This window comes from Streptomyces sp. NPDC037401 (genome assembly GCF_055602345.1).
In genome coordinates, this window is the sequence record NZ_JBVJWO010000047.1 from 1 (window position 1) to 54,522 (window position 54,522).

Below are 54,522 nucleotides of genomic sequence, written 5' to 3' on the forward strand. Positions count from 1 at the left end.
TTTTTGGCCGCCTCCCGCCCCCCCTGAACAATACGGCGGTCCCCGGGTGTGGTCCCCCTTCGCCCCGCTGCGTACGAACGCGGATCAGGCGTCGACCTTCTCCATGACCTCGTCGCTGACGTCGAAGTTCGCGAAGACGTTCTGCACGTCGTCGCTGTCCTCGAGCGCGTCGATCAGCTTGAACATCTTGCGCGCGCCCTCCTCGTCCAGTTCGACCTGCATGGTCGGGACGAAGCTGGACTCGGCGGAGTCGTAGTCGATGCCGGCTTCCTGCAGCGCGGAACGGACCGCGACCAGGTCGGTGGCCTCGCTGATGATCTCGAACTGCTCACCGAGGTCGTTGACCTCCTCGGCGCCCGCCTCGAGCACCGTTTCGAGGACGTCGTCCTCGGACAGCTCGCCCTTGGCCAGCACGACGACGCCCTTGCGGTTGAACAGGTACGAGACCGAACCCGGGTCGGCCATCGAACCGCCGTTGCGGGTCATGGCGACGCGCACGTCGGACGCGGCACGGTTGCGGTTGTCGGTGAGGCACTCGATGAGCACCGCAACGCCGTTCGGGCCGTAGCCCTCGTACATGATCGTGGCGTAGTCGACGCCGCCGGCCTCGAGGCCGCCGCCGCGCTTGACCGCGCTGTCGATGTTCTTGTTGGGTACCGAGCTCTTCTTGGCCTTCTGGATGGCGTCGAAGAGGGTGGGGTTGCCGTCCGGGTCGGCACCGCCCGTACGGGCCGCGACCTCGATGTTCTTGATCAGCTTCGCGAAGAGCTTGCCGCGCTTGGCATCGATCACGGCCTTCTTGTGCTTCGTCGTAGCCCATTTAGAGTGGCCGGACATCCGCCTGTCTCCTTCGCGTAACCAACAGTGTTCACCCCAGATCCTACCGGGGTCCGTTCAGGACCCTGCGCGCACCATGTCCACAAAGTAGGCGTGGACCCGGTCGTCGCCGGTGAGTTCGGGGTGGAACGACGTTGCCAGCACGTTGCCCTGGCGCACCGCGACGGTGTGGCCGTCGTACGTCGCCAGCACGTCGGCGCTCGCACCGACCGACTCCACCCACGGCGCGCGGATGAAGACGCCTTCGACCGGACCGCCTTCTATGCCGGCGAAGTCGATCTTCGCCTCGAAGGACTCGTTCTGCCGCCCGAACGCATTGCGGCGCACGATCATGTCGATGCCGCCCAGGGTCTCCTGGTCCTCGCGGCCGTCCAGGATCTTGTCCGCGAGCATGATCATGCCGGCGCAGGTGCCGTACACCGGCATCCCGGCCCGCACGCGCTCGCGCAGCGGGTCCAGCATGCCGAACAGCACCGCGAGCTTGGACATGGTCGTGGACTCGCCGCCCGGGATGACCAGGGCGTCGACCTCGGCGAGCTCCTCGGGGCGCCGGACCGGCCTGGCCACGGCGTCAGCCGCGGCCAGGGCGATCAGGTGCTCCCGCACGTCGCCCTGGAGAGCCAGGACACCGATCACGGGAGTGGTCATTACCAGCCCCGGTTGGCGTAGCGCTCGGACTCGGGGAGGGTGTCGCAGTTGATGCCGACCATGGCCTCGCCCAGGTTGCGGGAGGCGTCCGCGATGATCTTCGGGTCGTCGTAGAAGGTGGTGGCCTTCACGATGGCGGCCGCGCGCTTGGCCGGGTCGCCCGACTTGAAGATGCCGGAGCCGACGAAGACACCCTCGGCGCCGAGCTGGCGCATCAGGGCGGCGTCCGCCGGGGTGGCGACGCCACCGGCCGAGAAGAGGACCACGGGGAGCTTGCCGAGCTCGGCGACTTCCTTCACGAGCTCGTACGGGGCGCGCAGCTCCTTGGCCGCGGCGAAGAGCTCGTTGTTGTCGAAGCCGCGCAGCTTCGCGATCTCGTTCTTGATCTGGCGCAGGTGGCGGACGGCCTCGACGACGTTGCCGGTGCCGGCCTCGCCCTTGGAGCGGATCATGGCCGCGCCCTCGGCGATGCGGCGCAGGGCCTCGCCCAGGTTGGTGGCACCACAGACGAAGGGGGTGGTGAACGCCCACTTGTCGGAGTGGTTGACCTCGTCGGCCGGGGTCAGGACCTCGGACTCGTCGATGTAGTCGACGCCGAGCGACTGGAGGACCTGGGCCTCGACGAAGTGGCCGATGCGGGACTTGGCCATGACCGGGATGGAGACCGCCCCGATGATCTCCTCGATCATGTTCGGGTCGGACATGCGGGCCACGCCGCCGTCCTTGCGGATGTCGGCCGGAACCCGCTCCAGGGCCATGACGGCCACGGCGCCGGCGTCCTCGGCGATCTTCGCCTGCTCGGCGTTGACGACGTCCATGATCACGCCGCCCTTGAGCTGCTCGGCCATGCCGCGCTTGACGCGGGAGGTGCCGATCGCCGACTCGGCGGACTGCGGGGTGGTGGGAAGCGTGCTCACGGGCTGACCTCACTGAAAGAGAGACGGGTGCTGCTTGAGCCAGCAAACCCCGGGGACCAGTCCACTGCAAGGGCCAATAGCAAGCCAGTGGATCCTTCAGCTGCCCGGCCGGTCGGCCAATGCGGTCGGCGGCTCGTCGTCCATTTCGAACGCCAGCGGGAACGGCGCGTGCCCGGCCAGCCGGAACCAGCGCACCTTCCGGTGCCGGCGCAGGGCCCGGGCCGCCCGCACGGCGTCGTTGTGGAACCTCCGCGCCATCGGCACCCGCCGCACCGCGGCCCCCAGCTCGGCGGCCGCCTCCTCGCCGCCCGGCGCCGCCTTGACGGCCTCGACCTGCTCGGGATCCTCGAACACCGCCCGCAGAGCCTGGCTCAGCTCGCTTTCGGCCACCTCGCGCTGCTCCTCGTCGGACTGCCGCGCCGCGTGCGCGGCCTCGTACAGCACGATCGACGAGGCCGGATCGAGCACCCCGGACGTGGCCAGCTCCAGCACCACCGAAGCCCGCCTGACCAGCTGCGCGTCCAGCGCGGCCCGCGCGGCGTCCATCCGCGAATGCAGCCGGTCGAGCCGCCCGGCGGTCCAGCTCAGGTAGAGCCCGACGGCACACAGCCCCAGGGCGATCCAGACAAGGGTTTCGATCACGCGACGCGACTTTACCGGTCCGCTGCCCTTGGCTGACCCGGGCCGTGGTCGCAGCTCCGGCCGCGGGCCGGCGGGGGCTGCGCCCGCGCTCCGCGCGGGCTGGGGACACCCACCCGCACCACCCGTGCGGCTGGGAGGGCACAGCTGAGGCCGTCCAGCCCTCTTTCATGCGGCCTGACGGCCACCCCAACGAGCTCTACTGCCGACAGGCGCCCGGCGCCGTACGGCCGCGGCTGCCCGGCCACCGCTGGCGGCCTTTGCCCGGCCACAGACAGCCCGGCCGCCGCCAATCGGCCTCGGCCGTGTAGCGATCGTGGGCGGCCTATGCCCGGCCACGGCCGGTCCGGAGGCCGCCAAATCGGCCTCGGCCGTGTAGCGATCTGCCGCGTGCCCTTTCCGCCCGAAGGGCGGGCCCGCGCCCCCGCCCCCGCTCCGCGGGCCGACCCCACCAGGTGGTGGCCCGTCCCCCCTGCCATCCCTCCCCCTCCGGGGGATGCTCGCAAGTCTGTGGACTTCCGGGACGACGCCTGGAGTCAAGGGTGGAGCGAAGCGCAATCGCGCAGCGACGCGACCGAAGGGAGCGCCCTTGACGCCAGACGCCGGCACGGACGGACACTCAGACATGCGGGCAGACCACGGAGAACCCCGCCACCCCGACCCACCGTCAGAGCGTCTTCCCTCCGCCCCCATCACCGACCAGCCGTCACGCCGCCCGCAGCACACCTCGGCTCCGCCGAGGGGCAGGTGGGCTCAGTCCCGCCCCGGCCCCAGGCCCAGCCGGGTGCGCAGCGAGACGCGTTCGTCGGTCGCCACCGAGGCCGCGCCCGCCGTGACCGTTTCGTACACGGCCAGGATGTCCGCGCCGACCGTCGACCAGTCGAAGCGCCGGACGTGCGCCGAGCCGCGTGCGCCGAGTCCCGCCCGGCGGGCCGGGTCGGACAGCAGTCGTACCGCGGCCGTCGCCAGCGCGTCCGCGTCCTCGTTGGCGAAGAGGTCACCCGCCGCGCCCTGGTCCAGCACCTGCGCGAACGCGTCCAGGTCGGACGCCAGTACCGCGGCACCCGCCGACAGCGCCTCCACGAGGATGATGCCGAAGCTCTCCCCGCCCGTGTTGGGCGCGACGTACACGTCGACGCTGCGCAGCAGCCGGGCCTTTTCCTCGTCGCTCACCATCCCGAGGAACTCGACCCGCGAGCGCATCTCGGCCGGCAGCGACGCGACGGCTTCCTCTTCGTCACCGCGGCCCGCCACGATCAGCCGCGCCTCCGGCCGCTCGGCCAGGATCTTCGGGAGGGCCGCCATCAGCACCGGCAGCCCCTTGCGCGGCTCGTCGATGCGCCCGATGAACCCGAGGGTCCCGCCCCGGCCACTGCCGTCGCCCTGCCACTCCGCTTTCGGTTCGGCGGACGCGAAGAAGTCGACGTCGACGCCGTTCGGGATCACGACCGCGTCGCCGCCCAGGTGCTCGACCAGCGTGCGGCGCGCGTACTCGCTCACCGCGATCCGCGCGCTGATCTTCTCCAGCGCCGGCTGGAGGATCGGGTACGCCGCGATCATCGCCCGCGACCGCGGGTTCGACGTGTGGAACGTCGCCACGATCGGCCCCTGCGCCGCCCAGCAGGTCAGCAGGCCCAGCGAGGGCGAAGTCGGCTCGTGGATGTGGATCACGTCGAACGTGCCGTCGTGCAGCCAGCGCCGCACCCGGGCCGCCGACAGGAAACCGAAGTTCAGCCGGGCCACCGAGCCGTTGTAGCGCACCGGCACGGCGCGCCCCGCCGACACGACGTACGGCGGCAGCGGAGTCTCGTCGTCCGCCGGGGCCAGCACGGACACCTCGTGTCCGAGCCGGATCAGGTGCTCCGCGAGGTCCCTGATGTGGAACTGCACCCCGCCGGGCACGTCCCAGGAGTACGGGCACACGATCCCGATCTTCATCAGCCGGTCCCCCCTCGCCCCTCGGCCCCACCGTCGGCACCGGCGCCCGAACCGGCACCTGCCCCGGAACCGGCACCGTCACCAGTCCCGCCCCCGTCACCGCCCCCGGAACCGTCCTCCGGCCCCGACTCCAGATCCTCCACCCACAGCCGCTGGAGCATGTGCCAGTCCTGCGGATGCCCGGCGATCCCCGCCGCGAAGGCGTCGGCCATCGCCTGCGTCACCACGGCCGTCTTCTCCCGCCGCGTGCCGGTCTCCGGCACGTCCACGGGCGGATGGATCCGCCCGCGCATCACCGGTCCGTCGTACCAGAGGTTGACCGGGAGCAGCAGTGCCCCCGTCTGCTGGGCGAGCAGCGCCGGCCCGGCCGGCATCCGCGCCGTGGAACCGAAGAAGTCGACCTCGACGCCCGACGACGACAGGTCGCGGTCGGCGACCAGGCAGATCAGCCCGCCCGCCCGCAGCCGCCGCGCCAGCGTCCCGAAGGCCGCGCCGCCGCTGTGCGGCAGCACCTCCATGCCGAGGCTCTGGCGGTACGCGACGAACCGGTCGTACAGGCTCTCCGGCTTCAGCCGCTCCGCCACCGTCGTGAACGGCACGCCCACGCACGAGGTGGCCCACGCGCCCGCCAGGTCCCAGTTCGCCAGGTGTGGCAGCGCGACGATCACGCCGCGGCCGGACGCCAGCCCGTCCCGCAGGTGGTGCTCGCCCTCGATCTCCACGCCTTCGCGGATCCGCTCGGGCGTCCAGGCCGGAAGCCGGAAGGACTCCATCCAGTAGCGCATGTACGAGCGCATGCCCGCGTGGGACAGCTCCCGCAGCCGCTCGGGACCGGCGTCCGGCACCACACGGGCCAGATTGGACTCCAGCCGCAGCACGCTCTTGCCGCGCCGCTTCCAGACCACGTCGGCGACCGTCCGGCCGAGGGCCTCCGCCACGGGCTCGGGGAGCTTCTTCACCCCGCCCCAGCCGGCCCCGTACAGCCCGTCGGTGAGCTTGTCCCGAAGGCTCACGCGGCACCGCCGTCGGCGCCCGCCGTGGCGTTCCCGTCGGAGGACGGGGACTCGGCCGCAGAACCGGACGCAGAGCCAGAGCCCTCCGCCGCAGCCGCGTCCGCCTCGGCCGACTCACGCCGTACCGTGACCACCCGCTGCACCAGCGTCACCAGGGACCCGACGGCCACCACCCACAGGGCCACGGGCAGCAGTACGCCGATCCACGACGGCACCCCGAAGGTCTGCAGCCCCGACAGCCCGGCCGCCACCAGCGAGATCACGAGGCGCTCGGCGCGCTCGATAAGCCCGTTCACGGCGACCGGCAGTCCGATCGACTCGCCGCGCGCCTTCGTGTAGGACACGACCTGGCCGCTCGCCAGGCAGAAGATCGCCACCGCGCAGAGCACGTTGTCGCTGCCCGAACCCGCGTACCAGAGCGCGAGCCCGCCGAAGATCGCCGCGTCCGCGACGCGGTCCAGCGTGGAATCGAGGAACGCGCCCCACCTGCTCGACACGCCCGCCTGGCGCGCCATGTTCCCGTCCACCAGGTCCGAGAACACGAACAGAGTGATGACGATCGTCCCCCAGAAGAACTCTCCCCGGGGGAAGAAGACCAGCGCACCCGCCACCACACCGGCGGTGCCGATGAGGGTGACCGCATCGGGACTCACCCCCCGGCGGAGCAGAAACGCGGCGAACGGTGTGAGGACGCGAGTGAAGAATGCACGCGCGTACTTGTTCAGCATGGCCTTCCCGGAGGGTCGCTGGGCCGCGCGGCCACAGCAGCCACCGGCTGGCCCATCGTAGCCAGGGCCCCGGACTTAACCCCCGCGCACCCACCGGTTCGCGTCAGGTACGACGTATGGACGCAATGTGACACCGGTGCAAAGCTCGAAAGGCCACTCCGGATCCGCCTCCGGATCCACCTCCACAACCCTCCGCATCCATCCCGCATCCACCCCGCATCCACCTCTGTAACCGGAACCCACGCTGTGACCGGGAGGCACGAGAGACATGGGCGAAAAGGCGCACGCACAATCGGGACCCGCCGGGGCCGCCGGCAGGGCACTGTCGGCCGACCGGCCATCCGCCATCAGGAACGTGGTACTGGTCGGCCACAGCGGCTCCGGCAAGACCACCCTGGTCGAAGCCCTCGCGCTGACCGCCGGCGCGGTCAACCGGGCCGGCCGGGTCGAGGACGGCGGCACCGTCTCCGACTACGACGAGATCGAGCACCGCCAGCAGCGCTCGGTCCAGCTCTCCCTCGTGCCCGTCGAATGGGGCGGGATCAAGATCAACATCCTCGACACCCCCGGATACGCCGACTTCGTCGGGGAACTCAGGGCCGGTCTGCGCGCCGCGGACGCGGCCCTCTTCGTCGTCTCGGCCGCCGACGGGGTCGACGGCGCCACCCGCATGGTCTGGGACGAGTGCCAGGCCGTCGGCATGCCCCGCGCGATCGTCGTCACCCATTTGGAGGCATCCCGCGCCGACTACGCACAGATGACCTCCGCCTGCGGCGAGATCTTCGGGGCCGACGACCCCGACGCCGTCATCCCGCTCTACCTCCCCCTCCACGGCCCCGCCGGACCCGACGGCCACGCCCCCGTCGCCGGCCTCCTCGGCCTGCTCTCGCAGCGCGTCTACGACTACTCCTCCGGAGAGCGCACCGAGCGCGACCCCGACCCCGCCGAACTGGCCCTGATCTCCGACGCCCGCAACCGGCTGATCGAAGGGATCATCGCCGAGAGCGAGGACGAGGGGCTCATGGACCGCTACCTCGGCGGCGAGGACATCGACATCAAGACCCTCGTCGACGACCTCGAGCGGGCCGTCGCCCGCGGCACCTTCCACCCCGTCCTGATGGCCGCGCCCGCCGCCGACGGCGCCCGCCAGGGCCTCGGCACGGTCGAACTCCTCGAACTGATCACCGGCGGCTTCCCCACCCCTCTGGAACGCGCCCCCGTCTCCGTGACCACCCCGGCCGGCACCGCCCGCCCCGACATCGCCTGCGACCCCGGCGGCCCGCTCCTCGCCGAGGTCGTCAAGACCTCGTCCGACCCGTACGTCGGCCGCGTCTCCCTCGTCCGCGTCTTCTCCGGCACCCTCCGCCCCGACGAGACCGTCCACGTCAGCGGGCACGGGCTCGCCGACCGCGGCCACGAGGACCACGACCTCGACGAACGCATCGGCGCCCTCACCGCCCCCTTCGGCAAACAGCAGCGCATGCTCTCCCGCTGCATCGCCGGCGACCTCGCATGCGTCGCCAAACTCACCCGCGCCGAGACCGGCGACACCCTCTCCGCCAAGGACTCCCCGCTCCTCATGGCGCCGTGGGACATGCCCGACCCGCTGCTGCCCGTCGCCATCGAGGCCCACAGCAAAGCCGACGAGGACAAGCTCTCCCAGGGCCTCGCCCGCCTGGTCGCCGAGGACCCGACCATGCGCCTGGAGCAGAACCAGCACACCCACCAGGTCGTCCTGTGGTGCCTCGGCGAAGCCCACCGCGACGTCGCGCTCGAACGCCTGCGCAACCGGTACGGCGTGCAGGTCGACACCGTCCCCCACCGCGTCAGCCTCCGCGAGACCTTCGGCGACAAGGCCGCCGGGCGCGGCCGCCACGTCAAGCAGTCCGGCGGGCACGGCCAGTTCGCCATCTGCGAGATCGAGGTCGAGCCCCTGCCGCCGGGCAGCGGCATCGAGTTCGTCGACAAGGTCGTCGGAGGCGCCGTCCCCCGGCAGTTCATCCCGTCCGTGGAGAAGGGCATCCGCACCCAGGCCGCCCGCGGCGTCGCGGCGGGCCACCCGCTGGTCGACGTACGCATCACCCTCCTCGACGGCAAGGCCCACTCGGTGGATTCCTCCGACGCCGCCTTCCAGACCGCCGGCGCGCTCGCCCTCCGCGAAGCCGCGGGCGATGCGAAGATCCACCTCCTGGAACCCGTCGCCGAACTGTCCGTGCTCGTGCCCGACGACTACGTGGGCGCCGTCATGAGCGACCTCTCGGGCCGCCGCGGCCGCGTCGTCGGCACCGAACAGGCGGGATCGGGGCGGACCCTGGTGCGCGCCGAGGTCCCGGAGATCGAGATCGACCGCTACGCGATCGACCTCCGCTCCGTCTCCCACGGCACCGGCCGCTTCAACCGCACGTACGCCCGGCACGAGCCCATGCCGCCCCAGTTGGCGGATAAGATGCGCGAACAGTCGTAAAAGGGCGCCTAGTTGAACCCGCCGCCCACCCAACCCGGTTGCGGTGGGCGGCATTTCCCTGTCCCATGTCGGAGGCAACGCCACGGGCACCAGCACAATACGGATAGGCTTGGTCACGAAGTGTGCCGGGTGGGGCGACGGGGAACAGGCCGCAGGGAGCGGTGACGCGCCGCAGCGCAGTTGATGGGGGCAGCAATGACGGACGTCGGTTTCGATTTCAGTCCCGGGGCACAGGTTCCCCTCTCAGGAGCCGGCGGCCAGACCGCCGCGACGAACGCCCTCGCCTCCGCCGCGTACCGCGACAGCCCCGCGGAGGACATACTCAAAGCCGACAACGACTGGCACACCTCCGAGGTCAAGAAGGGCAAGCTCTCCCTCTTCGCCCCCAACCTCGGCGAGGCCTTCTGCGCCGCCGTCGAAGCCCGCATGCTCGGCGGCGCCCGCAAGCCCCTCATCCAGTCCTTCGGCGCAGAACCGCAGACGATCGTCGAGCACTGCCTCGCAGCCTCCCGCCTCCGCAAGGAACGCGACCGGAAGCTCCGGCTGATCACCCTGATCTGCGGCGTGGTCTTCCTGCCCGGCCTGCTGCTGTGGCTCGGCCTCTTCCAGCTCCGCAAGACCCTCGCCGGATCCGACAGCAAGCACGCCGGCTGGCTGGGCACGGCCGTCCTGGTCACGATCGCCATAGCGGCAGCCGTGGTCATGTTCCGGCTGCCCTTCACCGGCTTCTGGGGCTACTACCTCCGCGGCATGATCATCGCGCCCGTGGTCGGCTGGTACCTCGCCCGCCGCATCTGCGAGAGCACCGCCGTCGACATGCGCGCCGCCTGGGACGGACTGCTCTCCGGCGGCGGCGTCGGCGCGAAGATCCCCGAAGCCGTCCCGTCCAACCCCGACGAGACCGCCGCCGAGCAGCTCCGCCAGCAGCTCGCCAAGCTGACCGCCGAGGACCGCAGCAACTCCGTCTTCTACGCCGGGCCCAAGGGCATACTCGGCATGGGTACCCGCTGGGGAAGCTGGCAGCTCGCCGAGGACCTCGTCCCCGCCACCCCCGGCGCCGAGATCCACCCGTTCCGCAGCTGGGACGTCATACGGACCATCGAGAAGCAGCTGACCCAGCTCGACCGCGGCCCCCTGCACACCGGCGGCTTCCCGGCGCCCTCCGTCAAGCACTGGATCGTCTCCCCCGTCGGCGAGGGGGCCAAGGAAGTCGCCCGCCCCTCCGGCGACGGCGCCGACACCTTCCAGATCACCGGCCAGGAAGTGAGCCGGATCTGCAACGAGCAGCAGTTCAGCAGCGGCAACCGTCACTACCTCGGCGTGCAGTTCACCCTCTGGGACGGCCAGCTCGTCATCACCATGCTGGTCACCGTCACCGTGCTCTACCAGACCCTGCGCATCGAGGTCACCGGGCACGCACTCGGCCCCGTCCACGGCCTCTTCACCACCAAGTCCGCGCCCAAGACCAAAGAGGTCGCCAAGACCGTCAGGTTCTGGGAGAGCGTCGAGCACACCCTGCCGGTCTGCGACACCAGCGAAGTCGTGCGGCTCATGGTCCGCGCCCCGCTCACCTGGTACCCGCCGCTGCTCGGCTTCCTCGGCGGCAAGCTGGTCCTGCCCGAGCCCTTCGGCCTCCGCCACGTCTGGGCCGGCCAGCCCTGGCGCCACCGCTTCATGGCCGACGACGCGCTGCGCGCCGCCACCCCCGTACTGCGCGTGGTGCACTCCGCCGCGATGCGGGTCCTGGAGGAGAACGGCGTGGACACCGAGCGCTTCAACAACCGCTCGATGATCGTCAGCGGCATGGTCCAGGACTCCAGCCCGCGCAAGGCGGACCTGTACGACGCGTGACCGGGCGACCGGGCGACGCCCGGCCGGCTGCGTCAGCCCGTGGGCCAGGCCTCGGCGAGCATCTGCCGGGTGTCGGCCAGCAGCTGCGGCAGCACCTTGGTGTGTCCCACGACCGGCATGAAGTTCGTGTCCCCGCCCCAGCGGGGCACGACGTGCTGGTGCAGGTGCGCGGCGATGCCGGCCCCGGCCGCGCCGCCCTGGTTCATGCCGATGTTGAAGCCGTGCGCCCCCGAGGCCTTGCGCAGCGCGACCATGGCCCGCTTGGTGAGGTCCGCGAGCTCCATGGTTTCGGCCGTGTCCAGCTCGGTGTAGTCGGCAACGTGCCGGTACGGGACGACCATGAGGTGGCCGCCGTTGTACGGGTAGAGGTTGAGCACGGCGAAGACGTGCTTGCCCCGCGCCACGATCAGACCGTCCTCGTCCGACATCTCCGGAATCAGACAGAACGGACACCCGTCCCCGGCATCCGGGCCGCTGGGCTTGTTCTCGCCCTGGATGTACGCCATCCGGTGGGGCGTCCACAGACGCTGGAACGCGTCCCGCGTCCCCACCCCGTTCTGCTGCTCCGGTTCAGTGGTCATGGGAAGCAGCATATGACCTCCCCCGCGGGCACGAGGAAGGCCCCCGGGAAGCGGATGCTCCCGGGGGCCTTTCACGTTCTGCGGCCGTCTCAGACCTGGACGCGGTCCGCCACGACCTTGGCCAGCTTGGCCAGTGCGTCGGCCTTCGGGACGCCGTTCTCCTGCGAACCGTCGCGGTAGCGGAAGGAGACGGTGCCCGCGGCCATGTCGTCGTCACCGACGATGATCATGAACGGAACCTTGAGCTTCTGATGGTTGCGGATCTTCTTCTGCATCCGGTCGGAGGACGCGTCCACGTCCACCCGCAGGCCCTGCTTCTTCGCCTCGGCGGCGAACTCCTGCAGGTACTCGACGTGGCCGTCGCCGATCGGGATGCCGATGGCCTGCACCGGGGCCAGCCACGGCGGCATGGCGCCCGCGTAGTGCTCCAGCAGGACCGCGAAGAACCGCTCGATCGAGCCGAACAGCGCGCGGTGGATCATGACCGGGCGCTGGCGGGAGCCGTCCGGGCCGGTGTACTCGAGGTCGAAGCGCTCGGGCAGGTTGAAGTCGAGCTGCACGGTCGACATCTGCCAGGTGCGGCCGATGGCGTCCCGGCACTGGACCGAGATCTTCGGGCCGTAGAAGGCGGCGCCGCCCGGGTCCGGGACCAGCGGGAGGCCCTGCTTCTCGGCGACCTGCTGGAGGACCGCGGTGGCCTCCTCCCACACCTCGTCCGAGCCGACGAACTTCTCCGGGTCCTTGGTGGACAGTTCCAGGTAGAAGTCGGTCAGGCCGTAGTCGCGCAGCAGGTTCAGCACGAAGGTGAGGGTGCGGTCGAGCTCCTCGGCCATCTGCTCGCGGGTGCAGTAGATGTGCGCGTCGTCCTGGGTGAAGCCCCGGGCGCGGGTCAGGCCGTGGACCACGCCCGACTTCTCGTACCGGTACACGGTGCCGAACTCGAACAGGCGCAGCGGGAGCTCGCGGTACGAGCGGCCGCGCGCGTCGAAGATCAGGTTGTGCATCGGGCAGTTCATGGGCTTGAGGTAGTAGTCGGTACCACCGTCGAGCTGCATGGGGGGGTACATGCCCTCCGCGTACCAGTCCAGGTGGCCGCTCTTCTCGAAGAGGGCGCCCTTGGTGGCGTGCGGGGAGTAGACGAACTCGTAGCCCTCTTCCTCGTGCCGCTTGCGCGAGTAGTCCTCCATCACCCGGCGGATGATGCCGCCTCGCGGGTGGAAGACGGCCAGGCCGGAGCCGATCTCGTCCGGGATGGAGAAGAGGTCGAGCTCGTTGCCGAGGCGGCGGTGGTCGCGCTTCTCGGCCTCGGCGAGGAAGTCGAGGTGTGCCTTGAGCTCGTCCTTCGACGGCCACGCGGTGCCGTAGATGCGCTGGAGCATCGGATTCTTCTCGCTGCCCCGCCAGTAGGCGGCGGCGTTGCGCATCAGCTTGAACGCCGGGATGTTCCGGGTGGTGGGCAGGTGGGGACCGCGGCAGAGGTCCTTCCAGCACAGCTCGCCGGTCTTCGCGTCCAGGTTGTCGTAGATGGTCAGCTCGCCGCCGCCCACCTCGACGTTCGCACCGTCGGCGCCATCCTCTACGGCCGCGGAGCCCTTGATGCCGATGAGCTCCAGCTTGTACGGCTCGTCGGCGAGCTCCTCGCGGGCCGCCTCGTCGGTGACCACGCGGCGGGCGAACTTCTGGCCCCGCTTCTGGATCTCCTGCATCTTCTTCTCGACGGCCTTGAGGTCGTCGGGGGTGAAGGGCCTGGCGACGTCGAAGTCGTAGTAGAAGCCGTCCCGGACCGGCGGGCCGATGCCGAGCTTGGCCTCGGGGAAGAGCTCCTGCACGGCCTGGGCCATGACGTGCGCGGTCGAGTGGCGCAGGATGTTCAGGCCGTCCTCGGAGGAGATCTCCACCGGCTCGACGGCCTCGCCGTCCTGCACCTCGTACGAGAGGTCCTTCAGCTCGCCCGCCACGCGCGCGGCGATCACGGTGCGCTCGCCGGCGAAGAGGTCCGCCGCCGTGGTGCCCGTGGTCACCACGCGCTCTTCCCGCTCGGAATCGCGTTGGATGATCACACGGACGTCTGACACCGGTCTCTCCTGACTCAGGGGGTGCGCAGCGGTCACTGCGCGCGCCTGAATCGTACCGAGCCCGACCCGTCGGCCGCGAAACGGTTACCGCTCAGTCGTCCGCGGGGTCGCGGTCCGTGTCTCCCCCGCAGGCTTCCTCGAAGAAGTCGAGGTTCTCCTGGAGGGATTTCAGCAGCCGGTCGCGTTCCACTTCGTCCAGCCGTACGGGCGCCACCTCTCCCACGTCGGTCATCCGCCGGAAGCCGCCGCGCCGCTGGAGCCGGCCGGTCAGCCGGATGGGGAGACCGACCAGGTGGGCGTGGCCGGCGATGGCGTACGCCTCCTCGTCGAGGACGGTGCGGACGTACGGGACCTCCGCCCCGGCCAGGACGCGCAGCCGTACGGTGCCGCCGCCGCGCGGGGCGGAGCGGCGCATCCGGATGACGGTGCCGGCGATGCGGACGGTGACGGCGGGCTCCTCGCGGGTGTAGCGGGCGGCGGCCTCGCGCAGGGCGGGGAGGTCGCCGGGGGAGAACTCGACGGGCTCGGGGCGGGCGGCGCAGCCCGCGGGCACGCCCGCGGCGGGTGACCAGGCGAGGGCGATGCCGGCGCCTTCGGTGCCGCGGACCAGGGCGATCAGCGCGTCGGCCAGTTCGCGGCTGACGCCGGCCTGCACGGCGGTGTCGAAGGCTTCCATGCCGCCGGTGGCGCGCCGGTAGTCGATGGCCTCGCGGGCGGCGTGGAGGGCGTGGTGGAGGCGGGTGACGGTGCCGCGGCCGCCGTCGACGGGGACGAACGCGGTGAGGCGGCGGCCGCCGGGGGCGGGCCCGACGAGGACGTCGTCGACGGTGCGTTCGGCCTGGGTGCGGTGGCGGGCGCCGTGGTAGCCGGCGCGGGCCCGGTCGGCGAGGGCGCCCGCCAGCAGGAGCCGGCGGGCGGCGGCGCGCAGTTGTTCCTGGACGGGCCAGGAGGCTTCGCCGGCGAGGCCGTCGGGCAGCTCGCGCCACCAGCGGATTTCGTCGCTGGGGACGGTGAGTCCGTAGAGGACTTCGCGGGCGGACGGCAGGCCGCTGCGGGAGAGGGCGGTGAGGGCCTCTTCGAGGAGGTCCCCGCTGTCGGGGAAGGTGTTGCTCTCCGGGACGAGGAGGCTGGTGGCTCCGTATCCGGCCGCGGCGGTGCCGGGCGGGGTCCAGCGGGCGTAGCGGCCGGCGGCCCCGCCGCGGCGCTGCCAGCCGTGGCGGTGCAGGAGGGCGCCGAGGACGGCGGGGTCGACGAAGCCCGGGACGGGTCCGCCCGGTTCCGCGAAGTGCCTCGGCAGGGGCCGCAGGTGGGGCCGCGGCGGCCCGTAGGGCCCGTACGGCTCCTGCATCGGGGTGTTCCTTCCGGCCGTCATCACGGCCTCCCTCCCGACCCGACGCGGGTCATGATCGCGCACAGGGCCCGGTCGTCGAAGATCCGTGTGGTCGGGATCCTCACCGTGGTGCGGCGCCGGCCCGTCACCGGGTGTCCGGCCAGGTTGGTCCAGTAGCAGCAGTGCCGCAGGTCGAGCCGGTCGTGTCCGGCCCGCAGCCAGGCGTCGCGGTCGCGGGGTACGAGCATCACGACGAGGATCTTGTGGACGGCGACGGGGGTGCGGGCCAGCTTTGCCAGGTGGTCGTTGTCGAGGGTGAAGGCGAAGGTGGGTCCGGGGGGTTCGGGGGCGATCTGGTAGGTGGCCTTGAGCTGCACCTTGATGGTGACCTCGTCGTCGACGGCGTGCTCGGGGGCGCCGTGGCTGACGTGCCAGTCGATGCCGTTGTCGGGGAAGGGCTGGGACAGGGAGCAGCCGGCGGCCGCGGCGACGGCGTGCAGGTATCCCACCTGGAGGGTCTCCATGCAGGCGGTGGTGGCAAGTGTGCCGCGCAGCGGTTCGGTCCGCTCGGGCACGCCCTCTTCGGGCTGTGCGAGCGCCATGGCTCCCCGTGGTCCTTCGGTGTCGGCCCGTCGATGACGTCCGGTCAGTTGTGCGGTCCCCCACTGGTGTTGTCTCCGCAGAGGCCGGGCCGCAAACGGCGTACGGCGCGAACAGGCCGGGTATCACGGTCTCGGGCGAGGTCGGCCGGATCGTTGGGCTGTGCGGCCTTCTGCCCTTCGGGGACGAGGAGTTCGGACATGACGCGCTGGTACGAGGGGCCGTTGGCCGCTTTCGACACTGAGACCACCGGAGTGGACGTCGAGCAGGACCGCATCGTGTCCGCCGCGATCGTCGTGCAGGAGTGCGCGGGCGGCCGGGTGCGGGCGACACGGTGGCTGGTCAATCCCGGGATCCCGGTGCCTGCCGGGGCCACGGAAGTGCACGGCCTGACCGACGACCACCTGCAGCGGCACGGCCGCTGGCCGGCGCCGGTGGTCGAGGAGATAGCCCGGATGCTCGGGGAGCAGGCGGCGGCGGGGCGGCCGGTGGTGGTGATGAACGCCCCGTTCGACCTGACGCTCCTGGACCGGGAGTTGCGGCGGCACCGTGCGTCGTCGCTGGCACGGTATCTGGACAACAGGCCGCTGACGGTGCTGGATCCGCGGGTGCTGGACAAGCATCTGGACCGGTACCGCAAGGGCCGCCGTACGCTCACGGACCTGTGCGAGCACTACGGCATCGAGCTGGACGGGGCGCACGACGCGGCGGCGGACGCGGTGGCGTCGCTGGAGGTGGTGCGTGCCGTGGGGCGGCGCTTCTCGGGGCGCCTGGAGCGGCTGACTCCGGCGGAGCTGCACACGCTGCAGGCGGTGTGGCACGCGGCACAGGCGCGGGGTCTGCAGGCGTGGTTCGCGCGCAACGGCTCGGAGGAGGCGGTGGATCCGCACTGGCCGGTGCGTCCGGAGCTGACGACGGCGGCCTGAGGCCCTGCCGGGCCGGCGGGCTCCGCTCCGGCGCGCCCGGGTACGAACCGGGCATGACCGGGCACGAAAAAGCCGGTCCGTCTGCTGACGGACCGGCTTTTCCCGGTGGGCGATACTGGGATCGAACCAGTGACCCCTTCGGTGTGAACGAAGTGCTCTCCCGCTGAGCTAATCGCCCGGGAACGGACTGAACCATACAGGGACGGACGGGGTTCGTTCAAACCGCGTGGGGTCCGGCGGCCAGGAAGGCCTCCAGGCCCCGGTGTCCGGCGCGCATCATGAGCGCGTGGTTGAGCCGGAAGAAGGGCCGCCCGGGGACCGCGAGGCGCCGCATCAGCGGCTTGCGCACGCGGACTTCCTGCTCGTAGACGGCCCGGGTGCCGCCGCCGGGGGCGGCGCGCACGGTCCAGCGGGCCCAGCCGTCGAGGTCACCGTCGAGCCGTATCTCGAGGACTCCGGCGGCGGGGTCGTGCCGCGCCTCGGTGGCGGTGACGTGCAGGTCGTACGGGAGGAAGGAGCGGAAGTGCGCGGCGCCGGACCCGTCGCCGAGCGGGGTGACGCGGCGGATCTGGGGCCACCAGCCGGGGTAGCGGGCGGGGTCGGCGAGTGCGGCGAACACCCGGGCGGGCGGGGCGGCCAGGTCCCAGACGCTGCGGAAGCGGTAGCGGCTCCAGTCCATGGGCCCAGTGTGCCCGTGCGGGTGGGCGCCCGGGAGGGCTTGCGGGAGAGCTTGCGGGAGGAAGTGCGGGGGGTGCACGGGATGCGTACTCAGGGGATCTGAGTACGCGCGCCCATGTCCCGGCGGCGTGACCGGGGCCACACTCCGGGCATGGAAAACGTTCCGCCGCCGGCCGAGGAGCTGGTGCTGCTCGATCGCGAGCTCGTACAACTCGACGCCCGCCGTGCCCAGTTGCTGGCGCGCCGGGCCTGGCTTCTCGGTGTGCTGCAAGCACCGGCGGCCGTGTCCGCGCCGTTCCCGCAGTGGTCGCCGCCGCCCGCGGCGGACGGCCGGACGGGGCACGGGCCCGGTGCGCAGAACGTCCTGCTGACGCTGGGCGCGGCGCTGCTGGCGATCGCGGCGCTCGCCTTCACGGTGGTGAGCTGGGGGTCGATGGGCATCGGCGGCCGGTCCGCGGTGCTGGGCGCGGTGACCGCGGCGGCGCTGGTCGTCCCTGCGGTACTGCTGCGCCGCGGGCTGGGCTCGACGGCGGAGTCGGTGGCGGGGCTGGGCCTGGCGCTGACGGTGCTGGACGCGTACGCCCTGTACCGGGTGGCGCTGCCGGACGCCGACGGGGTGGCGTACGCGGCCTGGGCGGCCGGGGTGCTCGCCGCGGTGTGGGCGGGGTACGGGCTGGGGTGCCGCGGGCTGCGGCTGCCGGTGCCCGCCGCGGTGCTGGCGGCGCAGCTGCCGCTGCCGCTGTGGGCGGTGTCCGCGGGTGCGGGTGTGCAGGGGTCGGCGTGGGCGCTGCTGGGGACGGCGGTGCTGGACGCGGCGATCGCGCTGTCGGCGCGGGGTGCGGTGCCGGTGCGGGTGCTGGCCGGAGTGTGCGGGGCGGGGCTGGGCGGCTGGGCGCTGCTGGCGGGCGTGGGCCTGTCGGCGGCGGCCGGGTCGGCGGGTGCGGCTCTGGCGCCGGGCGCGCTGCTGGTGGCGGTCGCCGCGCTGGGGCTGGTGGTGGCGTGGCGGTCGGCCGGGGAGGCGCTGTCGCAGGTCGCGCTGGCGGTGGCGGTCGTGTCGGGCCTGGCGGCGGTGGCCGGTGTGGGCGGGGTCGTGCGCCCGGCGGTGCCGTCGGGGTGGCTGCCGTTCGCGTACCTCGGGTGTGCGGTGCCGCTGCTGGCGGTGCTGCGGTCGTCGCTGCCGGTCCGGCTGCGGTGGGGCCTGGGCGGCGCCGGGGCGGTCGTCGCAGGGGTGTGCGGGCTGCTGGCACTGCCGGTGGTGGCACTGGTCCTGGTGGCGCCCGTACGGGTGCTGGACGGGGTGTGGGCGGGCGTGCCGGCGGAGCCGGGTGGTGCGTGGCCCGGGTTCGGTTCGGCGCCGTTCGTGCTGGCTGCCGTGGCCGTGCTCGCGGGGTGGCTGTACCGGGTGGTCCGCCGGCCGGAGGTGGCCGTGGGGGCGGGGCTGCTGGCCTGGGGTGCGCTGTTCGTGCTGCCGGTGGCGCTGCCGCTGGCCCACGGCGCGGTGCTGGTGGCGCAGGTGCTGGTGACGGCCGGGGCGGTGGCGGTGGCGGTGCGCCCGGGGCTGGTGCCGGGCGGCCCGGAGGGTTCCGGGCCGGCGGTGGCGGCGGCCGGGTGTGCGCTGGCGGGCGGGGCGAGCGTGGCGGTGCTGGCGCTGGCAGGCCGTCCGGGGACGTTCGCGGTGCTGGGTGCGCTCGCGGCGGTGTGCGTGGCGGCGGCGTGGGACCCGGAGGGGCTGCGCTGGGCCCGCGGCGCGGCCGGGGCGGCTGCCGTGGCCTGCGTGACGGGTGTGCTGGTGGCTCTGGGCGGGGTGCTGGAGCTGCCGGAGCACCGGCTGGCGCTGCTGGTGCTGGTCGTGCCGGCGGTGGCGGCTCTGTCGGCCCCGCTGCTGCCTTCGGAGGCGGTGCGCGTGCCGGTGGAGTGCGCGGGTGCCGCGGCGGGCGTCCTGGCGGTGGGGCTGGCGGCCGGGGATGCGCCCTCGCTGGCCCTGGTGCTGGCCCTGGCGGGCGTGGTGTGCGCGGGTACGGCGGTACGGGCGGACCGGCGGCCGGCGGGCTACGCCGCGGCGGCGCTGTTCGTGCTGGCGACGTGGGTGCGGCTGGGGGCGTCGGAGGTGACCGTGCCGGAGGCGTACACGCTGCCGGTGACGGTGCCCGCGCTGGTGGTGGGCGTGCTGCGGCGGCGCCGCGACGCGCAGGCCTCGTCCTGGACGGCGTACGGCCCGGGGCTGGCCGCGACGCTGCTGCCGAGCCTGGCGGCGGCGTGGGGGGACGCCCACTGGCTGCGGCCGCTGCTGCTGGGCCTGGCGGCGCTGGCGGTGACCCTGGGGGGCGCGCGGTGGCGGCTGCAGGCCCCGCTGCTGCTGGGCGGCGCGGTGCTGGTGCTGGTGGCGCTGCACGAGCTGGCGCCGTACGTGGTCCAGGTGGCGGACGCGCTGCCGAGGTGGCTGCCGCCGGCGCTGGCCGGACTGCTGCTGCTGGCGGTGGGTGCGACGTACGAGAGGCGGCTGCGGGACGCCCGCCGGGTGCGCGGGGCGCTGGGGCGGATGCGGTAGACCGCCTGCGGACCGGAGCGGGCGCGAAGGCTCCGGCGCCGGGGAACGCCGAAGGCCCGGAGACCGTGACGGTCTCCGGGCCTTCGGTCCGGGTGGGCGATACTGGGTTCGAACCAGTGACCTCTTCGGTGTGAACGAAGCGCTCTCCCACTGAGCTAATCGCCCGGGCGCACCGCAAACATTACCCCATGTCAGCGGGTCCCCAGGACCAGGTCCCGGCCGCTCGGATCACTGGTTGATGGCCCACGGCATGGCGAAGCCGAACTTCCAGAGGTAGATCCCCAGCAGCACGCCGGTGATCACCAGGCCGATGGTGATCAGGATGAGGTTGCGGCGCCGGACCTTGGGGTCGAGCGCCCTCTGTGCCGCCTCGGTGACCTTGCGCTTGGTCCAGCGCAGGACGAGCTGGGCCCAGACGAACTCCGTGGCCCAGATCGCCATGCCCGCGAAGATCACGAGCCAGCCGGGTCCCGGCAGCGGCAGCATGACCACGCCGGCGCCGACGACGGCGAGCCCGACGATGAAGACGCCGACTTGCCAGCTCATGTGGAGCGTGCGGCGCGCTTTGACGAACTCGGGCGCCCGGGAGCCGAGCGGCTGCTCCGTTCCGGGCGTTTCTGCGGTCTTGTCTTCGTCACTCCCCGTATTCATGGGTGCCAACCTACCGGAGCCCCCAGCACACGTGAACGACCTCCGGGATCCGCCGTACGAGGTACCTGAAGACCCGCAAAACGGTCAGAGGGGTTTACAACGGCACCGTAGGTGGCATGTCGATTTCGCCGACGTGCGAATCCCCGAGCGCACACTGAGCGAAAGGCCCTGGCGCTTATGAACACCACGGTCAGCTGCGAGCTGCACCTGCGCCTCGTTGTGTCGAGCGAGTCCTCACTGCCTGTACCCGCGGGCCTGCGGTATGACACGGCCGATCCCTACGCCGTGCACGCCACCTTCCACACCGGCGCCGAGGAGACGGTCGAGTGGGTTTTCGCCCGAGACCTCCTCGCCGAGGGCCTGCACCGGCCCACCGGTACCGGGGACGTCCGAGTCTGGCCGTCCCGCAGCCACGGTCAGGGCGTCGTCTGCATCGCCCTGAGCTCACCGGAGGGAGAAGCCCTGCTCGAAGCACCCGCCAGAGCGCTGGAGTCGTTCCTCAAGCGGACCGACGCCGCGGTTCCACCAGGCACTGAGCATCGTCACTTCGACCTCGACCAGGAGCTCTCCCACATCCTGGCGGAAAGCTGAGCCACTCCGGGAGCCGCCCGGCACCGTCCGACTCGGGGCGACGGTGCGGGCCGGACAACCACATACGTCAGTGCCGGCGCTGTTCCCGCGGAAGCCGTCCGCGGGAACAGCGCCGGTGCGATTTTCGGCGGAGCCGCTAGAGTCGGCCAGCAATTGGCGGGCACCGGCCCCGCAGCAGGCCCAGGGAGCGAGAACCGTGCAGATCCCCCACGACACCCGTCGCGCGCTCGACGTCGTCGTCGATCTGGTGAACACCGCACCCGAGGAGGACCAGTCCGACGGACTGGCCGACGTTGCCGCGCTGCGCGATTTCGTGCGCGAGCACGAGATCAGCGACGTGGGTGAGCTGGGCGCCCGGGACCTGGCGGGGATCCGGGCGGTGCGGAACCGTTTCGCCCAGGTTTTCGGCGCCAAGAACTCCCGGGTCGCGGCCGGGGTGATCAACGAGCTCGTGGCGGCGGCCGGGACCACGCCGCGGCTGACCGACCACGACGGCTACGACTGGCACGTGCACTACTTCGCGCCGGGCGCGTCGGTGGGCGACCACATCGCGGCGGACTGCGGGATGGCGCTGGCCTTCATCGTGGTGTCGGGCGAGCGGGAGCGGCTGCGGCGCTGCGAGGCTCCGGACTGCCGGCGCGCCTTCGTGGACCTCTCGCGCAACCGCTCGCGGCGCTACTGCGACAGCCGCACCTGCGGCAACCGGCTCCACGTGGCCGCGTACCGGGCGCGGCGCAAGGAAGCCGGCGAGTAGCCGCCCGGGGGCGGCGGCTCACAGCAGGAACAGATCGTGCATCGCCGCCATCAGCAGCAGCGCGGCGATCACGGCCAGGAAGATCATCAACGGCGGCTGGGAGAGCGCGAACAGGCAGCCGCGCGGCTCGGGTGCGGGCGGCTCGGGCTCGACGACGTCGACCGTGGGCGCGGCCGGGGACGCGAGGGCGGGGGCGTCTCCCCGCGATGTGTCGTGCATCTCGGAGCGATGATGGCGCAGGCAGCCCTCCGCCCGCCCTCAACACGCGAGTATTACCCGGGAGTTCGCCTGAATCCGCGCCCCGCGTCGCACACCTGTGCGGTCAGATGCCGTGCTTCTTCAGGATCGCCTCGATGTCGGAGAAGTCGTCCGCGGGGGCGGCGGCCGGCTTGGACTGCTGGGGACGGGCCGGCCCCAGGGACGGGGCGGAGGCGGCGGGGGCCACCGGGTCCGCGGTTGCCGGGGCTCCCGAGGCTGCCGCTCGGCGCTCCTTGCGGCTCTTCCCCTCCTTGCGGGAGCCCTGGCCTCGGCGCTCCACCGCCCGTGTGGTGGCGAACAGCAGCCAGGACAGTCCGAGCACGCCGAAGCCGATCCACACCGACGGCTTGAAGACGATCCCGGCGAGCCAGTCCACCACGCCCGTCATCACGAGCCCGAGCGGCACCAGGGAGTACGCGGCGATGCGGGTCGCGGCCAGGAAGCGCTTGCGGTAGGCGGTCAGCGCGGCAATGCCCAGGCCGGCCGCGGCCGCCGCGGAACATATGGTCTCGGCAAGCATGCGGGCCTCCAGCTCCGGCGGGCCCCCGGGCGGGCCCGGGGTCTTGTCCCTCCATCGTGCACCGGCCGCCGCCCCGCGGGCCACGCCCACAGCGGTCCCCGACCCGATCTCCGGGAGATCTCCGGGGTGCTCTCCTCCGCAGGTGCCGGTCCGGGCCGGGTTGGGGCGCCGGACGGGCGGCTGGGAGACTGGTGCCATGAGCGATTCCCAGCCCGCCCCCTCCGCCGGTCCCGTCGTCCTGGACGTCTGGTGCGAACTCCAGTGCACCGACTGCCGAAGCGCCCTGGAGGACCTGCGCGCCCTGCGGGCCCGTTACGGCGACCGGATGGACATCCGCCTGCGCCACTTCCCCCTCGAGAAGCACAAGCACGCCTACGCCGCCGCACAGGCTGCCGAGGAGGCCGTGGACCAGGGCAAGGGCTGGCCGTACGCGGAGGCGGTGCTCGCCCGCGCCGAGGAGCTGGGCGAGAGCGGCGAGGCCGTCCTGCTGGATGCGGCCCGGGAACTGGACCTGGACGTCGAGGAGTTCGACCTCGCCCTGATCGACGGCCGGCACATGCTGATCGTCGACGCCGACCAGGCCGAGGGCAAGGCGATCGGCGTCACCGGTACGCCGACGTACGTCATCGACGGCGAGCGGCTGGACGGCGGCAAGAGCCAGGACGGGCTGCGCGCGCGGATCGAGGAGATCGCGGACCGCCTGCTCGCCCTCTGACCCCGCAGCCGCCCGCGGCCGGGTCCTAGATCAGCTCCTTGCCGTAGTTCACGTGGGTCGCGGCGTAACCGAGCGATTCGTAGAGCCGCAGCGCCGGGGTGTTGTCGCTGAAGACGTGCAGGCCCAGCAGTCCCGATCCGGCGGCGAGGGAGAGCTCCTCGGCGAGCAGCATCAGGGAGCGGCCGTGGCCCCGGCCGCGCTGCCCGGCCCGTACGGCGACGTCGAAGACGTACGCGCCGGGGCGTCCGGGCAGGACCTCGCGCTCGGCGACCCAGACGTGCCCCGCGGGCTCCCCGCCCGACTCCAGTACGCAGATCCGGACGCCCGGGGTCTCCAGACCGGCGGGCAGCAGCCTGGCGTGGTCCGCACGGGACTTGGCGAGCGCGGCATCGGCGGGCAGGCCGCGCTCGCGCCAGTCGTTCGCGTACTGCTCGACGGCGTGCGCGTGCCAGCCCTCGTACTCCCCCGCGGTCATCGGGCGGCCCGTGACGCCCGCCGGGAGCGCCCGCGGGCCGGGGGTGAGCTCCTTGAGCATGTTGCGGCCCTGCTCGCGGTAGCCGAGGGCGGTGGCGAGCCTGTTTCCGGCCGCCGCGTCCGCGGGGACGGAGATCCGCACCCGGGTACAGCGCCAGGAGCGCAGGACCTCCTCGGCGGCCAGGGCGGCGACGGTGCCGCGGCCCCGCCCGCGGTCGGGCTCCTCGATCCGCAGCCCGCGGATCTCGCCCACGGCAGGGCCGAAGGGGGTGTCGGTGCCGATTTCCAGGCTGCCGACGTGCCGGCTGTTGACGCAGACCTCGTAGGCGCGCACGCGCGCCCCGTCACTGCTCTGCTGGAGCGGCCCGGTCGGCCGCAGGGTGGTGGTCATCAGTGGTGTTGTACCTGCCTTGCGGCCGCGCGTCACGGGCGTTTCGCGCAGGTTCTACGGATCGAGGTCCGCTCCGGAGCGCTCTTCGAAGACCCGCATGGCCTTGAGGGTGACCGGTCCGGGCGTACCGTGCAGGTCACGGCCGTCGACGCGGTGGACGGCCTGGACGTCGCGCAGGGTGGAGGTCAGGAAGATCTCCTCGGCGCCGTCCAGGACGTCGAACGGCAGGTCGGTCTCCTTGGCCCCGGTCCACTCGACGGCGAGGGCCCGGGTGATGCCGGCCAGGCAGCCGGAGGCGACCGGCGGGGTGTGGATCTCGCCGTCGAGGACGACGAAGACGTTGGAGCCGGTGCCCTCGCAGAGCCGTCCGACGGTGTTGGCGAAGAGCGCCTCGGAGGCGCCGGCGCCGTTCGCGCGGGCGAGCGCGACGACGTTCTCGGCGTACGAGGTGGTCTTCAGGCCGGTGAGCGGGCTGCGCTCGTTGCGGACCCACGGCACGGTGACGACGGCCGTGGAGTCGGGGCGGCGGGTCGTCGCGCCGAGGGCGACGACCAGGGTGGGCCCGGTCTCGCCGCGGTCCGAGCCCAGCGGCGACAGCCCGCCGGTGTACGTGATGCGCAGCCGGCCGAGCGGCACGGGATTGGCGTCCAGTACGGCGGCGCAGGCGCGGCGCACCTCGTCCAGGTCGGGGTCGGGCAGGCCGAGACCGCGCGCGGAGCGGGTCAGCCGGTCCAGGTGGCGGGTGAGCGCGAAGGCCCGCCCGTCCTCCGCCTTGAGCGTCTCGAACACGCCGTCGCCCACGGTCAGCCCGTGGTCGAAGACGGACACCTTGGCGTCTTCTGCGTCGCGCAGCTCTCCGTCGAGCCAGATCCTCACCGTACGGTCCCTCCACTCGCCTGGTACGTACCCGACGCTACCGCGAGCAGCCGGGCGGCCTTCAGCTCGGTCTCGGCCCATTCCCGGTCCGGGTCGGAGCCCCAGGTGATCCCGGCGCCGGTGCCGAAGTGCAGGCGCGGTCCGGCGGGGGCCTCGCGGTCGATCCAGAAGGTGCGGATGCCGACGGCCAGCTCGCCGGTTCCGCGGTCGGCGTCCACCCAGCCTATGCCGCCGCAGTAGGGGCCGCGGGGAGCCGTCTCGAGGGACTCGATGATCCGCAGGGCGGAGGACTTGGGGGCTCCGGTGACGGAGCCGGGCGGGAAGGTCGCGGCGAGCAGCTCGGGCCAGCCTGCGCCGTCGGCCAGTTCGCCGCGGACGGTGGAGACGAGGTGGACCAGTCCGGGGTGCTCCTCGACGGCGCACAGCGCCGGGACGGTCACCGAGCCGGTGGCGCAGACGCGGCCGAGGTCGTTGCGGACCAGGTCCACGATCATGACGTTCTCGGCGTGGTCCTTGGGCAGCAGGTCGGAGGCGGTGCGGCCGGTGCCCTTGATGGGGCCGGACTCGACGGTGCGGCCGGTGCGGCGCAGGAAGAGCTCGGGGGACGCGGTGGCGATCTCCACGCCGTGCGCCGGGAGGCGAATCGTTCCTGCGAACGGAGCGGGGTTGCCGCGCGCGAGCAGGGCGGTGAGGGCGTCCACGTCGGCCGTGGCGGCGTCGGGCAGGGGCGCGGAGAGCACCCGGCACAGGTTGGCCTGGTACACCTCCCCCGCCTCGATGTACTCGCGGATGCGGCGGACGCCGGAGACGTAGGCGGCCCGGTCCAGGGAGGAGCTCCACTGCCCCGCGCCGGGGCCGGTCCAGGCTCCGGGGACGGGGGCGGGAACCGGGTCGGGGCGTACGTCCCCGAACCGCGCGCAGACCAGACGGCCCTCGAAGTCGGCCGACACGGCCCAGAAGCCGGTGGACTCCAGGGCGCTCGGATCGCTGGTCACGTCGCGGAGGTCGGTCGCGAGGAGGCCGCCGAAGCGGGCCATGGGTGGCAGGTCGTGCACGGCTGTGAGTCTATGGCGGGTGACGGCCGGGCGCCGGTGAGGCGGCCGTGAGGTGACCGGCGGTGAGCGGACCGCAGCACGCTGCGGAAACGCGTTTTTGAGCTGGCCCGGGAATCCGCTAGAGTTCAACACGTCGCCGGGGAGCGCGGGAAAAACCCCAAAGCAACACGGCGACATGCGGACGTGGCTCAGTTGGTAGAGCATCACCTTGCCAAGGTGAGGGTCGCGAGTTCGAATCTCGTCGTCCGCTCGAAGTGGGGGATCTTCCCGAGAACCCCTGCAGCTCCATGGTGGAGTGGCCGAGAGGCGAGGCAACGGCCTGCAAAGCCGTCTACACGGGTTCAAATCCCGTCTCCACCTCCAAGGACGATTAGCTCAGCGGGAGAGCGCTTCCCTGACACGGAAGAGGTCACTGGTTCAATCCCAGTATCGTCCACTGGATCTTCGGATCCCGGATCTCCGGATCCCCCGCGCGATTAGCTCAGCGGGAGAGCGCTTCCCTGACACGGAAGAGGTCACTGGTTCAATCCCAGTATCGCGCACGCACTACACTGACCTGCGGTTTTCGGACCGTGGTTCCCGCGCGATTAGCTCAGCGGGAGAGCGCTTCCCTGACACGGAAGAGGTCACTGGTTCAATCCCAGTATCGCGCACCACCGGAAAGCCCCGGCCGTCTCGACGGCCGGGGCTTTCTTGCGCGAGCACGCACATACCGAAGTACGGGGCGCGCCGGGACCGGGGTGACGGCGCCCGGGAGGGCGCCGTCCGCACCGTGGGGCGCCTCAGGAGGAGAAGAGCATCCGGCCGAAGCCGCCGCGGTGGTGGTGGCCGTGTCCGTGGCCGTGGTGCTGCGGGGCGCCCCAGGCGGGCGCCTGCCCGGCCGGGTAGGCCGGCGGGGCCGGCGGCGGCGGGACCTGACCGTACTGGGACTCCAGGCGGGTCAGCGCCTCCAGCTCGCCGTAGTCCAGGAATATGCCGCGGCAGCCGCTGCACTGCTCGATCTGAACACCGCTGCGGTTGTACGTGTGCATCATCGCGTGGCACTTCGGACACTGCATGATCGGCTCAACTCCTCGCCGTCGGGCTTCATTCACCGGGATGCATGCCCGGTGGCGTGCAGTTCACCCTACGACGGAGAGTGTTGCTCCAAGTCCGGCGGGAGTGTGCCGATTCGGGCACAACTCTCCACCATGAGCCGTTCCACGTCGTCGAGATCGCGCCCCTCGTCGAGGGACTTGGCCAGGGCGAGCGCAGTCGTCTGGACGGTCAGCGCCCGGGCGGCCACGTCGAGTTCCGGCCACGGGTCGGTGCCGGCGGGCCCGGCCGCCGGGCCTCCGGCGTCCCGGTAGGCGCCCAGGAACCGCTGCCAGACGTCCGTTCCGAGCAGGCCCGCCGCGTACCAGGCGGCCGGCCGCGCCAGGTCCCAGGCGGGGTCGCCGAGGCCGAGGTCGTCCACGTCGATCAGCAGCCACGGGCCGTCGGGGGCGGGGTGCCGGACGAGCTGGCCCAGGTGCAGGTCGCCGTGGCACAGGGCGGCGCGGGCCGGGGCGGGTGCGCAGGCCTCGCCGCGGGCCCAGGCGGGCAGCCGGTCCGCGGCGGCCCGTACCACCGGGGCGTGGGGGTGCGGGCCGGCGGCGGTCATCCGGGACAGCGCGCGGGCCACCTTGGCCGGCCCCCGCATCGGGGGCACCGGGCCGGGCAGGACGCCGGCGGGCACCCGGTGCAGCCGGGCCAGCAGCCGGGCCGCGTCCTCCCAGGGTGCGGCCTCGGGGCGTTCGGGGTCCACGGGCTGCCCGTGCGGCCAGGCCGACACGGGCCGTCCGCGCAGCCGGGTGATCAGGGCGCCCTCGTGGGGGGCGAGGGTCAGCGGGGCCAGCAGGATGCCGCCGAGCGGCGGGGCGGCGGCGATCTCGATCCGGACGGCGAGGGCCGCGTGGTCGGTGTCGGGGGCGTGCGCCTTCACGACGACCGCGCCGGTGCGCACGACGGTGCCGTCGGGGCGGTCGGCGAGCAGGATGTGCTGCCGCGGCACCCCGGCCCGCTGCGCCTGGCGGTGCCCGGCGAGGGCGGCCAGTTCCGCGGCGAAGCGGTTCATGTGTTCCCCCAGGTCGTCGGGCCTGCAGGGATCGTACGCGGCCGCCCGCCGGTCCGGCGTGCAGGGCCTGGCGGCGTCCCGCGGTGTCAGTCACCCGGCGGCTCCCGGCGGCTCCCGGCGGCTTGCGGACCTCCTCGGGACGGGCGGTCCGGCAGCCGGCGCGCACACATACGAAAGGGCGCTGCCCGTACGACTCCCCAGTCGTACGGGCAGCACCCTTTCACTGCCGTCCGCCCCACCCCCGTCCCCACGGGGCTGTCGGCCGATGTCCCGGCCCGGGCCGCTCTCCCGGACCCGGGGCGCCGCTCAGCGCCCCAGCATCACGCCCACGGACGACGCCTGTGTGACCACCGCTTCCCAGCCGCCGAAGACGACGACGAGCAGGGTGGCGAGGGGGAGGACCATGGCGGCCGCCACCAGGGGGTGGCGCGTACCGGCCTTGCCGCCCCGAGTGCGGACGACCGTCCGGCCTGCGATGTGCGCCATGTCCCTCTCCCTCTCGTTCTGTGGTGCCCGGGCCCAACGGCGCCCCCGGCCTTGCCGGTAGCGCCCCGCGGACACGTGCTCTGGCAAGCGGCGGGTGCCTGACCTCGGGGGACGAGTACGCCACCCGCCGCTTGTCTTCAACACTAGGGGCGCCGGAGGCTCCGGTCCTCATGCCCTCGTACCCATTGCCGGGCCTCCGGGAGGATGACGGGGGGCGACGCGGTGTACTCCCCTGGGTGGAGACGGGTCCTTCTCAGTGGGGGACTTCCCGGAGGGGTGGGTCACGCGGGGTGACTTCCCTCACTTCCGGCGCTCCCCCGCTCACCCTCCGTCCCTGCGCGCGGTGGCGCCCGGACACCCGCGTTTCGTACGGCTGTGCAGCGCGCCCGGGGCCGGTCGCGCGCCCCTTCGGACGGCGGGAGAGGCCAACACCCTTGACACTGTGGATCTTTGGGGCCACCTGCGCCCCACCCACAACAGGCCGACCCGGCTTCTGAACAACCCTCAAGTGTCGCGCACCGCACTGACAATCGAATCTGCCGCCGAGGGCGCGGCCTCTGAGCACACATGGCGGATCGTCCGTAAGCTGTGCCACGTCAACAGGACGACCGGGCACACGGGGTGGACATGGCGATGATGCGGCTCCGGCGCGAGGACCCGCGTGTCGTCGGCTCGTTCAGGCTGCACCGGCGGCTCGGTGCGGGTGGAATGGGCGTCGTCTACCTCGGCTCGGACCGCCGCGGACAGCGGGTGGCCCTGAAGGTGATCCGGCCGGATCTCGCCGAGGACCAGGAGTTCCGTTCGCGCTTCGCGCGCGAGGTCTCCGCGGCCCGGCGCATCCGGGGCGGGTGCACGGCCCGGCTGGTGGCCGCCGACCTGGAGGCCGAGCGCCCCTGGTTCGCGACCCAGTACGTCCCCGGGCCCTCCCTGCACGACAAGGTGGCCGAGGAAGGCCCGCTGTCGGCCGCACAGATCGCCGCGATCGGGGCCGCGCTCTCCGAGGGCCTGGTGGCGGTGCACGAGGCCGGGGTCGTCCACCGCGACCTCAAGCCCTCCAACATCCTGCTGTCTCCCAAGGGGCCGCGGATCATCGACTTCGGGATCGCCTGGGCCACCGGCGCCAGCACCCTCACCCACGTGGGCACCGCGGTCGGCTCCCCCGGCTTCCTGGCCCCGGAGCAGGTGCGCGGCGCGGCCGTCACCCCGGCCACCGACGTGTTCGCGCTCGGCGCCACCCTCGCGTACGCGGCCACCGCCGACTCGCCCTTCGGGCACGGCAGTTCCGAGGTCATGCTCTACCGGGTGGTGCACGAGGAGGCGCAGCTGTACGGCGTCCCGGACGCGCTGGCGCCGCTGGTGCAGGCCTGCCTGGCCAAGGACCCGGAGGAACGCCCGAGCACGCTGCAGCTGTCGATGCGGCTCAAGGAGATCGCGGCCCGGGAGGCCCAGGGGCTGTCCGAGGCGCGGCCGCCGGCCCCGCGGCACGAAGCCGACCGGCCCGGCGGACGGATGGCCGAGCAGTACGCGCAGCAGCGCACGGAGCGGCGGCCCACGGGCACGCCCGTGGCGCGGCCCCCGCAGTCCCGGCCGGGCTCGTCGCCGTCATCGTCGCCGTCCCGGGCGTCGGCGCCCTCGGGTGCGGGACAGGCCCGGCGCGATCCGGCCTCGCGGCCGTCGTCGGCGCGCAACACCGCACGGCCGGGCACGGTGCCGGGTGCGGCGGGGTCGCGGACCAACGGGCGTCCCGCGCCGCGCACCACGGGGGCCGGGCGGCGTCCGGCCGGGCCGGACCGGCGGCTGCTGCGTCAGCGCCTGATCGTGTTCGTGGTGGTCACGCTGATCGTGGCCCTGGGCATCGCGGCGGCCCAGAAGCTCTGATCCGGGAGCTGCGGCGCGGCAGCCGCAGCGCCGCACCCGTGACCCGGAAGCGGCGGCCCGGAGCCGGTGGAGCGGGCTCCGCCGGCTCCGGGGCGGGGCTCAGGCTCCGGGGCGGCCGGTGGCCACGGCGTAGAAGGCGACGGCAGCAGCCGCGCCGACGTTCAGCGAGTCCACTCCGTGGGCCATGGGGATGCGGACCCATTCGTCCGCGGCGACCAGGGCCTGAGTGGAGAGGCCGTCGCCCTCCGCCCCGAGCATCAGGGCGACCCGTTCGAGGGTGTGCGGGGCCGCCTCGTCGATCGAGGAGGCCTTCTCGTGCGGGGTGAGGGCGAGCAGCTTGAACCCGGCCTCGCGTACGGACTCCAGGCCCTTGGGCCAGGCGTCCAGGCGGGCGTACGGGACGGAGAACACCGCGCCCATCGAGACCTTGACCGAGCGCCGGTAGAGCGGGTCGGCGCAGTCCGGGGAGAGCAGCACCGCGTCCATGCCGAGCGCGGCCGCGCTGCGGAAGATCGCCCCGATGTTGGTGTGGTCGTTGACCGACTCCATGATCACCACGCGCCGGGCGCGCGCCAGCAGCTCGTCGGCGGTCGGGAGCGGCTTGCGCTGCATGGAGGCGAGCGCCCCGCGGTGGACGTGGTAGCCGGTGACGCGTTCGGCGAGCTCCGGGCTGACGGCGTAGACGGGGGCCGGGAGCTCGTCGATGACGTCCTTCATGACGTCGACCCACTTCGCGGACAGCAGCATGGAGCGCATCTCGTAGCCGGCGCCCTTGGCCCGTCTGATGACCTTCTCGCCCTCGGCGATGAACAGGCCTTCCGCGGGCTCGCGCCTGCGCCGGAGTTCGACGTCGGTCAGACCCGTGTAGTCGCGCAGGCGCGGGTCGTCGGGGTCTTCGACGGTGATGAGATCAGCCACAGGGTGATACTGCCTTGTCCTGGGTGTGGTGCCAACGCCGGTAACGAGATCCGTTACCCGCGGTTACTTCGGTGTCCGGCCGGCCGGGGACCGGTCTCCGCTCAGCCGGAGAGGGGCGGGACGCCGACGTTCACGACCTCACCGATCACGATGACGGCGGGCGGACGGACGTCCTGGGTGCGGACGGTCTCGCCGACCGTGGCGAGGGTCGCGTCCACGCGGCGCTGGGCGGCGGTCGTGCCTTCCTGGATCACGGCGACGGGTGTCCCGGGGGCCTTGCCGTGCTCGACCAGGGTGGCGGCGATGGCGCCGATCTTGTCGACGCCCATGAGGATCACGAGGGTGCCGGTCAGCTTGGCGAGGGCCGCCCAGTCGACGAGCGAGCGCGCGTCGTCGGGCGCGACGTGCCCGCTGATCACGGTGAACTCGTGCGCCACCCCGCGGTGGGTGACGGGGATGCCGGCGGCGGAGGGCACGGAGATGGAGCTGGAGATGCCCGGGACGACGGTGCAGGCGATGCCGGCCTCGGCGAGCGCCTGCGCCTCCTCCATGCCGCGGCCGAAGACGTACGGGTCACCGCCCTTGAGGCGGACCACGGCCTTGCCGGCCTTGGCGTGCTCGATCAGCGCGTTGTTGATGGCCTCCTGGGCCATGAACCGGCCGTACGGGATCTTCGCCGCGTCGATGACCTCGACGTGCGGCGGCAGCTCGTCGAGCAGGTCGCGGGGGCCGAGGCGGTCGGCGATGACGACGTCGGCCTCGGCGAGCAGGCGGCGGCCGCGGACCGTGATCAGGTCCGGGTCGCCGGGTCCGCCGCCGACGAGGGCTACACCGGGGGCGTGCGGGCGCGCGCGGTGCGCGGGGGCCGAGAGGGAGCCGTCGCGCAGCCCCTCGACGATCGCGTCGCGGACGGAGGCGGAGCGGCGGGGGTCGTTGCCCGTGAGCACGGCGACGGTCACGCCCTCGCTGCGGCCCGTCGCAGGGGTCCAGGCGGTGGCGGCGGACGCGTCGTCGGCACGCACGCACCAGACCCGCTCGCGCTCGGCCTCGGCTGACGCGCGGTCGTTGGCCTCGCGGTTCTGGGTGGCGATCAGGGCGTACCAGGCGCCCGCCAGATCGCCGTCCTCGTAGCGACGGCGCTCCCAGCGGATCTCGCCGGTCTCGGCCATCACGTCCACGGACGGGGTCGCGGAGGGGGAGATCAGCACGACGTCGGCGCCGGCCGCCACCAGGGCGGGGAGGCGGCGCTGCGCGACCTGGCCACCGCCGATGACGACGACGCGGCGGCCCTGGAGGCGGAGCCCTACGGGGTAGGCGGGGTAATCGGCCATGGCGGTGCGGCTCCTGAGGCGGCGGGTCTGGCGTTGCCGCTGCGACGCTGGAGCGGCGGGGGGACTGACGTGCGGTTTTGTGGTGCGGGTCCACCATACGGCGCGGGGCGGGTGGGGGCCTGGGTGGGCCCTGCGGGGGTGTTTCCCCCGCCCCGCCCCTTCCCGAAACCGCGTGGCGACGCGGACCGCCCGGGGCTGCACCCGGACCCGCCGGGTGCACGGGCTGCGCCCGGCACCCGTTTCGGGGGCACCGCCCCCGGCGGCCCCACCCCGGGGCTCCGCCCCGGACCCCGCGCCTCAAACGCCGGCGGGGCTGGGGATTGGCCGGGGTCACCGGCGGGCCGAGTGTGCCGGGGTCGCCGGCGGGGCTGGGATTGGCCGGGGCTCGGGTGGGGCGGGGTTATTTCTCGGTGACGCCTGCCGAGTCGAAGGTGGCCACCTCGTGCATGGCGCGGGCGGCGCTCTGGACCAGGGGGAGGGCCAGCAGGGCGCCCGTGCCCTCGCCGAGGCGGAGGTCCAGGTCGACCAGGGGGCGCAGGCCCAGCTTGTTGAGCGCGGCCACGTGGCCCGGCTCGGCGCTGCGGTGGCCCGCGATGCACGCCGACAGGGATTCGGGCGCGATGGCACGGGCGACCAGGGCCGCGGCCCCGGCGCTGACGCCGTCGAGGATCACCGGCGTACGCAGCGACGCGCCGCCCAGCAGGAGGCCGACGATCGCCGCGTGCTCCAGGCCGCCGATGGCCGCGAGGACGCCGATCGGGTCCGACGGGTCCGGCTGGTGGAGCTCCAGGGCCCGGCGGACGACCTCGATCTTGCGGGCGTGCGTCTCGTCGTTGATGCCGGTGCCGCGCCCGGTGACCTCCGCCGGGTCGGTGTCCGTGAACACGGAGATCAGGGCGGCGGACACCGTGGTGTTCGCGATGCCCATCTCGCCGGTCAGCAGGGCCTTGTTGCCGGCCGCCACCAGGTCGCGCGCGGTTTCGATGCCGACCTCGATGGCCGCGATCGCCTCCTCGCGGGTCATGGCCGGGCCGGTGGTGAAGTCGGCGGTGCCCGCGCGGACCTTGCGGGGCAGCAGGCCCGGGGTGGCCGGCAGGTCGCCCGCGACGCCCACGTCGATCACGCAGACCTCGGCGCCGACCTGGTTCGCGAAGGCGTTGCAGACCGCGCCGCCGCCGAGGAAGTTGGCGACCATCTGCGAGGTCACCTCCTGCGGCCAGGGGGTGACGCCCTGGGCGTGCACGCCGTGGTCGCCCGCGAAGATCGCGACCGCGGCCGGCTCGGGGATCGGCGGCGGGCAGACCCGGGACAGGCCGGACAGCTGCGCGGAGATGATCTCCAGCATGCCGAGGGCTCCGGCGGGCTTGGTCATGCGCTTCTGGCGCTCCCACGCCTCGCCGAGCGCCTTGGCGTCCAGCGGGCGGATCCCGGAGACGGTCTCCGAGAGCAGGTCGTGCGGCTCCTCGCCGGGCAGCGCGCGGCGGCCGTACGTCTCCTCGTGGACGACCCAGGACAGCGGGCGGCGCTTGGACCAGCCCGCCTGCATCAGCTCGGGCTCGTCCGGGAACTCGTCGACGTAGCCGACGCACAGGTACGCGACGACCTCGAGGTGCTCGGGCAGGCCGAGGGCGCGGACCATCTCGCGCTCGTCGAAGAAACTGACCCAGCCGACGCCGAGGCCTTCGGCACGGGCGGCGAGCCAGAGGTTCTCGACGGCGAGGGCCGAGGAGTACGGGGCCATCTGCGGCTGGGTGTGCCGGCCGAGGGTGTGGCGGCCGCCGCGGGTCGGGTCGGCGGTGACGACGATGTTCACCGGGGTGTCGAGGATCGCCTCGATCTTCAGTTCCTTGAACTGCTTCGCCCGGCCCTTCGGCAGCGACTTGGCGTAGGCCTCGCGCTGGCGGACGGCGAGCTCGTGCATCGTCCGGCGGGTCTCGGCGGAGCGGATGACGACGAAGTCCCAGGGCTGGGAGTGGCCGACGCTCGGGGCGGTGTGGGCGGCCTCCAGGACGCGCAGCAGCACCTCGTGCGGGATGGGGTCGGTGCGGAAGCCGTTGCGGATGTCGCGGCGTTCACGCATCACGCGCAGGACGGCTTCGCGCTCGGCGTCGTCGTAGCCGGGGGCGGCCGGGCGCTGCTCGGTCTGCTCGGTCTGCTCGGTGCTCGGCTCGGTGGCCTCGGCCGGCACCTCTGCGGGCTCGGCGGGCGCGCCGGACTCTGCGGGTTCCGCAGGCTCGGCGAGCTCGGCAGGTTCTGCGGGAGTCACGGGAGCGGCGGTCTCGGCCTCCACGGGGACCGCGGGCGCCTCGGCTGCCTGGAGCTCTGCGGCGGCGGGGGTCTCCACGACGGCCTCGACGGCCTCGACCGCGACGGGCCCCTGCTCGGCGACGACCGGTACGGGTACGGCCTCGGCCTCGACGGCCACCGGCTCGGGAGCGGCGTCCGCCACGGGCACGGCGACGGCCTCGGGCTGGACCTCGGCTGCCGGGGCGACGAACTCGAGGGGCTGGACGGCCTCGACGACCTCGGCGGGCGCGGCGGCCTGGACCGCCTCGGGCGCGGGGACGGCTTCGGCCGGCGGGGCCTGCACGAGCACCGGCTCCGGCTGCTCCGCCTGCACCGGCTCCGCCGGCTCCGCGGGCTGCTCCTGGACCGGTGCGAACGTGACGACGGGCTCCGGCTCCGGCTCCGGCTCCGGCTCCACAGGCTGTTCGGCAGGCTGCTCGGCGGGCTGCTCGGCAGCGGGCGCCTCGGGCAATACCGTTTCCGCGGGGGCTGCGGGGGTCCCGGGTCCCACCGGGGCGGCCTCGGCCACCGGCGGCTGCGGGGCGGGCGGCAGTTCGGCCTCGGGCTGCTGCACGGGCAGCGCCTGCGGGGCGGGCTCCACCTGCTCCTGCTGCGCCGGCTGCTCCTGCTGCGGGACCTGCGGGACGTCGGCGCCCCAGGGCGCACCGGCCTGCAGCGGGATCTCCCCCAGCTGCGGACCGGGCAGGACCGCGGTGTCCGCGCGCGGGACGTCGAGGTACTCGGGACCGGTGGTCGGCGGGCCGGCCTGGCGGACCGGTACCGGCGTGGGCTGCACCGCGGGCGCCGCCGGAGCGGCGGGGGCGGGCGCGGCCACGGGCGCGACCGGAGCGGCGGGGGCCGCGGGGCTCACCGGGGCGGCGGGCGCGGCCGGGCCTCGGTCGGCGAGCGAGCGCACGACTCCCCCGGTGGCCTCGGGCACCGGCGGGCCCATGTGCAGGGGGCGCCGGGCCGGGGCCTGCTGGGCGAGCGGTACGGGCGTGACGGGTGCGGCGGGCGTCATGGGCGCGGCCGGCTGGGGGATCCGTACGGCTCCGAGGTCCACGGCGCCGGAATCGCGGCCGCCCGCCTCGTGCGCGCCGGGCTCCGGCGGGAACTCCGGACCGGACTCGCCGGGGAACTCCTGGGCGAAGTCCTGCGGGAACTCCTGGGAGAACTCCTGTGCGTAGCTTTCCTGCGGGAACGGCGCCGGGGGAACCAGCTGCGGGTCGCTCCAGGAACCCTGGGCGCTCGGCATGAGCAGCAGGTCCTCGTCCTCGGCGGCCTCCGCCCCGTGGGCGGCGTCCGCCGGGTCGAGGAAGGCGTAGGCCCCCGGGGCGGGGATGCCCGGCTGATCCACCATGCCCGCGTTCTCCGGGAGACCCTCCGGAACCTGGCCGGTGTCAGTCATGCGTACCCCTCGCCCATCGGTTGTGCGTCTTCGCTCGGCTCGCCGGGCGACCGCTCGCGGCACACCCGGCGCCCCTCATCAAGAACGAGCGTGTGTGCCGTGCGGCACGAACGCCCGCCGACAACAAGCATTGTCGCGGTCGTTCGCCGCCATGACAGCCATTACCGCCACGGCCCGCTGTGGACTGCGCCACGTCGCGCGTCCTCCGGATCACGCCGTACCACAAAAGGCGCCCTGCCGGGGCGCCTTGTCCGGATATCGACCGGGGCCTCGCCCGGTGGTGGCCGGGGGAGAAACGCCGAGGATCCAGGGCAGTACAACGGTCGGCCAGCCTACCCCCCGTGTCGGGACGTCAGCCCCGGGGGGCGCGGTCCACCCGCTCGGCGGACAGCAGGAAGACCACGGAGCGCTCGCGCTCGGCCCAGGTCTGCGGGTCGAGGCCGACGGACTGGAGCAGGGCGCATTCGACGGTGTAGCCCCCCTCGGCGAGGGTCCGGCCCACGGCCTCGGCCTCGTCGCGGGTGGAGGCGTGCGTGACGATGCGTTCGGGACGGCGGTCGGCGCAGGCCGAGACCACCTCGGCCCCGCCGGCTCCGATGCGTACGACGTCGGGCTCGGGCAGGCTTTCGAGGACGTGCGGGGCGCGGCCGTGGACCACCTGGAGCTGTACGCCCCGGGTACGGGCCAGGGCGGTGGCGCGTTCGCAGGCGCGCGGGTCGGCGTCGATGGCGATGACGGCCGCACCGAAGGCGGCGGCGTCGGCGGCGAGGGCCCCGCTGCCGGTGCCGATGTCCCAGACGAGGTCTCCGGTGCGCGGGCCGAGGCGCGCGAGCTGGAGGGCGCGCAGCTGGGCGCCTTCCGCTTCGGGGGCGTCGGCGAGCGGGCGGGCCCAGCCGCGCTCCCCCGCGGTGCCCGGGGCCCCGGCGAGCCAGCCGGCGTCCGGCCCTTCGACCTGGCCGCCGCCTCCGATGACGATGACGACGTTGGGGTCGCGCCAGCTGTGGTCGGCGGCCTTGTCTGAGGTGAGGACGGTCACCTGCTCGTTCTCGGTGCCGAGCTCCTCGCAGATGACGAAGGTGCGGTGGACCCCGTCGAGGAGGAGGGCGAGCTCGGCGGGGCCGGCGCCCGGCGAGGTGAGGACGGCGACCTTGGCGTGGGCCCGGCAGACGTTCACGGCGCGGCGCAGGGTGCGGGGGTGTGCGACGACCACGCGGGCGTCGTCCCAGGGCATCCCGGCGCGGGCGAAGGCGGCGGCGACGGGGGACACGGCGGGGACGACCTCGACCTCGAGGCCGTGCTCGGGGGCGCGCAGGGTGCGGACGACGCCGAAGAAGCCGGGGTCGCCGTCGGCCAGGACGACGGCGGTGCCGCGGTGGCCGGCGATCCGGCGGGCGGCGAGTCCGAGGCTGCCGAGGCGGATGCGTTCGGCGGCCGGCGGGATCTCGGGCAGTGCCAGGTGGTGGGCCGCCCCTGCCACGAGGGTGGCCGCCGACAGCGCGGACCGGGCGGCCGCGGTCAGGGGGGAGCCGTCCCAGCCGATCACCGTGACCCGGTCGGCCATCTTCGCGGTCTCCTGGGGTCGGCGCCGGCATGGGGGGAGCCCGCGCGGGGCGGGCAGAGTGAGACTACCTGGTAGTAGCCGGTCCGGTCTGGACCTGCGTACGGTCCGGTCCTGCGGGCGTCAGTTCCAGTCGGTGTAGCCGGCGTACCCGGAGGCGTCGGCGAGCTGGCCGTCGAGGCCGTCGAGGTCCTCGGGGAGGAGGCTCCACACGATCAGGTCGGTACGGGTCTCCGCCCAGCCGCCGTCCGGCGTCTGGGTGCGGACTATCCACGCGTTGCGCAGCACGCCTTCGCTGATGCAGCCGATCTTCTGGGCGACCTGCTGGGAGGCGGTGTTGTCGGCGGCGGTGCGCAGTTCCAGGCGCTCGAACTGCCGGTCGCGGAAGAGCCATTGGGCGACGGCGAGGACGGACTCGCAGGCGTAGCCCTCGCCCCGGGCCCAGGGGGCGGTGACGTAGCCGATCTCGGCAGTGCGACAGCGCCAGTTGGTGTTCTGGAGGTGGACGACGCCGACCAGACGCTGCGTCAGGAACTCGGTGACGGCGAACACGATGCCGCGGCCTTCGGTGCGTTCGGCGTGCGAGTGGTGCAACGCCCAGCTGCGGGCGTCGTGGACGGTGTACGGGTGGGGCACCGAGGTCCAGGCGGTGATGAGTTCGTCGTTCATCATCTCGGTGAGCGCCATGACGTCCGCTTCCTCGAAGGGGCGCAACACCAGCCGGTCCGTGCTGATGGAGACGTCCGGGAAGGTGGTAGTCATGCGCAGCTCCATGCCTGAGACCGGTAGGCGGGCGACAGAGGCCCATAGACGGACAGCATGCAGCATCGGCCCGGGGATGCGCATGGCCGGGTGTCCGGCGCCGTGACGGGCGAAGGCCCCGCGTTCCCGGGGGGATACGCGGGGCCGTTCCGGGTGGTGACCCGGCGCGCCGGATCAGGCGGCGGGCTTGCCGAAGGCCGGGATGACCGAGCCCTCGTACTCGTCCTCGATGAACTTCTTGACCTCGGGCGAGTTCAGGAGCGTGGCGAGCTTCTGGATGCGCGGGTCGTTCTCGTTGCCCTTCTTGACCGCAAGGAAGTTGGCGTAGGGGTTGCCCTCGGCCTTCTCCAGGGCGAGCGCGTCCTTCGCGGGCTTCAGGTCGGCCTCGATGGCGTAGTTGCCGTTGATGACGGCGGCGTCGACGTCGTTCAGGGCGCGCGGGACCGTGGCGGCCTCCAGCTCCTTGAACTCCAGACCCTTCTTGTCGGTGATGTCGGAGAGCTTGGCGTTGGTGCCGACGCCTTCCTTGACCGTGATCAGGCCGTTGGCGGCGAGCAGCTGGAGCGCGCGGCCCTCGTTGGTGGTGTCGTTGGGGACGGCGATGGTCTGGCCGGCCTTGATGTCCTTGAGGGACTTGACCTTCTTGGAGTAGAGGCCGAGCGGCTCCAGGTGCACGTCGACGACGGGGACGATGTGCGTGTTGTTCTTCGCGTTGAAGTCGTCGAGGTACGGCTTGTGCTGGAAGAAGTTGGCGTCGACCTGGCCCTGCTCGGTGGCGGTGTTCGGCAGGACGTAGTCGGTGAACTCCTTCACCTCCAGCTTGAGGCCGGCCTTCTCCGCCAGGTTGTCCTTGACGAACTTCAGGATGTCGGCGTGCGGGACCGGCGAGGCCGCGACGACGAGGGGCTTTGCCGCGGCGGCCGCGCCCGTGGCGTCGGACTTGGTGGAGGCCGGGTCGGACGCGGTGCCGCAGGCGGTGAGGCCGAGGGCGAGGGCGGCGACGGCTGCGGCGGAAGCGGTGAGCTTGGTGTTCTTGCGCACGAAGAGTGCCTCTTTCTTGGTGGTGCGGATAACGCCCGAGCACGACGAGTGCGGGCTGTGTGCGGAGAGAAGTCTGTTCAGGCCGTACGGCCGCGGCGGGCCAGCAGGCGTACGGCGACGTCGCCGGCCAGCTGGATCACCGTGACGATGGCGATCAGGACCACGACGGTGGCGACCATGAAGCCGGTCTCGAAGCGCTGGAAGCCGTACGTGATGGCCTTGGAGCCGAGTCCTTCACCGCCGACGGCGCCGGCCATGGCGGAGTAGCCGACCAGGGTGATGACGGTGGTGGTGACGCCGGCGACCAGGGAGGGCAGGGACTGCGGCAGCAGCACCTTCCAGACCAGGGTCGGGATGCCGCCGCCCATGGACTGGACGGCTTCGACCAGTCCGTGGTCGACCTCGCGGATCGAGGTCTCGACGAGGCGCGCGAAGAAGGGGATGGCTCCGATGGCGAGCGGGACGATCATGGCGGTGGGGCCGATGAAGGTGCCGACGATCGCGGTGGTGACCGGGATCAGGAAGATCAGCAGGATGATGAACGGCAGCGAGCGGCCGACGTTCACGATCGCGCCGATGACCTTGTTGAGGGGACGATTCTGCAGCAGGCCCCCCTTGTCGGTCAGGACCAGCAGGATGCCCAGCGGGAGGCCGCCGAGGACGGTGACGACCGTGGACCACAGGACCATGTAGAGCGTGTCGTACGTGCCCTGGGTGAGCAGGGGCTCCATTTCGGACCAGGTCACTTGGCACCTTCCTTGACCAGTTCGGCGATCTCGCTGTCGGTGTCGACGACGTCGACCTGGAGGCCCTGCTCGCGCAGGAAGCCGACTGGGACGACGTTGTCCTCGTAGCGTCCGGGCAGCTCGATGCGCATCCGGCCGATCTGCCGACCGCCGACCGTGTCCATGGCTGCGCCGAGGATCGAGATGTCGATGTTGTACGTGCGGGAGAGCTGGGAGATGACCGGCTGGGTGGCGGCGTCGCCGTGGAAGGTGACGTCGACGACCGTGCGGTCGAGGCCGGTGGCGGTGCCGCTGACCGGGAAGAGCTCTCCGGCGAGCTCGGAGCCTGGGGTGGCGAGCAGCTCGGAGACGGTTCCGGACTCGATGATCCGGCCGTTCTTCATGAGGGCGGCGGAGTCGCAGATGGTCTTGACGACGTCCATCTCGTGCGTGATGAGCAGGACGGTCAGGCCGAGCTGGCGGTTGAGGTCGCGCAGCAGCTGGAGGATCGAGCGGGTGGTCTCGGGGTCCAGGGCGCTCGTGGCCTCGTCGGACAGCAGCACCTTGGGGTCGCCGGCCAGGGCGCGGGCGATGCCGACGCGCTGCTTCTGGCCGCCGGAGAGCTGGGTCGGGTAGGCCTTGGCCTTGTCGGCGAGGCCGACGAGGTCGAGGAGTTCGAGGGCCTTGCGGGAGCGCTCGCGGCCGGAGACGCCGAGGATCTCCAGGGGCAGCTCGATGTTGGCCTGCACGGTCCGGGAGGACAGCAGGTTGAAGTGCTGGAAGACCATGCCGATGCGGCTGCGGGCCTCGCGGAGGTCCTTGCCGGCGCGGCGGCCGCGGGCGGCGAGTGCGGTGAGATCGACGCCGTCCACGGTCACGGTGCCGGTGGTGGGGCGCTCGAGCAGGTTGACGCAGCGGATCAGGGAGGACTTGCCGGCGCCGCTCTGGCCGATCACGCCGTAGACCTCGCCCTCGCGGACGTGCAGATCGACGCCGTCCAGGGCGGTGACCTCGCGGCCACGGGACTGGTAGACCTTCGTGAGGCCCGATGTGGTGATCACAGGAATTCCGTCGCTGTCGAGTGCGCGGCGCAGGCATGCCGGGCACGGGGCATTGATCTGGGGACGCGGTACGGGCTGGACCGGGTCGGCCCTGGGACCGGTGGAATCGGATGGAACCAGGGCAAACCGAGGGGTTCAGCGCATGCGCGGGGCAGGAGCGGAGCCGCGATCACGGTCAGCTCACCGGGTCTCGCTTCGGGGCGCGAGGCTCAGGAAAGGGGCCCTCAGAAGGCGCACATTCGACACATACAACGAGCACCGGGCGTCATGGTCGCCTCGGTCGCAGGGATGCGGTTGCTCGTCGTGGTCATGGGCCCCAGTAAAGCAGACCGGGCCCCGCACCGATCAACGTTGTCCGCATAGCGGACGACTTTCGGCCGCATACCGGACAACAGCGGTCACTCCCCCGGCCTTGTCCCGACCCCCGGTCCGGCGGCGGTGACCTGCACGGACGCGGCCGAGCGGTCCACGACGACGAGGTCCGCGCCGGGCTCCCCGGCGGGGTGCGCTGTGGTCAAGACCACGGTCCACGGGCAGGAACGGCTCGGGGGCCGGGCCCGGCGCGCAGGACGGCATGGCTCCGGGGAAGCCCCGGCGCAGGGCTGAGCGCATCGGGTCTTTCGGCCCGTAATACCCTCGCAGCATGCTTGACGCCCTGACGGTCACGATCGGCGTGGCCGCACTCGCCCTCGCCGCCTGGTGCGGCTTCGCCGCGTACCGCGACCAGCCGACCAAGGACTGGCACTTCATCGGCATGGCCGTGGTGAGCGTGCTGGCCCTCGCGCAGCTCGTCGTGGGCCTGGTGCAGCTCGGCCGCGGCGAGCGGGCCGACGAGGGCGGGGTGATCTTCGTGGCGTACCTCTTCGGTGCGTTCGCGGCGGTCCCGGCGGCCGGGCTCCTCTCGCTCTCGGAGCGCACCAGGTGGGGTTCGGTGACGGTGGCCGCGGGCGCGGTGGTGCTCGCCGTGCTGGAAGTACGGCTCTACGACATCTGGAGTCCCGGTGCCTGAGACGAAGCCGGCCGAGCCGGAGCAGAGCCCCGCGGACCCGTCCGCGGCCGGCGGCCGGGGGCGCCTGGTCTCCGGCCCCGGGCTGCTGCTGGTCTGGCTGTACGGAGTGATCACAGTGGGAGCGGTCTCGCGCTCGCTCTACCAGATTTCCACGGAGTTCGACCGGGCCCCGCTGCCCTACACGCTCTCGGCGGTGGCCGCGCTCGTGTACGCGTTCATCACGTACTCGCTGGTGCGCGGCGGGGAGAGGGCCCGCAAGGCGGCGCTGGTCTGCTGCGCCGCCGAGCTGACCGGCGTACTGGCCGTCGGCACCTGGACCCTGGTGCGCCCGGAGGCCTTCCCCGACGCGACGGTGTGGTCGGACTTCGGGATGGGTTACCTGTTCATCCCGGTGATCCTGCCGGTCACCGGGATGCTCTGGCTGCGCACCAGGCGACCTACGCGCTGACGACGTAGGAGGAGGCCTCCTTCTCCAGGATGATCACGCGGACGCCGTCGGCGCCGGTGGTGTCGCCCACTTTGGCGTAGCCGGCCTTGCGGTACAGGTTCAGGTTGCTCTCGCTGCGCTCGCCGGTGGACAGCCGGAAGCGGCTGGTGCCGCCGCGGCCCTCGAGGGCCCCCTCGACCGCGCGCAGCAGCCGGGCGCCGAGTCCGTGGCCCTGCATTCGGGGGTGTACGCAGAGCTTCGCGATCCGGCCCGTGCCGTCCCCGTCCGGGGTGCCGCGGACCATGCCGACCACCTCGTCGCCGAGCCGGGCCACCAGCACGCAGTCCGTGTCCAGTTCGGCCCGGACGGAGTCGAGGGTCTGGACCAGGGGCTCGATGCGGTAGTTGCCGTAGAGCTCCGCCTCGCTCTGGAAGCAGAGGTACTGGAGTCTGAAGATCTGCTCGGCGTCGTCCGCGCCCGCCGCAGAGATGGTCACGCTCATGCCCATGTGCGCATGCCTCCCGCTCACCTGGTAGCCCGTCGGTCTACCGCTCCTTTCCCCGCAGTTCAGGAGCCGCAACCTCTGCCGCCAGCATTCTGCGCAGACATCCCAGGCATCGGGAACGTACGGGTCCCAAACTGCCTTGTGAGATACCCAACTCTCCTGCGATTTCACGGTAGGTGAGGTCTCGAGGCGAAAGAAGTGCGGACAGCAGTTCGGGGCAGCGTCCCGGCAAACGGGCGACGGCCGACCGGAGTGCCCGCTGCTCCTCATCGTCCAGCGCGGCGCGTTCGGGGCAGTCGGTGCTCCCGGCGGGGAGGGCGCCGTAGGGGATCTCGCGGCGGGCCCGGCGGCGGGCGCTGCGGGCTTCGGCCCGTACGGCGCGGCGCAGCCAGCGGGCGGCTTCGGGGGGCCGGCCCGCCGCCTGGTCGCGTTCCAGCAGCCTGACCCATACGGCCTGTTCGAGGTCGGCGGGGTCGATGCCCGCGGCGGGGGCCTCGGCCGCCGCCTCTGCCGAGAGCAGCGGGCCCAGTTCGCTCATCACGTCCATGCCGGGCGGGACGCGCGGCGGCGGCCGGCGGTTTCCCCGCCGACCGCCGCTCACCCGTACGAGAGGTTCCGCTTGTCCGTTGACCTAGCGGTCGGCGAAGTCCGCGGCGGCCAGCAGGGCGGTGTCGGGCTGGTCCGTGAAGATGCCGTCGATCCCCTGGTCGAAGTAGGCGCGCAGGGCGCCGAAGACGTCGCCGTAGGCGGTGGGGTCCGTGCCGCGGCGGAATTCCGCGGGCAGGAAGTTGTTCTCGTTGCGCGCGGTGTAGGGGTGCAGGACCAGGCCCTTCGCGTGGGCGTCGCGCACCAGGGTGGTCGGGGTGCCCAGGCGGCCGGCGGCGTCGCGCGGGATGACGAGGTCCAGGGTGGGGCCTATGCCCTGGGCGAATCCGGCGATCCAGCGCAGCCCCTCGGGCTTGACCAGGTCGGCGACCGTACGCGGATCCCCGGCCTGCTCGAAGTCCCAGGGCCGGGTGTGGGCGGCGGACAGCAGGACGACCTTCGGCGCGGCGGTGAGCCGGGCGAGCCGCTGGATGCTGGAGGGTTCGAAGGACTGGAGGAAGACGGCGGCGTTGCGGCCGTCGCGCCCGTAGCGGCGCAGCAGCTTCACCAGCGGCTCCTCGAGGCCGAGGCCGAGCGAGCGGAAGTAGCTGGGGTGCTTGGTCTCGACGTGCAGCCAGATCTCCCGGCCGCGGCGGCGGCCCTCGCGGCGGGCCCAGCGCAGCACCTCCTCGAAGGTGGGCACGGCCCAGCGTCCGTCGTAGAGCGTGTTCCGCTGGCGCAGGGCCGGGATGCGTTCCTTGGCCCGCAGGGTCTTGAGCTCGGCGAGGGTGAAGTCTTCGGTGAACCAGCCGGTCATCGACACGCCGTCCACGGACTTCGTGGTGCGGCGGCCCGCGAACTCGGGACGGTCGGCCACGTCGGTGGTGCCGCCGATCTCGTTCTCGTGCCGGCACACGAGGTGGCCGTCCTTGGTGGGGACGAGGTCCTGCTCGATCACGTGGGCGCCCATGTCCAGCGCGAGCTGGTAGGAGCCGAGGGTGTGCTCCGGCCGGTGGCCGCTGGCGCCACGGTGGGCGATGACGGTCGGCACGGGCAGGGACCGGTAGCCCTGCCCGCCGCGCTCGGCAGCGGCGGCCGCCGGTCCGGCGCCCAGGCTCACCGCGGTTCCTCCGGCGGCGAGCACCGCCGCGCCCAGCACGCTCCTGCGTGCCGCCCCACCCTGCGTCATGAGTGCTCCTCGCTCGTTGTACGTCGCTCGTGGTGCCGCGTCGTCGACGGGTCGAAGGGCCCGGGGTCTCCGGGGCCGTGCGGCCCGTTGCGGCGGACCGATGGTAGGCAGCGGGTTCTTAAGGAAGGGCGATCCCGGCCGGAACATGGCGGAAACGTGCGTCAACACTGCGTGTCGCGTGCGTGAACCCGATGTGCGATCAGCGGTGACCCGCGAGTATCGTCCTCACCTGCACTGACTTGACGTGGTGCACGATCCGCTTTCGACGCCGGAGGGCTCCGTTGTTCCGTACCAGGCTCATCAAGGCCACTGTCGGACCGGTCATGCGCATGATGTTCCGCACCCGCGTGGAGGGCGTCGAGAACATCCCGGGCAGCGGGGCGGTGATCCTGGCGGGCAACCACCTCACCTTCATCGACTCGATGATCCTTCCGCTGGTCTGCGACCGGACGGTGCACTTCATCGGCAAGGACGAGTACGTCACGGGCAAGGGGCTCAAGGGCCGCCTGATGGCCTGGTTCTTCACCGGCTCCGGCATGATCCCCGTCGACCGCGACGGCGCGAACGGCGGCGTCGCGGCGCTGATGACCGGCCGCCGGGTGCTGGAGGAGGGCAAGATCTTCGGCATCTACCCGGAGGGCACCCGCTCCCCCGACGGCCGCCTCTACCGCGGCCGCACCGGCATCGCCCGGCTGACCCTGATGACCGGCGCCCCCGTGGTGCCGTTCGCGATGATCGGCACGGACAAGCTCCAGCCCGGCGGCAAGGGCATGCCCCGCCCGGGCCGCGTCACCGTCCGCTTCGGCGAGCCGATGGAGTTCTCCCGCTACGAGGGCATGGACCGCGACCGCTACGTGCTGCGGGCCGTGACCGACTCCGTGATGGCCGAGGTCATGCGGCTCTCCGGCCAGGAATACGTGGACATGTACGCGACGAAGGCCAAGGAAGCGGCCTGATCACTGCCGGCTGAGCGAGCGGGTCACGCCCGCCGCGATCGTCGTGGCCAGCGTCCACCCCGTCACGATGAGCAGGTACGACAGCCACTGCTGCACGCCCCGCGGGGCGAACGCCTGCTCCTGGCCGAAGCCGATGATCGGCAGCAGCAGGTCGGCGGTGTAGAAGACGGCGTTGAACGGCGGCGCCTCGTCCGGCTTCAGCGCCGGCGGGTGCTGCACGCCGAACGCCAGCGACCCGATGAGCAGCATCGCCGCCAGCCAGCCCGCCGCCCGCATCGGCCGGAAGCCGTAGCCGACGGTGAAGTCCTGGAGCGCGCCCCAGACCCGGGCGTGCCGGGGCAGCGTGCCGCGGTGGCGGCGGAGCTTGGCGAGCTGCACGGTGCGCGCCTGCGCCTCGTCGCCGGAGGTGCGGTAGGAGCCGGCCAGCTGCTCGTATACGTACGGCAGGTACCCGTCCCCCTCGCGCTCGAGCAGTTCCAGCCGCTGTTCGGCGGGCAGGTGCGGGATGAGGGTGCGGTAGGTCAGGCCGTCGAGGCGGACCCGGTCGGGCCACACCGCGGGGTTGGCGTGGAGCGTGTCGAGCTGGGTGCGGCGCAGGCTCACTCCGCCGCGGATGCGGGTGCAGTCGATCAGCCGCAGTTCGCCGATGACGGCGCTGCTGGCGCGCAGCGCGAGGCCGTCCGGGCAGGCGAGCTTGGAGTAGCCCAGGTGGAGCTTGCCGGGTATCCGGGCCCCGGCGACGTTGACGCTGCCTTCGGCGCGCAGCCGCTTGGCCCGCAGGTCGGCGCCGACCGTGACGGTTTCGGCGAAGAGGGCGGTGCCCCCGGGGTTGAGCAGGACGGCGTCGTCCAGGTTGATCTGGCCGCCGACGGTGGAGCCGTTGACCCGTACCTGGCCGTGGACGGTCACGCCCATCGCGATGATGTCGGTGCCGACGGTGGCGTGGTTGAGCTGGAGCAGGGGTTCGGGCGTCTCCTCGGGGTGCCGCGGCGGCTCGGGGCTGCCGAGGACCGCGTGCTGGAGGAAGAGCCCGCCGCCGAACTGCGCGCCGCCCAGCCGTACCGGGCCGGTGATCCGGCAGCAGGTGAGCCGCATGACGACCTCGACCCGGAGGGTGGCGGCGGTCAGGCCCGGCAGGACCGAGTCGGTGAGGACGAGGGCCTGCAGCTGGGCTCCGTACAGCAGGATCTTGCGTTCGAACCAGCAGGCGCGCAGGCGTACGGGGTGGTCGACGGAGCCGTACTTGAGGTCGAGCTTGCCGGTGATGCGGGCCCCCCAGACCCGTACGCCGGCCACCTGGCCGTCCTCGGTCGGGCCGTCGAGCAGGAGGGCGCGCAGCACCTCGGCGCGCACGGTGCGCTCGGGACCCCAGGAAGCGCCCTCCCCGGGGTCCTCGTCGTCGCTGCGGCGGAAATCGACGCCTTCGCCGCGCGGGAAGGCCTCCCATATGCGGCGTTCCGCGGGCGTCAGGTCGTTGATCTCCATTGCCCGGATGGTGGCCCGGGTCCGAACGGGCTGTCAACTTCTGGCCGGAACACGCCCACTGGCGGAGTGTCAGTGTTCGACGTCGCCGGCCAGGTGCTGGCCGCGCAGCAGGAACCAGGCCGCGGCGGCGGTGGCGAGCAGGACCGCCGCTCCGACGCCGGAGGCCAGGCGCAGCCCGTCCACGAAGGCCTCCTGGGCGGCGGCCACCATGGTGTGCGCGGTCTGCGGGTCGACGGCCTTGGCCGCCTCGACGGCGCCGCCGAGGGACTCGTGGGCGGCGTCGGCCACGGCGTCCGGGACCCCGGCGGGGGCGGTGAAGCCCTGGTAGACGCCGGTGACGATGGAGCCGAGCAGGGCGATGCCGAGTGCGGCGCCCAGTTCGTACGCCGTCTCGGAGACGGCCGAGGCCGAACCGGCCTGCTCCTTGGGCACGCTGGAGAGGATCACGTCGGCGGTGACGGTGAAGGAGAAGCCGGCGCCGAGGCCGACGACGAGCAGGGCGGCACCGAGGAGCGGGTAGCCGGTGTCCTGGTGCACGAGGGTGATCACGCCGAGCGCGAGTCCGATGGCCGCGAGGCCGCCCGTCACGACGGAGCGCACGGAGTACCTGCGGGCGTAGCGGCCCGCGAGCAGGCCGGTGGCCACGGCGCCGATGGCGGCGGGGAGCTCGGCCAGGCCCGCTTCCAGGGGCTCGCGGCCCTGGACGAGCTGGAGGAACTGCGACAGGAAGAAGACCAGTCCGGACAGGCCGAAGACGGTGAGCAGGTCCGCGAGGACCGCGCCCGAGAATCCCCGGTGCTTGAAGAGCCGCATGTCGAGCAGCGGTGAGGTCAGGGTGAACTGGCGGCGCACGAAGGCGTACAGGCAGGCGGCGCCGATGGCGGCGGCCGCCCCGACCTCCCAGGAGAGGCCGTGGGTCGCGAGTTCCTTGATCGCGTACACGACACCGATGATGCCGACGAGGGAGAGGCCGACGCTGACGAGGTCCCAGGGGCCGGCGACGGGGTTCTTCGACTCGGGCAGCAGCTTGATGCCGACGACGACGAGGACCGCCATCACGGGCAGGTTGATGAGGAAGACCGAGCCCCAGTAGAAGTGCTGGAGCAGGAAGCCTCCGACGACCGGGCCGACGGCCGCGCCTGCCGAGGCGGTGGCGCCCCAGATGCCGATGGCGAGGCTGCGCTCCTTGGGGTCGTGGAAGATGTTGCGGATCAGCGCGAGGGTGGACGGCATCAGGGTGGCGCCGGCCACGCCGAGCAGGGCCCGGGCCACGATCATCATCTCGGGGCTGGTGGCGTAGGCGTTGAGGACGGAGACGGCACCGAAGGCGGTGGCGCCGATCAGCAGGAGCTTCTTGCGGCCGATGCGGTCGCCGAGCGAGCCCATCGACACGAGCAGTCCGGCGATGACGAACGAATAGATGTCGCCGATCCACAGCAGCTGGGTGCCCGAGGGCTTGAGGTCCTCGCTGAGGGCCGGTGTGGCGAGTCCGAGCACGGTGGCGTCGACCGCGACCAGCAGCACGGCCAGCACGAGCACGGAGAGCGCGAGCCAGCGTCCGCGCCCGGGGCTCTTGACCTCCGTCCCCTTGCGTCCGCTCGCCTGCTTGGTAACGCTCATTTCTCCACACTCCGTCGTGCGCCGCCGAGCAGCAGCTCGGTGATCATGTGTTGGAAGTCCTTGGCCGCGACCCGGCCGTCCATGACGGCCCAGGCGCACGCGCCGATGAGGCCGTACAGGGCCTCGGTGAGCCAGGCGGGGCTGAGGTCGATCCGGATGTCGCCCTCCGCCTGTCCGCGCCGGAACAGCGCGCTGACGCGGGCGTCGAGCCCGGCCCAGCCCTCGTTGACCTGGTCGCCCTCGAAGAGCTGGTTCTCGGTGACGAGGAAGGCCAGCAGCTGTGCGTTGGGCTCGGCTTCGGCCACGAGCCGCCGCAGCGCCTCGACCGCCGTCCCCTCGTCGAGCCGTGCCCGGTCGAACGCCCCCTCGAACTCCCGGATCCCGAGCTCCTCGAGGGCGCGGACGAGCGCGTCCCGCCCGGCGAAGTGCCGGTGGAGCGTCGCCCGCCCGATCCCGGCGGCCTTCGCCACCTCGTCCATCGTGGCGGTCGACTTGCGGGAGAGCAGGGCGGCGGCATCGCGCAGCACCTGGTCACGATCCATGGCCATGAGACAACCGTACCCCAAATGAGACGCAGATGTCTCACTCGGGACGGCGGCAGCCGAAAATCGGCCGCCCCGAGGTCGTCGGAACGGAAGGGTGGCCCCATGAAGCCACTGCTGCTGATCGACGTCGACGGCCCGCCGAACCCCTACGCGACCAAGGCCCGGCGCCGACCTGAGGGGTACACCACGCACCGGATGCGCCCGACGGGCTGGACGACGGGGAAGCCGCTGCGGGTCTGGCTCCACCACGGGCACGGCGCCGAGCTGCTCGCGCCGGCGGAGTCGTACGAGCTCGTCTGGGCGACTGGGCGGCGTGACGGAACCCGGCCCCCGGGCATCCCGGCCGGCTCCGGGGCGCCTGGGCGGTTTTGATCATGCTTCGCCCGTCGTCTTAGCATGCGCACGCCACCCCCGTGATCTGTCGTCCGACGAAAGCGACCCATGCGCATCCAGCGGATCCTCGCCACGACCGCCGCCCTCAGCTGCCTCACCGCCCTCGCCGGGTGCGAAGACGGCAGCGGACAGTCCGCCCCGTCGGCCGCCGGCCCCTCCCGCTCCGCAACCGCAACCGCAACCGCAACCGCCGACGGTCCCCCGGCCGAAGCGCAGCGCCCGACCCCGCAGGACCCGGCGGGCGGCGGCGGGAAGCCGGGGCAGCCGGAGACCGGCAGCCTGGGGCTCCCGCGCGCGGGAAGCATCGCCGAACTGAGGAAGCTCGTCGGCAACAGCCTCGACTGCGAGGAGAACTTCTCCACCGACCCCGACGACGTCGCGGTCGAGTCGATCGACTACGAGCCGGTGGTCACCGGGAACGCCCGGGACTGGGGCGTGACGGACCGGGCCCTGTGCGGGACGCCGGCGGGGGCGCAGCGCGCCCACGACCTCAGCTGGCTCGACACGGTCGGGGACATGAAGCTGCTCCAGACCAGGGCGAAGGCCGCGCAGCGGGCCGACTTCAAGGACGACGGCAGGCTGAAGCAGACCGCGAGCCGGCTGCTCGTCGGGGAGAACATCGCCGTCGAGACCAACAGCCCCTCGTCCCGGCACGGGCTGTACCAGCTGCAGTTCCTGTACCTGAACTGCATATACGGCTTCTCCGCCCCGTCCGGGTACCGGCTGGAGAAGTCCCAGGTCGAGGGCTGCGTCCTGACCAACTACGAGCCGGACCACCCGCTCGGCTGAGCCGGGGTGCACACACGGCGGAGGGGCGGCCGGAGCACAGGCTCCGACCGCCCCTCCGGTCATCCCGCGGCGTGCGGACGTACATGCCCCGGGGCCGTGACGGCCCGGCCGGGGGTGCGGGCCCGCAGGGCCGCGGGCGTTCGGGGGCAGCCGTGCGGCTACCGCTTGTGCGCGGCCCAGGCGTGCTGGATCACCAGGTCGGCCTTCAGCTCCGCGAGCTGGACGGCGACCGCGCTCGGAGCGGTGCCGCCGCGGCCGTTTCGGGACGCCAGCGCGCCCGGCACGTCGAGGACCGTACGGACCTCGGGGGTCAGGTGCTCGGAGATCTTCGCGAACTGGTCGTCGGTGAGCTCGTCGAGCTCGATGCCGTGCGCCTCGCACTCCTTGACGCACTCGCCGGCGACCTCGTGCGCCACCCGGAACGGCACGCCCTGCTTGACCAGCCATTCGGCGATGTCGGTGGCGAGGGAGAAGCCGGCCGGGGCGAGCTCCTCCATCCGCTCGCGGTTGACGGTGAGCGTGGCCATCATCCCGGTGAACGCCGGGAGGAGGACCTCCAGCGTGTCGCAGGAGTCGAACACCGGCTCCTTGTCTTCCTGGAGGTCGCGGTTGTACGCCAGCGGCAGGGCCTTGAGGGTGGCGAGCAGGCCGGTCAGGTTGCCGATCAGGCGGCCCGACTTGCCGCGGGCGAGCTCCGCGATGTCCGGGTTCTTCTTCTGCGGCATGATCGACGAGCCGGTCGAGAAGGCGTCGTGGAGGGTCACGAAGGAGAACTCCTTCGTGTTCCAGATGATGATCTCCTCCGCGATCCGGGACAGGTTGATCCCGATCATCGCGGTGATGAAGGCGAACTCCGCGACGAAGTCGCGGGAGGCCGTGCCGTCGATGGAGTTTCCCGCCGAGCCGCGCTCGAAGCCGAGGTCGGCGGCGACCGCCTCCGGGTCCAGGCCGAGCGAGGAACCCGCCAGGGCGCCCGAGCCGTACGGGGAGACGGCCGTCCGGGTGTCCCACTGGCGCAGCCGCTCCGCGTCCCGGCTCAGGGACTGCACGTGCGCCAGGACGTGGTGGGCGAAGAGCACGGGCTGGGCGTGCTGGAGGTGGGTGCGGCCCGGCATGGCCACGTCCGCGTGCGCCTCGGCCAGGCCGACCAGCGCATCCTGGAGGTCGGCGATCAGGGCGCCGATGATCCGGGCGTGGTCGCGCAGGTACATCCGGAAGAGGGTGGCCACCTGGTCGTTGCGGGAGCGGCCGGCCCGCAGCTTGCCGCCGAGGTCGGGACCCAGGCGCTCCAGCAGGCCCCGCTCCAGGGCGGTGTGCACGTCCTCGTCGGCGATGGTGCCGGTGAAGGTGCCGGCGGCGACGTCTGCCTCCAGCAGGCCGAGGCCGGCGATCATGCGCTCCAGCTCGTCGGCCGTGAGCAGGCCCGCCTTGTGGAGCACGCGCGCGTGGGCGCGGGAGCCGGCGATGTCGTAGGGCGCCAGCCGCCAGTCGAAGTGGACCGACGCGGAGAGCTTGGCCAGGGCCTCGGCCGGGCCGTCGGCGAAGCGGCCGCCCCAGAGCCGGACGTCACCGTTGTTGCTGCTCACTGCTGTGCTCCTCAAGGCTGCTGCATCGCTTGGGCTGCGTTGCTTCGACTGCATTGCTTCGGATGTGCAACCGCCTCCCCGCCGCGGAGAAAACGGGGAGGCGGTCGGGAACTGCCGGGCGTTACGCCAGGTCGCGCTTGGCGGCGATCTTCGACGAGAGGCCGAAGATCTCGATGAAGCCCTGGGCCTTCGACTGGTCGAAGGTGTCGCCGGTGTCGTAGGTCGCCAGGTTGAAGTCGTACAGGGACTCGTCCGACCGCCGGCCGGTGACCACGGCGCGCCCGCCCTGCAGGGTCATCCGGATGTCGCCGGTGACGTGCTGGTTGGCCTCGTCGATGAAGCCGTCCAGGGCGCGCTTGAGCGGGGAGAACCACAGGCCGTCGTAGACGAGCTCGCTCCAGCGCTGCTCGACCTGCCGCTTGTAGCGGGCGAGCTCGCGCTCGACGGTGACGCTCTCCAGCTCGGAGTGGGCGGTGATCAGCGCGATCGCGCCCGGGGCCTCGTACACCTCACGGGACTTGATGCCCACGAGCCGGTCCTCGACCATGTCGATCCGGCCGATGCCCTGGGCTCCGGCGCGCTCGTTGAGCTGCTGGATGGCCTGCAGGACGGTGACGGGCTTGCCGTCGATGGCGACCGGGACGCCCTCCTTGAAGGAGATGACGACCTCGTCGGCCTCGCGCGGGACGGCCGGGTTGGAGGTGTACTCGTAGATGTCCTCGATCGGACCGTTCCAGATGTCCTCCAGGAAGCCCGTCTCGACGGCGCGCCCGAAGACGTTCTGGTCGATGGAGTACGGGGACTTCTTGGTGGTCGCGATCGGGAGCTGCTTGGCCTCGCAGAAGGCGATCGCCTTGTCACGGGTCATCGCGTAGTCGCGGACCGGGGCGATGCACTTGAGGTCGGGGCCGAGGGCGGCGATGCCGGCCTCGAAGCGGACCTGGTCGTTGCCCTTGCCGGTGCAGCCGTGGGCGACGATCGAGGCGTTGTGCTTCTTGGCGGCGGCCACGAGGTGCTTGACGATGGTCGGCCGGGAGAGCGCCGAGACCAGCGGGTACCGGTCCATGTACATGGCGTTGGCCTTGATCGCCGGGAGGCAGTACTCGTCGGCGAACTCGTCCTTGGCGTCCGCGACCTCGGCCTCGACGGCACCGCAGGCGAGTGCGCGCTTGCGGATGACGTCCAGGTCCTCGCCGCCCTGGCCGACGTCCACGGCAACGGCGATGACCTCGGCGCCCGTCTCCTCGGCGATCCAGCCGATGGCGACGGAGGTGTCCAGGCCGCCCGAGTAGGCGAGTACGACGCGCTCGGTCACGGGTTTCTCCTTACGGTGCAATCAACGACAGGCATAACTATGCACTACTCCGTATGTTTCGTCAACGAGCGCGGAAATACCAGGTCAGGGGCGCACCGGGGCCTCCAGGGCGGTCGGGGTACGCCGGCACAGAGAAGACCCCGCGCGCGCAGGCCGTACGGCGGGCCGACCGGTGGGGGCCGCAGCGGGCGGGGCGGGGGCGATAATCCGACCATGGGAAAGATCTACGAACGCATAGACGGCCGGCTGCGCGAATTCATCGAGGCGCAGCCGGTGTTCTTCACGGCGACCGCGCCGCTCTCGGGCGACGGGCACGTCAACCTCTCCCCCAAGGGCCGCGCGGGGACGCTCGTCGTCATCGACGAGCAGACCCTCGCCTACCTGGACTTCGGCGGCAGCGGCGCGGAGACCATCGCACACGTCCGCGAGAACGGCAGGATCACCCTCATGTGGTGTGCCTTCTCCGGGCCGCCGAACATCGTCCGCGTGCACGGCGAGGGCGAGGCGGTGT

The 54,522-nt window shown here is 72.6% G+C and carries 50 protein-coding genes, 7 tRNA genes and 1 pseudogene (1 of these 58 only partly in view); 19 read left to right on the top strand and 39 right to left on the bottom strand.

What is annotated here, in order from left to right; translation table 11 throughout:
- Positions 1-84: 84 nt before the first annotated feature.
- The 7 genes from ACZ7H1_RS33490 to pgsA all read right to left on the bottom strand — a co-directional run bounded on the left by ACZ7H1_RS33490 (position 85) and on the right by pgsA (position 6,720).
- The gene (locus tag ACZ7H1_RS33490) at positions 85-837 is read right to left on the bottom strand and encodes a YebC/PmpR family DNA-binding transcriptional regulator (RefSeq protein WP_470791834.1); all 753 of its coding nucleotides are present in this window, start codon (positions 835-837) and stop codon (positions 85-87) included.
- A 57-nt stretch (positions 838-894) separates the two neighbouring features.
- Positions 895-1,485: a pyridoxal 5'-phosphate synthase glutaminase subunit PdxT gene (gene pdxT, locus ACZ7H1_RS33495; RefSeq protein WP_470791835.1), complete on the bottom strand. Its 591-nt coding sequence runs from the start codon at positions 1,483-1,485 to the stop codon at positions 895-897.
- On the bottom strand, positions 1,485-2,402 hold the full coding sequence (gene pdxS, locus ACZ7H1_RS33500) for a pyridoxal 5'-phosphate synthase lyase subunit PdxS (protein ID WP_470791837.1): 918 nt from the start codon (positions 2,400-2,402) through the stop codon (positions 1,485-1,487). The genes pdxT and pdxS overlap by 1 nt, the downstream gene beginning before the upstream one ends.
- A 96-nt stretch (positions 2,403-2,498) precedes the next feature.
- The gene (locus ACZ7H1_RS33505) at positions 2,499-3,044 is read right to left on the bottom strand and encodes a LemA family protein (RefSeq protein ID WP_470791839.1); all 546 of its coding nucleotides are present in this window, start codon (positions 3,042-3,044) and stop codon (positions 2,499-2,501) included.
- A 750-nt stretch (positions 3,045-3,794) separates the two neighbouring features.
- Positions 3,795-4,979 (bottom strand): glycosyltransferase family 4 protein, encoded by a 1,185-nt coding sequence (locus ACZ7H1_RS33510; protein WP_470791840.1) that lies wholly within the window; start codon positions 4,977-4,979, stop codon positions 3,795-3,797.
- Positions 4,979-5,992 (bottom strand): phosphatidylinositol mannoside acyltransferase, encoded by a 1,014-nt coding sequence (locus ACZ7H1_RS33515; RefSeq protein WP_470791841.1) that lies wholly within the window; start codon positions 5,990-5,992, stop codon positions 4,979-4,981. The genes ACZ7H1_RS33510 and ACZ7H1_RS33515 overlap by 1 nt, the downstream gene beginning before the upstream one ends.
- Positions 5,989-6,720 (bottom strand): phosphatidylinositol phosphate synthase, encoded by a 732-nt coding sequence (gene pgsA / locus ACZ7H1_RS33520; RefSeq protein ID WP_470791842.1) that lies wholly within the window; start codon positions 6,718-6,720, stop codon positions 5,989-5,991. Before pgsA ends, ACZ7H1_RS33515 begins: the two co-directional genes overlap by 4 nt.
- A gap of 268 nt (positions 6,721-6,988) precedes the next feature.
- Here pgsA and ACZ7H1_RS33525 point away from each other — a divergent pair, with 268 nt between their 5' ends.
- Together ACZ7H1_RS33525 and ACZ7H1_RS33530 are read left to right on the top strand one after the other, a co-directional pair.
- Positions 6,989-9,184 (top strand): elongation factor G-like protein EF-G2, encoded by a 2,196-nt coding sequence (locus tag ACZ7H1_RS33525; RefSeq protein ID WP_470791844.1) that lies wholly within the window; start codon positions 6,989-6,991, stop codon positions 9,182-9,184.
- 195 nt (positions 9,185-9,379) lie between these two features.
- Positions 9,380-11,035, top strand: coding sequence for a hypothetical protein (locus tag ACZ7H1_RS33530; RefSeq protein ID WP_470791845.1), 1,656 nt, complete (start codon positions 9,380-9,382; stop codon positions 11,033-11,035).
- Between the two features lie 32 nt (positions 11,036-11,067).
- On the opposite strand, the gene ACZ7H1_RS33535 is transcribed toward ACZ7H1_RS33530, so the two are convergent.
- The 4 genes from ACZ7H1_RS33535 to ACZ7H1_RS33550 all read right to left on the bottom strand — a co-directional run bounded on the left by ACZ7H1_RS33535 (position 11,068) and on the right by ACZ7H1_RS33550 (position 15,623).
- Positions 11,068-11,628: an HIT family protein gene (locus ACZ7H1_RS33535; protein WP_470791846.1), complete on the bottom strand. Its 561-nt coding sequence runs from the start codon at positions 11,626-11,628 to the stop codon at positions 11,068-11,070.
- A 77-nt stretch (positions 11,629-11,705) separates the two neighbouring features.
- Entirely contained in the window at positions 11,706-13,691 is a 1,986-nt protein-coding gene (gene thrS / locus ACZ7H1_RS33540) for a threonine--tRNA ligase (protein WP_470791848.1), read from the bottom strand.
- Positions 13,692-13,782: 91 nt separating this feature from the next.
- Positions 13,783-15,063 (bottom strand): hypothetical protein, encoded by a 1,281-nt coding sequence (locus ACZ7H1_RS33545; RefSeq protein ID WP_470791850.1) that lies wholly within the window; start codon positions 15,061-15,063, stop codon positions 13,783-13,785.
- Positions 15,063-15,623, bottom strand: a complete 561-nt coding sequence (locus tag ACZ7H1_RS33550) for a DUF4365 domain-containing protein (protein ID WP_470791851.1) — start codon at positions 15,621-15,623, stop codon at positions 15,063-15,065. The genes ACZ7H1_RS33545 and ACZ7H1_RS33550 overlap by 1 nt, the downstream gene beginning before the upstream one ends.
- A gap of 198 nt (positions 15,624-15,821) precedes the next feature.
- On the opposite strand from ACZ7H1_RS33550, the gene ACZ7H1_RS33555 reads away from it, so the two are divergent.
- The gene (locus ACZ7H1_RS33555; RefSeq protein ID WP_470791852.1) at positions 15,822-16,547 is read left to right on the top strand and encodes an exonuclease domain-containing protein; all 726 of its coding nucleotides are present in this window, start codon (positions 15,822-15,824) and stop codon (positions 16,545-16,547) included.
- Positions 16,548-16,653: 106 nt separating this feature from the next.
- On the opposite strand, the gene ACZ7H1_RS33560 is transcribed toward ACZ7H1_RS33555, so the two are convergent.
- Together ACZ7H1_RS33560 and ACZ7H1_RS33565 are read right to left on the bottom strand one after the other, a co-directional pair.
- Positions 16,654-16,725: transfer RNA gene (locus ACZ7H1_RS33560), tRNA-Val, on the bottom strand.
- A 39-nt stretch (positions 16,726-16,764) separates the two neighbouring features.
- Positions 16,765-17,226 carry an SRPBCC family protein gene (locus tag ACZ7H1_RS33565; protein WP_470791854.1) on the bottom strand — a complete coding sequence of 154 codons (462 nt, stop codon included), beginning with the start codon at positions 17,224-17,226 and terminating at the stop codon, positions 16,765-16,767.
- A gap of 150 nt (positions 17,227-17,376) precedes the next feature.
- Between ACZ7H1_RS33565 and ACZ7H1_RS33570 the strand changes: the two genes are divergently transcribed.
- Positions 17,377-19,773 (top strand): SCO7613 C-terminal domain-containing membrane protein, encoded by a 2,397-nt coding sequence (locus tag ACZ7H1_RS33570; protein WP_470791856.1) that lies wholly within the window; start codon positions 17,377-17,379, stop codon positions 19,771-19,773.
- A gap of 93 nt (positions 19,774-19,866) precedes the next feature.
- Here ACZ7H1_RS33570 and ACZ7H1_RS33575 read toward each other — a convergent pair.
- Both ACZ7H1_RS33575 and ACZ7H1_RS33580 read right to left on the bottom strand, forming a co-directional pair.
- Positions 19,867-19,938, bottom strand: a tRNA-Val gene (locus ACZ7H1_RS33575).
- A gap of 63 nt (positions 19,939-20,001) precedes the next feature.
- Positions 20,002-20,424, bottom strand: a complete 423-nt coding sequence (locus ACZ7H1_RS33580; protein ID WP_470791858.1) for a TIGR02611 family protein — start codon at positions 20,422-20,424, stop codon at positions 20,002-20,004.
- 177 nt (positions 20,425-20,601) lie between these two features.
- Between ACZ7H1_RS33580 and ACZ7H1_RS33585 the strand changes: the two genes are divergently transcribed.
- On the top strand, positions 20,602-21,015 hold the full coding sequence (locus ACZ7H1_RS33585) for an SsgA family sporulation/cell division regulator (protein WP_004002642.1): 414 nt from the start codon (positions 20,602-20,604) through the stop codon (positions 21,013-21,015).
- A 196-nt stretch (positions 21,016-21,211) separates the two neighbouring features.
- Positions 21,212-21,769, top strand: coding sequence for a CGNR zinc finger domain-containing protein (locus tag ACZ7H1_RS33590; RefSeq protein ID WP_470791862.1), 558 nt, complete (start codon positions 21,212-21,214; stop codon positions 21,767-21,769).
- An 18-nt stretch (positions 21,770-21,787) separates the two neighbouring features.
- Here the strand turns inward: ACZ7H1_RS33590 and ACZ7H1_RS33595 are convergent, their stop codons facing one another.
- Entirely contained in the window at positions 21,788-21,988 is a 201-nt protein-coding gene (locus ACZ7H1_RS33595; RefSeq protein WP_470791863.1) for a hypothetical protein, read from the bottom strand.
- Between the two features lie 103 nt (positions 21,989-22,091).
- A complete protein-coding gene (locus tag ACZ7H1_RS33600) occupies positions 22,092-22,547 on the bottom strand; it encodes a hypothetical protein (RefSeq protein ID WP_470791865.1) in 456 nt (151 codons plus the stop codon).
- Between the two features lie 196 nt (positions 22,548-22,743).
- On the opposite strand from ACZ7H1_RS33600, the gene ACZ7H1_RS33605 reads away from it, so the two are divergent.
- A complete protein-coding gene (locus tag ACZ7H1_RS33605; RefSeq protein WP_470791866.1) occupies positions 22,744-23,262 on the top strand; it encodes a DsbA family protein in 519 nt (172 codons plus the stop codon).
- A gap of 25 nt (positions 23,263-23,287) precedes the next feature.
- Here the strand turns inward: ACZ7H1_RS33605 and ACZ7H1_RS33610 are convergent, their stop codons facing one another.
- The 3 genes from ACZ7H1_RS33610 to ACZ7H1_RS33620 are packed head-to-tail and all read right to left on the bottom strand — an operon-like array spanning position 23,288 to position 26,058.
- A complete protein-coding gene (locus ACZ7H1_RS33610; RefSeq protein ID WP_470791867.1) occupies positions 23,288-24,127 on the bottom strand; it encodes a GNAT family N-acetyltransferase in 840 nt (279 codons plus the stop codon).
- Between the two features lie 54 nt (positions 24,128-24,181).
- Positions 24,182-25,003 (bottom strand): aminotransferase class IV, encoded by an 822-nt coding sequence (locus ACZ7H1_RS33615; RefSeq protein WP_470791869.1) that lies wholly within the window; start codon positions 25,001-25,003, stop codon positions 24,182-24,184.
- Positions 25,000-26,058: a chorismate-binding protein gene (locus tag ACZ7H1_RS33620; RefSeq protein ID WP_470791871.1), complete on the bottom strand. Its 1,059-nt coding sequence runs from the start codon at positions 26,056-26,058 to the stop codon at positions 25,000-25,002. Before ACZ7H1_RS33620 ends, ACZ7H1_RS33615 begins: the two co-directional genes overlap by 4 nt.
- A gap of 177 nt (positions 26,059-26,235) precedes the next feature.
- Here ACZ7H1_RS33620 and ACZ7H1_RS33625 point away from each other — a divergent pair.
- The 5 genes from ACZ7H1_RS33625 to ACZ7H1_RS33645 all read left to right on the top strand — a co-directional run bounded on the left by ACZ7H1_RS33625 (position 26,236) and on the right by ACZ7H1_RS33645 (position 26,714).
- Positions 26,236-26,308, top strand: a tRNA-Gly gene (locus ACZ7H1_RS33625).
- A gap of 39 nt (positions 26,309-26,347) precedes the next feature.
- Positions 26,348-26,421, top strand: a tRNA-Cys gene (locus ACZ7H1_RS33630).
- A gap of 1 nt (position 26,422) precedes the next feature.
- Positions 26,423-26,494, top strand: a tRNA-Val gene (locus tag ACZ7H1_RS33635).
- Positions 26,495-26,528: 34 nt separating this feature from the next.
- A tRNA-Val gene (locus ACZ7H1_RS33640) sits at positions 26,529-26,600 on the top strand.
- 39 nt (positions 26,601-26,639) lie between these two features.
- Positions 26,640-26,714: transfer RNA gene (locus ACZ7H1_RS33645), tRNA-Val, on the top strand.
- A 126-nt stretch (positions 26,715-26,840) separates the two neighbouring features.
- On the opposite strand, the gene ACZ7H1_RS33650 is transcribed toward ACZ7H1_RS33645, so the two are convergent.
- The 3 genes from ACZ7H1_RS33650 to ACZ7H1_RS33660 form a co-directional block, all read right to left on the bottom strand.
- The gene (locus tag ACZ7H1_RS33650) at positions 26,841-27,116 is read right to left on the bottom strand and encodes a TFIIB-type zinc ribbon-containing protein (RefSeq protein WP_399947611.1); all 276 of its coding nucleotides are present in this window, start codon (positions 27,114-27,116) and stop codon (positions 26,841-26,843) included.
- 68 nt (positions 27,117-27,184) lie between these two features.
- A complete protein-coding gene (locus ACZ7H1_RS33655) occupies positions 27,185-28,153 on the bottom strand; it encodes a phosphotransferase family protein (protein WP_470791873.1) in 969 nt (322 codons plus the stop codon).
- Between the two features lie 306 nt (positions 28,154-28,459).
- A complete protein-coding gene (locus ACZ7H1_RS33660) occupies positions 28,460-28,639 on the bottom strand; it encodes a hypothetical protein (RefSeq protein WP_470791875.1) in 180 nt (59 codons plus the stop codon).
- A gap of 627 nt (positions 28,640-29,266) precedes the next feature.
- On the opposite strand from ACZ7H1_RS33660, the gene ACZ7H1_RS33665 reads away from it, so the two are divergent.
- Positions 29,267-30,517, top strand: a complete 1,251-nt coding sequence (locus ACZ7H1_RS33665) for a serine/threonine-protein kinase (RefSeq protein WP_470791876.1) — start codon at positions 29,267-29,269, stop codon at positions 30,515-30,517.
- A gap of 99 nt (positions 30,518-30,616) precedes the next feature.
- Here the strand turns inward: ACZ7H1_RS33665 and ACZ7H1_RS33670 are convergent, their stop codons facing one another.
- The 8 genes from ACZ7H1_RS33670 to ACZ7H1_RS33705 form a co-directional block, all read right to left on the bottom strand.
- Complete coding sequence (locus tag ACZ7H1_RS33670) at positions 30,617-31,435, bottom strand: TrmH family RNA methyltransferase (protein WP_470791878.1); 819 nt, start codon at positions 31,433-31,435, stop codon at positions 30,617-30,619.
- Positions 31,436-31,536: 101 nt separating this feature from the next.
- Entirely contained in the window at positions 31,537-32,766 is a 1,230-nt protein-coding gene (gene cobA, locus ACZ7H1_RS33675) for a uroporphyrinogen-III C-methyltransferase (RefSeq protein ID WP_470791879.1), read from the bottom strand.
- Positions 32,767-33,166: 400 nt separating this feature from the next.
- Positions 33,167-36,460, bottom strand: a complete 3,294-nt coding sequence (cobT, locus tag ACZ7H1_RS33680) for a nicotinate-nucleotide--dimethylbenzimidazole phosphoribosyltransferase (RefSeq protein ID WP_470791881.1) — start codon at positions 36,458-36,460, stop codon at positions 33,167-33,169.
- 352 nt (positions 36,461-36,812) lie between these two features.
- Positions 36,813-38,021, bottom strand: a complete 1,209-nt coding sequence (gene cbiE, locus ACZ7H1_RS33685) for a precorrin-6y C5,15-methyltransferase (decarboxylating) subunit CbiE (protein ID WP_470791883.1) — start codon at positions 38,019-38,021, stop codon at positions 36,813-36,815.
- A gap of 120 nt (positions 38,022-38,141) precedes the next feature.
- Positions 38,142-38,780, bottom strand: a complete 639-nt coding sequence (locus ACZ7H1_RS33690) for a GNAT family N-acetyltransferase (protein ID WP_470791885.1) — start codon at positions 38,778-38,780, stop codon at positions 38,142-38,144.
- A gap of 174 nt (positions 38,781-38,954) precedes the next feature.
- Positions 38,955-39,821 carry a MetQ/NlpA family ABC transporter substrate-binding protein gene (locus ACZ7H1_RS33695; protein ID WP_470791886.1) on the bottom strand — a complete coding sequence of 289 codons (867 nt, stop codon included), beginning with the start codon at positions 39,819-39,821 and terminating at the stop codon, positions 38,955-38,957.
- Between the two features lie 77 nt (positions 39,822-39,898).
- The gene (locus ACZ7H1_RS33700) at positions 39,899-40,567 is read right to left on the bottom strand and encodes a methionine ABC transporter permease (protein WP_470791887.1); all 669 of its coding nucleotides are present in this window, start codon (positions 40,565-40,567) and stop codon (positions 39,899-39,901) included.
- Positions 40,564-41,607, bottom strand: coding sequence for a methionine ABC transporter ATP-binding protein (locus tag ACZ7H1_RS33705; RefSeq protein ID WP_470791889.1), 1,044 nt, complete (start codon positions 41,605-41,607; stop codon positions 40,564-40,566). Before ACZ7H1_RS33705 ends, ACZ7H1_RS33700 begins: the two co-directional genes overlap by 4 nt.
- Before the next feature lie 643 nt (positions 41,608-42,250).
- Between ACZ7H1_RS33705 and ACZ7H1_RS33710 the strand changes: the two genes are divergently transcribed.
- Together ACZ7H1_RS33710 and ACZ7H1_RS33715 are read left to right on the top strand one after the other, a co-directional pair.
- Positions 42,251-42,616 (top strand): hypothetical protein, encoded by a 366-nt coding sequence (locus ACZ7H1_RS33710; protein ID WP_470791891.1) that lies wholly within the window; start codon positions 42,251-42,253, stop codon positions 42,614-42,616.
- Positions 42,617-42,680: 64 nt separating this feature from the next.
- Positions 42,681-43,064, top strand: a complete 384-nt coding sequence (locus ACZ7H1_RS33715) for a hypothetical protein (protein WP_470791916.1) — start codon at positions 42,681-42,683, stop codon at positions 43,062-43,064.
- Here ACZ7H1_RS33715 and ACZ7H1_RS33720 read toward each other — a convergent pair.
- The 3 genes from ACZ7H1_RS33720 to ACZ7H1_RS33730 form a co-directional block, all read right to left on the bottom strand.
- Positions 43,054-43,551 carry a GNAT family N-acetyltransferase gene (locus ACZ7H1_RS33720; RefSeq protein WP_470791892.1) on the bottom strand — a complete coding sequence of 166 codons (498 nt, stop codon included), beginning with the start codon at positions 43,549-43,551 and terminating at the stop codon, positions 43,054-43,056. The two genes, ACZ7H1_RS33715 and ACZ7H1_RS33720, sit on opposite strands and share 11 nt — an antisense overlap.
- A 37-nt stretch (positions 43,552-43,588) precedes the next feature.
- Positions 43,589-44,095: a sigma-70 family RNA polymerase sigma factor gene (locus ACZ7H1_RS33725; RefSeq protein ID WP_470791893.1), complete on the bottom strand. Its 507-nt coding sequence runs from the start codon at positions 44,093-44,095 to the stop codon at positions 43,589-43,591.
- Between the two features lie 84 nt (positions 44,096-44,179).
- Positions 44,180-45,322, bottom strand: a complete 1,143-nt coding sequence (locus ACZ7H1_RS33730; RefSeq protein ID WP_470791894.1) for a glycerophosphodiester phosphodiesterase — start codon at positions 45,320-45,322, stop codon at positions 44,180-44,182.
- Between the two features lie 323 nt (positions 45,323-45,645).
- Here ACZ7H1_RS33730 and ACZ7H1_RS33735 point away from each other — a divergent pair, with 323 nt between their 5' ends.
- On the top strand, positions 45,646-46,278 hold the full coding sequence (locus tag ACZ7H1_RS33735; protein ID WP_470791918.1) for a lysophospholipid acyltransferase family protein: 633 nt from the start codon (positions 45,646-45,648) through the stop codon (positions 46,276-46,278).
- Here the strand turns inward: ACZ7H1_RS33735 and ACZ7H1_RS33740 are convergent, their stop codons facing one another.
- From ACZ7H1_RS33740 to ACZ7H1_RS33750, 3 genes are all read right to left on the bottom strand, one after another.
- Positions 46,279-47,763: a bactofilin family protein gene (locus ACZ7H1_RS33740; RefSeq protein ID WP_470791896.1), complete on the bottom strand. Its 1,485-nt coding sequence runs from the start codon at positions 47,761-47,763 to the stop codon at positions 46,279-46,281.
- A gap of 69 nt (positions 47,764-47,832) precedes the next feature.
- The gene (locus tag ACZ7H1_RS33745) at positions 47,833-49,383 is read right to left on the bottom strand and encodes an MFS transporter (RefSeq protein WP_470791897.1); all 1,551 of its coding nucleotides are present in this window, start codon (positions 49,381-49,383) and stop codon (positions 47,833-47,835) included.
- Entirely contained in the window at positions 49,380-49,931 is a 552-nt protein-coding gene (locus tag ACZ7H1_RS33750) for a TetR/AcrR family transcriptional regulator (RefSeq protein ID WP_470791899.1), read from the bottom strand. Before ACZ7H1_RS33750 ends, ACZ7H1_RS33745 begins: the two co-directional genes overlap by 4 nt.
- A 99-nt stretch (positions 49,932-50,030) precedes the next feature.
- On the opposite strand from ACZ7H1_RS33750, the pseudogene ACZ7H1_RS33755 reads away from it, so the two are divergent.
- Together ACZ7H1_RS33755 and ACZ7H1_RS33760 are read left to right on the top strand one after the other, a co-directional pair.
- Positions 50,031-50,234, top strand: a pseudogene (locus tag ACZ7H1_RS33755) (hypothetical protein); the annotation flags it as partial.
- Positions 50,235-50,369: 135 nt separating this feature from the next.
- Positions 50,370-51,110 carry a hypothetical protein gene (locus tag ACZ7H1_RS33760; RefSeq protein ID WP_470791901.1) on the top strand — a complete coding sequence of 247 codons (741 nt, stop codon included), beginning with the start codon at positions 50,370-50,372 and terminating at the stop codon, positions 51,108-51,110.
- A 158-nt stretch (positions 51,111-51,268) separates the two neighbouring features.
- Here ACZ7H1_RS33760 and argH read toward each other — a convergent pair whose 3' ends face one another.
- A complete protein-coding gene (gene argH, locus ACZ7H1_RS33765) occupies positions 51,269-52,696 on the bottom strand; it encodes an argininosuccinate lyase (protein WP_470791903.1) in 1,428 nt (475 codons plus the stop codon).
- A gap of 121 nt (positions 52,697-52,817) precedes the next feature.
- Positions 52,818-54,011 (bottom strand): argininosuccinate synthase, encoded by a 1,194-nt coding sequence (locus ACZ7H1_RS33770; protein ID WP_470791904.1) that lies wholly within the window; start codon positions 54,009-54,011, stop codon positions 52,818-52,820.
- A 213-nt stretch (positions 54,012-54,224) separates the two neighbouring features.
- Between ACZ7H1_RS33770 and ACZ7H1_RS33775 the strand changes: the two genes are divergently transcribed.
- On the top strand, positions 54,225-54,522 hold the 5' portion of the coding sequence (locus tag ACZ7H1_RS33775) for a pyridoxamine 5'-phosphate oxidase family protein (protein WP_470791906.1). Its footprint extends 284 nt past the window's final position; 298 of the gene's 582 nt are visible here — the first part of the coding sequence; it begins with the start codon at positions 54,225-54,227; the stop codon falls past the right edge of the window.

Bases quoted from the DNA above. Each gene is read 5' to 3' on its own strand.
- ACZ7H1_RS33490 (WP_470791834.1), bottom strand. From the start codon at position 837: ATGTCCGGCCACTCTAAATGGGCTACGACGAAGCACAAGAAGGCCGTG.
- pdxT (WP_470791835.1), bottom strand. From the start codon at position 1,485: ATGACCACTCCCGTGATCGGTGTCCTGGCTCTCCAGGGCGACGTGCGG.
- ACZ7H1_RS33510 (WP_470791840.1), bottom strand. From the start codon at position 4,979: ATGAAGATCGGGATCGTGTGCCCGTACTCCTGGGACGTGCCCGGCGGG.
- pgsA (WP_470791842.1), bottom strand. From the start codon at position 6,720: ATGCTGAACAAGTACGCGCGTGCATTCTTCACTCGCGTCCTCACACCG.
- ACZ7H1_RS33525 (WP_470791844.1), top strand. From the start codon at position 6,989: ATGGGCGAAAAGGCGCACGCACAATCGGGACCCGCCGGGGCCGCCGGC.
- ACZ7H1_RS33530 (WP_470791845.1), top strand. From the start codon at position 9,380: ATGACGGACGTCGGTTTCGATTTCAGTCCCGGGGCACAGGTTCCCCTC.
- ACZ7H1_RS33535 (WP_470791846.1), bottom strand. From the start codon at position 11,628: ATGCTGCTTCCCATGACCACTGAACCGGAGCAGCAGAACGGGGTGGGG.
- ACZ7H1_RS33545 (WP_470791850.1), bottom strand. From the start codon at position 15,063: ATGACGGCCGGAAGGAACACCCCGATGCAGGAGCCGTACGGGCCCTAC.
- ACZ7H1_RS33550 (WP_470791851.1), bottom strand. From the start codon at position 15,623: ATGGCGCTCGCACAGCCCGAAGAGGGCGTGCCCGAGCGGACCGAACCG.
- ACZ7H1_RS33555 (WP_470791852.1), top strand. From the start codon at position 15,822: ATGACGCGCTGGTACGAGGGGCCGTTGGCCGCTTTCGACACTGAGACC.
- ACZ7H1_RS33565 (WP_470791854.1), bottom strand. From the start codon at position 17,226: ATGGACTGGAGCCGCTACCGCTTCCGCAGCGTCTGGGACCTGGCCGCC.
- ACZ7H1_RS33570 (WP_470791856.1), top strand. From the start codon at position 17,377: ATGGAAAACGTTCCGCCGCCGGCCGAGGAGCTGGTGCTGCTCGATCGC.
- ACZ7H1_RS33580 (WP_470791858.1), bottom strand. From the start codon at position 20,424: ATGAATACGGGGAGTGACGAAGACAAGACCGCAGAAACGCCCGGAACG.
- ACZ7H1_RS33585 (WP_004002642.1), top strand. From the start codon at position 20,602: ATGAACACCACGGTCAGCTGCGAGCTGCACCTGCGCCTCGTTGTGTCG.
- ACZ7H1_RS33595 (WP_470791863.1), bottom strand. From the start codon at position 21,988: ATGCACGACACATCGCGGGGAGACGCCCCCGCCCTCGCGTCCCCGGCC.
- ACZ7H1_RS33600 (WP_470791865.1), bottom strand. From the start codon at position 22,547: ATGCTTGCCGAGACCATATGTTCCGCGGCGGCCGCGGCCGGCCTGGGC.
- ACZ7H1_RS33605 (WP_470791866.1), top strand. From the start codon at position 22,744: ATGAGCGATTCCCAGCCCGCCCCCTCCGCCGGTCCCGTCGTCCTGGAC.
- ACZ7H1_RS33610 (WP_470791867.1), bottom strand. From the start codon at position 24,127: ATGACCACCACCCTGCGGCCGACCGGGCCGCTCCAGCAGAGCAGTGAC.
- ACZ7H1_RS33650 (WP_399947611.1), bottom strand. From the start codon at position 27,116: ATGCAGTGTCCGAAGTGCCACGCGATGATGCACACGTACAACCGCAGC.
- ACZ7H1_RS33655 (WP_470791873.1), bottom strand. From the start codon at position 28,153: ATGAACCGCTTCGCCGCGGAACTGGCCGCCCTCGCCGGGCACCGCCAG.
- ACZ7H1_RS33660 (WP_470791875.1), bottom strand. From the start codon at position 28,639: ATGGCGCACATCGCAGGCCGGACGGTCGTCCGCACTCGGGGCGGCAAG.
- ACZ7H1_RS33665 (WP_470791876.1), top strand. From the start codon at position 29,267: ATGGCGATGATGCGGCTCCGGCGCGAGGACCCGCGTGTCGTCGGCTCG.
- cobA (WP_470791879.1), bottom strand. From the start codon at position 32,766: ATGGCCGATTACCCCGCCTACCCCGTAGGGCTCCGCCTCCAGGGCCGC.
- cobT (WP_470791881.1), bottom strand. From the start codon at position 36,460: ATGACTGACACCGGCCAGGTTCCGGAGGGTCTCCCGGAGAACGCGGGC.
- cbiE (WP_470791883.1), bottom strand. From the start codon at position 38,021: ATGGCCGACCGGGTCACGGTGATCGGCTGGGACGGCTCCCCCCTGACC.
- ACZ7H1_RS33690 (WP_470791885.1), bottom strand. From the start codon at position 38,780: ATGACTACCACCTTCCCGGACGTCTCCATCAGCACGGACCGGCTGGTG.
- ACZ7H1_RS33710 (WP_470791891.1), top strand. From the start codon at position 42,251: ATGCTTGACGCCCTGACGGTCACGATCGGCGTGGCCGCACTCGCCCTC.
- ACZ7H1_RS33720 (WP_470791892.1), bottom strand. From the start codon at position 43,551: ATGGGCATGAGCGTGACCATCTCTGCGGCGGGCGCGGACGACGCCGAG.
- ACZ7H1_RS33725 (WP_470791893.1), bottom strand. From the start codon at position 44,095: ATGGACGTGATGAGCGAACTGGGCCCGCTGCTCTCGGCAGAGGCGGCG.
- ACZ7H1_RS33730 (WP_470791894.1), bottom strand. From the start codon at position 45,322: ATGACGCAGGGTGGGGCGGCACGCAGGAGCGTGCTGGGCGCGGCGGTG.
- ACZ7H1_RS33735 (WP_470791918.1), top strand. From the start codon at position 45,646: ATGCGCATGATGTTCCGCACCCGCGTGGAGGGCGTCGAGAACATCCCG.
- ACZ7H1_RS33740 (WP_470791896.1), bottom strand. From the start codon at position 47,763: ATGGAGATCAACGACCTGACGCCCGCGGAACGCCGCATATGGGAGGCC.
- ACZ7H1_RS33745 (WP_470791897.1), bottom strand. From the start codon at position 49,383: ATGAGCGTTACCAAGCAGGCGAGCGGACGCAAGGGGACGGAGGTCAAG.
- ACZ7H1_RS33750 (WP_470791899.1), bottom strand. From the start codon at position 49,931: ATGGCCATGGATCGTGACCAGGTGCTGCGCGATGCCGCCGCCCTGCTC.
- ACZ7H1_RS33760 (WP_470791901.1), top strand. From the start codon at position 50,370: ATGCGCATCCAGCGGATCCTCGCCACGACCGCCGCCCTCAGCTGCCTC.